This window comes from Prevotella sp., from assembly GCF_036570325.1.
In the GTDB taxonomy this organism is placed as follows: Bacteria; Bacteroidota; Bacteroidia; order Bacteroidales; family Bacteroidaceae; genus Prevotella.
The window spans coordinates 1-57671 of the sequence record NZ_DATCYK010000064.1 but is presented as its reverse complement, the minus strand read 5'-3'; the positions used below and the strand labels follow the sequence as shown (position 1 = coordinate 57671).

Sequence of the window (57671 nt, the reverse complement as noted above, 5' to 3'; positions counted from 1 at the left end):
CAGTGGAAAGCCCGTGGTGTGGACCATGCACGACGCTTGGCCGGCTACGGCGGTTTGCCATTATACGCATCAGTGTAATTATTTTAAATCGTCCTGCAAGCATTGTTATCTGTTGCCCGGTGGCGGTGGACCGAACGACTTGGCGGCGAGGGTATGGCGTAAGAAGCAGGCCATGCTCAAGGGGGGCAACATTTTCTTCGTGGCTTGCAGCCGATGGTTGGAGTCGCAGGCCAAGGAGAGCGCTCTGTTCACGGGCCAGCACGTGACGAGTATTCCGAATCCTATCGATACGCATGTGTTTTGTAAGCGCGATCAGGCCGAGGCCCGGCAAAGGGTGGGGCTGCCGTTGGATAAGAAAATCATCCTTTTCGTGTCGCAGCGGGTCACCGATAAGCGCAAGGGAATGGACTATTTCATCGACGCCGTGCGCAAGATGGCAGAAGAACATCCCGAGCGTAAGGCCGACACGGCTATCGCCATATTGGGTGGTCATTCGGAAGAAGTGGCCCGGGAGTTGGCCCTTCCGGCTTATCCGTTGGGCTATGTGAGCGATGAGAAAATCATCGTGAATGTGTACAATGCCGTGGATACCTTTGTATTACCCTCGCTTTCAGACAATTTACCCAACACGATTATGGAGGCAATGGCCTGCGGTGTGCCTTGCGTAGGCTTCAAAGTTGGCGGTATTCCGGAGGAAATTGACCATCTGAAGAATGGCTATGTGGCCCGTTTTCGTGATGTTGACGACTTGGCAAGTGGTATTCATTGGGTATTGTTCGAGGCCGATCACGAGGCATTGAGCAATCAGGCTGTGGTGAAGGTAGCCAAGAGTTATTCTCAACAGAGCGTTTCGCTGCGCTATATTGACGTGTATAATCAGGCCATGGCCTACAAACATTTTCGCTTATGATTTCTTTTTCGATTATTACCTGCACCTATCAGGCGGCCTCATTGCTGGAGCGTACATTGGAAAGTGTGCGGTCGCAGACGTGGGCAGAGGTGGAACATGTGCTGATAGACGGGGCTTCCGGCGATGGCACGGTGGACATGATTCGTGGCTATCAGGCCGAAGTGAGCGCGGATGAGGATAGCCGCCATAGTGTGGTTTTCGTGTCAGAGCCCGACAAAGGCTTGTATGACGCCATGAATAAAGGTATTCGGAAGGCCACGGGTGATTATTTGGTGTTTCTGAATGCGGGTGATGTCTTGCCTTCGCCCGATACGTTGGAGACCATAGCCAATAGTGTGGGTGAGGGTGAGCCGTTGCCTGCCGTGCTCTATGGTGATACGGATGTTGTGGACGAGGAGGGCCGCTTTCTGCGTCATCGACGATTGGCGCCACCTCGACAGTTGAGCTGGCGTTCGTTCAAGGGTGGCATGCTGGTGTGTCATCAGGCCTTTTATGCCCGGGTGGATATAGCCCGTGATGTTCCTTATGACCTGAATTATAGGCTTTCTGCCGATGTGGATTGGTGTATAAGGATAATGAAGGAGGCTGAGAAATGCCATTTGTCTTTGCGCTATGTGCCTGCCGTGCTGGTGAATTATTTGGCCGGTGGCATGAGCGTAAAGAACCATCGGGCCTCACTGAAAGAGCGTTTCAGCATTATGTGTCGCCATTATGGTGTGGTGACAACGGTCTTCGCCCATCTTTGGTTTGTATTGCGCAGTGTGTTGAGGCGTTGATGTGAGCTTCTTGAAATTAAGGGATAAAAGAAAAAGGCAGCAAGTAATGCTGCCTTTATTGTTATGTTTAAAGTTATGTTATGTCTCGTTTTACGAACATCTTAGGATTTGTCCGGGACGTATGCGTGTGGATTTGCTGATGCGGTTCAGCTCACACAAGCGGTCCAATGATATGCCGCGTTTTCGTGCAATCGTAGCAAGTGACTCGCCGGATTTAACCTTGTAATATACGATTTCATCAGAAGAATTGTCGCTTTCATTATGATTGTAGGACTCGCCACGTACAAGTTCTTGGGTGTAACCGCCGTTTCCAATCTTTCCACGCAAGTGGCTGGCGAGTTCTGACTCATCATCGTAGGTGCGAGAGTTGTACACATAGTAGTCGCCGGTTACGTCTTGATTGCGGAAATCGAACATAAGGGCGGGATTAAGCGCCATTCCGCAGAGGCGAGTCTCGAAGTGTAGGTGTGAACCGGTACTGCGTCCGGTGTTTCCTCCAAGGCCAATGGGCTCACCGGCACGGACAACCTGATTCTCTGAAACAAGCTGGGCAGAGAGGTGTCCGTAGATAGTTTCCAAACCATTGGGGTGGCGTATGACTACATATTTGCCATAACCGGCGGCTTCATATTTAACGATTCTGACCTTACCGCTGAACGCCGCACGGATAGTATCGCCGATATAAACCTTTATGTCAATGCCTTTGTGCTGGCGACCCCAGCGTGCACCGAAGTTACTTGTTACGACACGACTGGTCGTAGGCATGCAAAAATGGCGTAAACTAATCTTGAATGAGTCGGGCACATTGGTGATTCTATGTGCGTATTTGTTGTTAAAATCTTCGTAAAGCTGGGCAGCAGGTGACTCCATTTCTTCACGGGCAGCTACTGATTTGAATATTAATGTATCAACAGCTTTCATCTTTCTGTCGACCGGAGCCTGACGGGCAAGAAGGTCTTGCGCAGCCATAGGAAGAGTTGTCAATGCAAAAAGAGTTGCTATAGATAATCTTCTAATATGCTTCTTTAAATCCATATCTTGTTATTTAGGTTCAAGTCAAAGCGTGGAATCAGGTAAAAAATCCACTCTAATAAAGCAGATGGAAGGCAAATAAAATGGTAACAACCATTTCAAAAATCCATCTTTTCTACTTAACGACGTCACAAAGATAAGAAAAATGTAATGAAAATGTTACTCCATTAACAGTTTTTATTGGGTTTTTAACAAATAAGCAATTGATTATTTGGGAGTTATAACGTTACTAAATAAAGGACAATCTATGAAATGGCGGCCCAATTGATATTAGTCTTTCTTAACTCTTTCAGGCGATTCCATAGCATGTCATTCTGTGGCTTTTCGCAAGTGGGGTCGTCGTCGATGATCTTTTGGGCTTCTTCACGGGCTATTTGGACGAGTTGTCCGTCACGGGCGATGTCGGCAATCTTGAGGTCAAAGGCAATGCCACTTTGCTGTGTACCCTCCAAGTCGCCGGGACCGCGGAGCTTGAGATCGGCCTCTGCTATGCGGAAACCATCATTTGTGTCGCACATGATGTCAATGCGTTTGCGGGTTTCCTCACTCAGTTTGTGGTTCGTAACAAGCAGGCAATAGGATTGTTTAGCGCCACGACCCACGCGGCCCCGCAGCTGATGGAGCTGTGAAAGGCCGAAGCGCTGGGCGTCAAGAATAACCATGACGGAGGCATTGGGCACGTTCACGCCCACTTCTATTACGGTTGTGGCAACGAGAATCTGCGTTTGGCCACTGACAAACTTCTGCATTTCCGCTTCCTTTTCCGAGCTTTTCATCTTTCCATGCACCTTGCTGATTTTGAATTCAGGGAATATTTGCAGCAGCGAAAGGTAGCCCTCTTCCAGATTTTTAAGGTCGCTTTTCTCGCTTTCCTGTATCAGTGGGAATACGATATACACTTGTCGGCCTTGATGAATCTGCTGTCTGATACCGGCATAGAGGCTTGTCATCTGGTTATCAAACTTATGAATGGTCTGTATGGGCTTGCGTCCGGGTGGTAATTCGTCAATCACACTTACGTCCAAATCGCCGTAGATGGTCATTGCCAAGGTGCGAGGAATAGGTGTAGCGGTCATGACCAATATGTGAGGAGGGTTCTCACTCTTGGCCCACAAGCGGGCTCTTTGTGCCACACCGAACCGATGTTGCTCATCGACAACGGCCAATCCTAACCGTTTAAACTGCACCGTGTCCTCGATAACGGCATGTGTTCCCACGAGAATTTGTACCTCGCCATTGACCAAACCCTCTAAAACGGCTTGACGTTGTTTGCCTTTGACAATGCCGGTGAGTAGTTTTACATGGATGGGAAGCCCTTTCAGGAAACTTTGAATCGTGGAAAAATGCTGTTCGGCGAGTATTTCCGTGGGGGCCATCATGCAGGCTTGGAAGCCGTTGTCGATAGCGATGAGCATGCTCATCAGGGCCACCAATGTCTTGCCCGAGCCCACATCGCCCTGTACCAAGCGATTCATTTGGCGCCCGGTATTCATGTCTGACCTGATTTCGTGCATGACTCGCTTTTGTGCTCCCGTCAGTTCAAAAGGCAGGTTATGCTTGTAGAAGTCATTGAAAGCCTGCCCCACCTGCGTGAAATTGTAGCCACGGTATTTTCGCCGATGGTCGCTGGCATAGCGGAGGATGTTGAGTTGTACGTAGAATAGCTCCTCGAACTTGAGTCTCACCTGCGCTCTTTGCAGGTCATCAAGGTTCTTGGGATAGTGGATAAGGCGCAAAGCCTGCTCCTTGGAGACCAAATGGAGCGGCGAGGTGATGAAAGGTGGGAGTGTCTCGGGTATCGAGTTATCGGGTAGTTTGCCCACGAGTGTCTTTGTCAGCTTCTCTATGGCACGGCTGGTCATGCCATGTGACTTCATCTTTTCGGTCGTATTATAATAAGGTTGCATCCCCATTTCGTTGAGTTGCAGCTCTTCTGCCTTCTCAATTTCGGGGTGTGCGAACTGATAACGGCCACCGTAAACGCTCGGTTTGCCGAAAACCACATACTCGATACCTACCTGATAGCTCTTATAAATATACTGTGTAGCCCTGAACCACACCAAATCCACCACACCATGCCCATCGGAAAAGTGGGCCACGATGCGTTTCTTACGGGGCGAGGTGGTAAATTCCTCGAAGCTGAGTATCTTTCCTTTGATTTGAACGAAAGGCATTTGGCCGTTGAGTTCGTCAATATGATAAATCTTACTTCGGTCTACATATTTATAAGGATAGGTCTCCAGCAGGTCCCGCCACGAGCTGACACCCAGTTCATTGACCAGTATCGCCTTCTTCTTGGGGCCAACCCCGGGAAGATACATGATATCTTGGTCAAGAATAGAGCTCATAGGAAAGGAGATAATTTAGATGAAAAATAAGAGAGAAAACCAGCTTGTCAGATTATGGGCGCAGCAATGTTTCGGCAATCTTCAAGTCGAAAGGCGTGGTCACCTTGATGTTCTCACGGTTGCCTTCGACCATTGTCACCTGATGGCCAAGGGCTTCCACCACCGACGCATCATCGGTAAACGACTCCCGATAAGGCTGCTGAAAGGCCTTCTTGACCAAAGCAATGTCGAAAACCTGCGGAGTTTGTACGATACGATAGTCGCTCCGAAGCACATTCTTGTCACCTTCCACTGTGTTGATGTGCCGCAGCGTGTCGGTCACGGGCAGTACCGGAATCACCGCGCGGCTTGTCTTTGCCGCGTCGTAGCAGGCCCCGATGGCAGTCAACGACACGAAAGGCCTTACCCCATCATGTATGCCGACCAAGCCTTGGGCCCCTTCGGGAATGGCGTTCAGCCCATTCTTAGAGGATTCAAAGCGTGTCTCGCCACCATTGACCACCCTATGCGCTATATCGAAATGATACGTCAGGCACAGTTGTCGCCAATAATCCTGCTGGCTTTCGGGCAATACCAAGATAATATCCATGGCCTCGTCGTAGGCGTGAAAACGCTCTATCGTGTGCATCAGGATAGGCTTTCCCCCCACGGGAATGAACTGTTTGGGAATGTCGGCACCCATCCTGAGCCCTTTGCCGCCCGCCACTATAATAATATAGTTCATATACAGCTTGCCGTCAGGCCATTAAATGAGCGTATTGCATTTTGGTTTGAAGGTCTTTCACGGCCTCCTCGCCAATGAAATAGCTCAATATGCGGTAAGCGTAAGGGAACGAGGCAGCGGGTCCTTCGCCCGTAATGACGTTGCCATCTTCCTGAACCAGCTCACCCGTGTAGGTGGTCGACGCGTTGAAATACTGCTCGAAGCCCGGGCTGCAGGTAGCTTTCTTGTTATCGAGAATGCCACATTGCGCCAATACCATGGGCGCCGCGCAAATCGCTCCGATACGTTTGCCCTCGGCGTGGTGCTTTTTCAACGCCTCACGTAAGCCCTCGTGAGCGTTCAGATTGGTACTTCCCGGCATGCCACCGGGCAAGAGCAACATGTCGGCATCGCTGAGTTCGGCGTCTTCCCACTGCAGGTCAGCCTTGACGGTAACGCCGTGCGACGATTCCACATATTCACTGCCGGTCATGCTAACAGTCTTGATGTCCACGCCACCGCGGCGTAGAATGTCGACAGGAGCCAAGGCCTCGACTTCCTCAAAGCCATTGGCGATAAATTCATATACTTTTGCCATATTTTTATAGTTAATTGACGGAATTATCGATAAAAAGATGTATTTTTGCTCTTGCAAATATACAAAATGTTTGTAATATAGCTATCGAATGGTTATATAAAGAAATATAAACGCTCATTTTTATGTCAGAACGAAGTTTAAAGTTCGCTATCATCGGCCATGAGTGCAAGCGCCAGTTGTTGCAGCCTCATGTTGAGCGGATGGTTTCCTATTTAGAAGCACATGATTCCACAGCAGTCATAGAGCCGGAAGACCTTTCCGACACCGATTACATAATCTCCTTGGGTGGCGACGGCACCTTTTTGAAGGCCGCGGGACGTGTAGGTAAGCGCCAAATACCCATTATCGGCGTCAACATGGGGCGCCTCGGATTCTTGGCCGACGTGCTTCCAAGCGAGATAGAGCAGACGCTCGAAAAGGTTTTCAACCATGATTATTACATTGAGAACCACACAGTCATCCAATTGTTCTCGGATGGTCAGCCGCTTCAGAACAATCCTTTTGCGCTTAATGACATAGCAGTGTTGAAGCGAGATTCGGCTTCCATGATTTCCATACGTACCTATATTAATGGTGATTTCTTGGTCAATTATCAGGCCGATGGTCTGATCGTCGCCACTCCGACGGGCTCCACGGCCTACAGCCTGAGCAACGGCGGCCCCATCATCGTGCCCCAAAGCGGCAGCCTCTGCATCACGCCCGTTGCTCCACATAGCTTGAATATCCGTCCCATCGTTATCAATGATACCAGCGAGATAGTGCTCGAGGTAGAGTCGAGGAGCCATAATTTCCTCGCGGCCATTGACGGTCGAAGCGAGAAAATGGCTGAAGGCACCCGCCTAACCATCCGTAAGGCCCCCTATGTGGTAAAGATTGTGAAGCAAAAGAACCAACGTTATTTCTCTACCCTGCACGAAAAACTGATGTGGGGAGCCGATACCCGGCAATAACCATGCCTGCCGCCGCGACGCTGTTCCTTGACAGCCGGCGGCCCATCATTATGAATTTATCCCGTTACTTTCAGATTCCGAAGTCAAAATACGATACCAAAGTCATCCTTAAATGGCTTTGGCACATCCTGCGCGGCCATAGGCTGCAGGCCTTTCTCAATGCGTTGATAGGCTTGGCGGGCGTTGTCACGAGCTTGTTACAGGTGTGGGCGGTGAAGCATGCCATAGATGTGGCGTCGCATACCGTCGACGGCAACCTTTACATGGCCGTGGGCTTAATGGCTGCTTTGATACTGACCGACTTTTTGTTCAACGTGGCTTCCGTGTGGATAAAGAACCTCTTGGGCATTAAAGCGCAGAATCGTATGCAGCAACAATTGCTCGACCGCATCCTGCGCAGCCGTTGGCAAGGCCGTGAAAGTCGCCATTCGGCCGACGTGCTCAACCGTTTGGAGATAGACGTAAGCAACGTTATCACCTTCCTGACCGAGACCCTTCCCGGCACCGTTGCCACGTTGGCGATGTTCGTGGGTGCCTTTTCCTATTTGTTCTTGATGGACCATGAGCTGGCATTGCTTATCGTTTTGCTGATTCCCGTGTTCATGGCAGCCAGTAAAATCTACATAGGACGCATGCGAAAGCTAAGCCGTAGCGTACGCGATGGCGACAGCAGGGTGCAAACCGTGATGCAGGAGGCCATTCAAAACCGCATGCTCATCAAGACAATGGAGGGCAACGGCATGATGATAGGCCGCTTGGAACACACGCAGGAGGAGCTTCGCCAACACGTGGTAAGGCGCACTGTGTTCAGCATGTTCAGCCGTTTGGTGCTCAATTTGGGCTTTGCCGGTGGTTATCTCATCGCTTTCCTATGGGCCGCCATCCGCATGTCGGAGCGTACACTCAGCTTTGGCGGCATGACGGCGTTCCTCCAACTCGTGGCCCGCATTCAGGCCCCGGCCCATAACCTGACCAAACTTGTGCCCGCCATCGTGAGCGTTTTCACGGCCGCGGAGCGACTGATGGAGCTTGAGGAAGAACCTATGGAGGACGAGGGACGCCCCGTTGCCGTGCCATCGCCCTGCGGCGTGCGCTTCAACGACGTGTCCTACAGCTATGACGAGGCCGAGGGAAAGGTTATCGACGGCCTTTCGTTCGACTTCAAACCGGGTTCCTGCACGGCCATTTTGGGTGAAACGGGAGCGGGAAAAACCACCCTCGTGCGGCTCATATTGGCACTGCTCACTCCCGACGAGGGCAATATTGAAATTTACAGTGAGGCGTCAGGCGCGGCTTATAGACTGTCACCCCGCCACCGTTGCAACTTGGTTTACGTGCCACAAGGCAATACTTTGCTCACGGGAACTATCCGTGAGAACCTTCGTTTGGGCAAACTCGACGCCTCGGAGGCCGAAATGTACGACGCGCTCCATAGAAGTTGCGCCGACTTCGTGCGTGAATTGCCCGCCGGACTTGACACGGAGTGCAGCGAGAAGGGCGGAGGATTGAGTGAAGGGCAGGCCCAACGGGTGGCCATAGCACGCGCCTTGTTGCGCGACAGGCCCATTATGTTGCTCGATGAGGCCACCGGTTCGCTCGACCCCGATACCGAACAGCAGCTTTTACACAACCTGCTGTCGGCCCACGATAAGACGGTTATCTTCATAACCCACCGTCCGGCCGTCATGGATTATTGCGACCAGACGCTTAGAATAGACAAAATTTAAACTTAAAACCATAGATATGAGAAAATTATTGATAGCCATGGCCCTGCTGGTTGGCGGCATGACGGCCGGCGCACAGACCACTACCGAAGACTTGGACGCCAAGTATGGTACTGAACTTCTGAAGCCCGGGACGCCTGCTCCCGACTTTACGTTGCGTTCTTTTTTGGAAAATGACACGGCAGTTTTTAACTTTAAGCGTTATAATGAGGACGCTTATGTCGTGTTAGACTTTTGGGCTTCATGGTGTGGAGATTGTCGTCGGGACATGCCGGCGGTAGCTGCGATGTCGCAAAAGTATTTCGATAAGGGTGTTTCTTTCGTGGGAATATCCTATGATACCGACTCCGTGGCGTGGCGCAAGTGTGTCGCGGAGCAGTATAAGATGGTGGGCATACAGCTCTCGGAGCTGAAAAAGTGGAAAGAAACGCAAACTTCCAAGGACTATCACATTACTTGGTTGCCCACGATGTACCTGATTAATCCCGATGGAACGGTAAATCTGGCCACGGTAGATCATAAAAAGATGGAGCGACGGTTGGCCGAACTCGACGCGGCGGGTGAGTTTGAGAAGTATAAACTTCGCATGCCACAGTATCCGGGCGGTCTCAACGAGTTGGTAAAATTCTTATCGCGGCATGTAAAATATCCCAAAACTTGCGAGAAAGCCGGTGCCCAAGCCACGGTGTATGTGGAATTTGTGGTCAATAAGGAGGGCGCTTTGGAGAATATCCGTGTGCGTTCTTACCGCCAATTAGGCAAGTTCTCGCCCCGTAAGGCCGTTACTTCCACGGCCCAACTTACCGAGTTGGAACAGCAGTGTCGCCGCCTTTTCGAGGCCGAGGCCTTGCGGGTGGTGGGCCTAATGGACCGTTGGGAGCCGGGCACTCGTGGCGATAAGCCTGTCAGGGTGATATATGTTTGCCCCATCACTTTCCGCTTTTAATCATCCATACTTTATCCGTGGCTTTGCCAAAGTGGGCCTTTGACCGTGTGAAAGGCCCACGATGACACGCTCAAAGCAGCCTTCTCAGGCGGTCAAAGGCCCGCTTTGGCAAAGCCCTTTCTTACATGTGGCGAAGCCATTGTTTTCGTATCGTTTTCTCCGTATGCAACTTTTTACTGTAACGTTTCGTCTATTTGGTATATGATACACTTAAAAGACATCAACAAAACCTACCATGGCGCCCAGCCGCTCCACGTGCTCAAGGGCATTAATCTCGACATAGAGGAGGGCGAGTTCGTATCTATCATGGGCGCGTCAGGCTCCGGTAAGTCCACCTTATTAAATATATTGGGCATTCTCGACAACTATGACAGCGGCGAATACATCCTTGGCGACACGCTCATCAAGGACCTTAGCGAACGCCGGGCGGCCGAGTATCGTAACCGCATGATAGGCTTTATCTTCCAAAGTTTCAACCTGATAGGCTTCAAGACGGCCGTGGAGAACGTGGAGTTACCGCTGTTCTATCAGGGCGTGGGTCGTCGCAAGCGCCATCAGATGGCCTTGGACTACCTCGACCACTTGGGCCTTTTGGCGTGGGCCGACCACTATCCCAATGAGCTTAGTGGCGGTCAGAAGCAGCGAGTGGCCATCGCTCGTGCGCTCATCACGCAGCCGCGTATCATTCTGGCCGATGAACCTACGGGCGCGTTGGATAGCAAGACGTCGGTGGAAGTGATGCAGTTGCTCAAGAAACTCAATGAGGAAGAACACAAGACCATCGTTGTCGTGACCCATGAGAGCGGCGTTGCCAACGAAACCAATAAGATAGTACACATCAAGGACGGCATTATCGGGCGCATAGAGGTGAACCTCGACCATAGCGCCTCGCCTTTTGGTATGGGTGGAGTGATGAAATAAGCGCCCCGAAGCCGCTGGGGCGGGGTAGAACATTAGCCAATTAAAGAAGTTATGCACGATATAATAGCAGAAATATGGTCCACGGCCAAGCGCAATAAGCTGCGTACGGCCCTTACGGGATTCGCGGTGGCATGGGGTATCTTCATGCTCATCTTCCTCCTTGGGGCCGGCAACGGGCTCATCAGGGCCGGCGAACAGAACAGCGGCCGCTTCTTGAGCAATTCCATGGTTGTGTTCGGTGGCAACACCTCCAAGGCCTATAATGGTTTGAAAGAAGGGCGTTACATCGCCCTCGACGACCGTGATTTTCGAGTTACCGATGAGGAGTTTCCTGCCCATGTCGATGAGGTGGGTGCCAGCATTGAGCAATACAATGTCACCGTTGCCAATGGCGAAAACTATTTCAGCACGTCTATCAAGGGTGTATATCCCAATGAGCAGGACATCGAAAAGATTGAGATACTCCACGGACGCTTCATTAACGCCATCGACAATGAGCAGTCGCGCAAGGTATTGGTTATCGGTGAGGAGCAGGCCAAGGAGCTTACGTCGGGTGATATAGCCGCGTTGGTGGGCCGCCATGTGCATGTGGGCAACTTCGGATTCCAGATTGTCGGCATAACGAAGGCCGACCGAAGTGGCCGTAACTCATCGGCTTACTCGCCCTTCAGCACCATTCGCACCATATATAACCGTGGTAACAAGGCCGATCAGTTGAAATTCTCGTTCCACGGGTTGGAAACCAACGAGGATAACGAGGCCTTCGAGAAGCAATATCGCTCACGATTGAACCGTAATCATCAAGCCGACCCGACCGACGAGAACGCTGTTTGGCTGTGGAACCGGTTCACCCAGTCCATGCAAATGTCGAAAGGAATGGGTATTATTCGCACGGCGCTGTGGGTTATCGGCCTCTTTACGTTGCTCAGCGGTATCGTTGGCGTGAGCAACATCATGCTGATTACCGTGAAGGAGCGCACCCGTGAGTTCGGCATTCGTAAGGCCATAGGGGCCAAACCGTGGTCTATCTTGAAGCTCATCATCATCGAGAGCGTCATCATCACTACCTTTTTCGGCTATATAGGCATGCTCTTGGGCATAGCGGCCAACGAGTATATGGACGCCACCATCGGCCACATGAAGGTCAACTCCGGAACGTTCACGGCCACGATGTTTGTCAATCCTACGGTGGGAATCGACGTTTGCGTCGAGGCAACGCTCGTTATGGTGATCGCCGGGACCATCGCCGGGCTCATACCGGCCCGTAAGGCCGCTAAGATTCGCCCCATAGAAGCGCTTCGGGCCGAGTAAATTACGATGTAAACCATTAGCTGTCACATGAAAATAGATATAGATACATACAAGGAAATATTAGATACGCTGACGCGAAACAAGAGCCGTTCGTTCCTTACGGGCTTCGGTGTGTTCTGGGGAGTGTTCATGTTGGTGGGGCTGATAGGCGGCGGCAAGGGGCTGCAAGAAATGCTGTCAAACAATTTCGAGGGCTTTGCCACCAACTCGGCCATCGTCTTCAATCAGCCCACTACCAAGGCTTTTGACGGTTTCCGCAAAGGTCGTGACTGGTCAATGGAGTATAAGGACGTCGACAGACTCAAGGCCCAAGTGCCTGAAGTGGGCGTGGCGGTTCCGTTGTTAAGCGGCTGGGGCAGCAACGCCACGGCGGGTGATAAGAAGTCTTCGTGCGTAGTGAAAGGCGTGTTGCCCGACTATGTCAAGATTGAGACGCCCAAACTGCTCTATGGCCGCTACCTGAACGACATGGATATGCAGCAATGTCGCAAGGTGTGCGTGCTGGGTAAGAGGGTTTATAAGACGCTCTTTCCCGAGGGAGGCGACCCTTGTGGGCGGATGATACGTGTGGATTCGGTCTATTACAGTGTGGTGGGTGTCGACTATAATACGGGCAACATGAGTATCAATGGGCGTGCGGAAGAGGTTGTGGCCATACCTATCACGCTCATGCAGCGGGCCTATAACTATGGAAATAAGGTGCATCTGATATGCGTCACGGGCAAACCGGGCGTCACGATGAGCTCCATTACTCCGCGAATTCGTGAGGTCTTGGCCCGTAGTCATCGCATAGATCCCACCGATGAGAAAGCTATTACGGTGTTCAACACCGAGGTTATGTTCGGCATGGTTGACAGTTTGTTCACCGGAGTCAACTTTTTGATATGGTTGGTGGGTATCGGTACCTTGCTGGCCGGCGCCATCGGCGTGTCTAATATCATGATGGTTACCGTGCGGGAGCGTACCACGGAGATTGGAATCAGGCGTGCCATCGGCGCCACACCACGCAACATACTGAGCCAAATCATCAGTGAGAGCATTATCTTGACGGCTGTTGCCGGCATGAGTGGCATTCTCTTTGCCGTCATTATCTTGCAATTGGCCGAAATGGCCAATACTACCGACGGCATAATTAGTTCACATTTTCAGATTAGTTTTTGGACTGCCGTTGGCGCGGTGGCCCTCTTGAGCGCCCTCGGAGTGCTGGCCGGACTGGCTCCGGCGGCCCGTGCCATGAGCATAAAGCCTGTCGACGCCATGCGTGATGAGTAGAAATTTATAAAGAATAAGATAAAGATGAGGAAGTATTTTAAGTTTATTATCGCGGGCCTTATCGCCCTTGTGTTCATCGGAACGTTCGTGTTTCTTTGGATAAAGTCGCAACCCAAGGCAGTGGTTTACGATGAGTTTACGCCTAAAGTCATGGATTTGAAGAAGACAACTGTCATCACGGGTAAGATAGAACCTCGCAATGAGGTGAACGTGAAGCCCCAAATCAGCGGCATAATCTCTGAAATCATGAAGGAAGCGGGCCAAATGATACAGGCCGGAGAAATCATTGCGAAGGTGAAAGTGATACCCGACATGGGGCAGTTGAGCAACGCTCAGGCCCGTGTAAGGCTGGCCTCGGTCAACGTGAAGCAAGCCCTGACCAACTATGAGCGTGAGAAGACGCTGTTCGACAAGGGCCTCGTGAGCGCCGATGAGTACGAAAAGGTGCGCCAAGCGTACAACCAAGCCCGTGAGGAAATCAAGGCGGCGAACGATAACTTGGAAGTTGTGCGCGACGGAGTGTCGAAGAGTAACGCCAGCACAAGCTCCACTTTGATTCGCTCAACCATAAGTGGACTGATCTTGGATGTACCTGTCAAGGTGGGCAATACGGTGATTCTGAGCAATACTTTCAATGATGGAACGACCATAGCGACCGTTGCCAACATGAATGACCTCATCTTCCGGGGTAACATTGATGAGACCGAAGTGGGTAGTTTGGTAACGGGCATGCCGATGAAGATAACTATCGGCGCGTTGCAAGACGAGAAGTTGCAGGCCAGCTTGGAGTATATCTCACCCAAGGCGGTGGAGAGTAACGGCGCCAATCAGTTTGAATTAAAGGCCGCCATCACCAAACTGGGCAACAAACAGATACGTTCCGGCTACAGCGCCAATGCCGAGATAGTGCTTGCCGAGGCCCGTCATGTGCTTACAGTGCCCGAAAGTGCCATTGAGTTTGGCAGCGATGGCACCTTTGTTTACGTGGTGAAAGGCCATGGCGAACAGAAAACCTACGAGCGACGAAAGGTCGAAGTGGGTTTGAGTGATGGCGTAAATATAGAGATAAAGCGCGGAGTGAGCGCCAAGGAAAGCGTGCGCGGTCCCAAGAAAGTGACCGACACGGATAGTGATAAGGAATAATCGGCAGGGGCGGGAAGCGGCAATGGCCTACTTCCTCATCTGCCCCGTGAAGCTGATAGACTCACGTTCACGTGAATGAACATGAACGGAGGCCGAACCATTTTCAAAGACATCTACCTGATAAAGGTAGGTGTCTTCGTCGTTTCTGACCGTCAGTTCCACCCTATGGCGGCCCTTTTTGTGGGTTGAGGCTTTGTAGTCGGTTATCGTTCCCTCAAAGTTGAGCCCCTTGCCACCGCCGTATGGCACCTGACGGGCTACGCCCCGATAGGGCAGATGGGACACAATCGTGTCGCCGGCCACCTCTAAATAGTAACCGTCGCTGATGTGTTGGCTCATTCCCCGCAGCGGAAGCATAATGCTAACGTCGATAAGGAAGCGGCGCTCATCAATGCGTTGGCGCACGAGTCGGGCAGTTTCGGCCCGTTGTTCAGCCTTTGTCATCGGCTTCTGATTTGGGCTTTGAAGGGGTGTATAGCATGCGGTGAACAGCACGAAGCTAAGAATCCCCGGTAAGGTTTGTAATCTTTTTTTCATCGTTTCGGCTCCTTTTGCTTTGTTGCAAATATAGTTTTTTGGAATGAAAAGTACAAACTTTACCGGGGATTTTTATGTTGCCGTCCGTTGGGAGGTGGCTGCCGGGCTTAGCGTCGGATGACGATTTTCCGGCCGTCGTGGATGTAAATGCCGTTCGTGGTGGGCTTGCCGATTCTTACGCCTTGAAGGGTGAACCATCCTTTTTGGGCCGTTGGCTCGGTCGTTGTGACGTGGTTGATGGCCGTAGGCACCGTGGTGGTAAGCTGATGGTGGCCTTGGTTGTCGGTCGAGGAGCCGATGTTGACAAACGTAGTCTTCCTGACGTTCTCGAGGTTGACGGTCTGCGGTGTTCCCGAACCAACGCTGAAGACGAAGTTAACGCAGTCCGTGGGGCTGTTGATACGGAATGTCTTGCTTATCCACAGCTTGCCATCTACCTTCTCTTGGGTGCTAACCTTGTCGCCGGGCCAGCTTGTATGCTGTGGCTGATGGCTGCCGTCGCCGCCCCAAGTCCAATAGTTGACACCCTCGTTGGCGGCGGTCCACTTGCTGCCGGCGGCCTCGGCGTTCACGTAAACCTTAATGTCATAGGGGTCGAATCTTGAGAATTGATACGTGCGTGAGTCAATGGCACTCACCACACCGTTGATTAACAAGCCGAATGTCAGCGTGCAGTTCTCGGTCAGGCTGACCACCGTGCCACCATCGACCTGCGTACCGTGGGTGGCCGTAGGGGTGGAACCATCGGTCGTGTAGACTATTTTGGCATTGCTCTTAGCCGAAACGGCACTCAACGTTACGTCCACTTTATTGACGTACTCGCCCGAAGCACGGTTGGCAAAGGCTATCTCGGCGTTGTTACTAAGGTAGTAAGCGTAGTGATAACCACTGATAATCTTGGTGAACTGCTGGGCAGACGGCGTGTAACGGTCGGTGTTTCCGATGACGGCAATGAGGTCTTTGCGGCCCATGGACTTCACTACGGCGTGGTCCATCATGCTACTTACGAGGAAAGAATAGCTGCTCGTGTTGGTGATACCTGCGGCCTTGCGGGCGTCGATCATCGCTTTGATGTCCTGCTTGTAGTCTTGCCAATGCTTGAAAAACACGCAGGGGGTGCCCGGCATGGCCAACATGTAGGCGTTGGCGGCCAATGTGTCGCTGCGAACGGGATCTTGCTGATTGGTCTCGGAGCGCTTCTCGGTGTCATGATTCTCAATAAAGGTCACGGCAAAGCGCCTATAATCGTTCTCATGTACCAAGTTTTCGGTGCTCCGAAGTTTGCTCCAATTGCCATCACGGATAGCTTCGCTGATGTTATAGCGGAACGGGAAGTCGAAGGCAGCGCTCCTTTTACCCGTCGCGTCAATCCAATTGATGATGGTGCGCTTGTTATCCCAGCACTCGCCGACCGAGAATTCCACCTTCGCCGCGTCGTTGTAATTGCCCACATGCTTGCCCGCGAAGCCTTTCACCATGTCGTAGCGGAAGCCCGAATAGCCCAAGTCGTGGAGCAGGAACTGCTCATAGGCTTTCACGATGGCCTGAACATTGGCGCTCTGGTGGTCGATGTCGCGCATGCCGGCCCATCCGGTACCGTCGTCATTGTGGCTTCCGAGGCGAACGTTGTCCTTGGCTGCCTGCGTGGCCGTTACCCATTCAGGGGCCGGCGTGCCATCGCTGTGCTTGGCGTCACTGTCGTCATCGGCCACGATGTCGGTGGTCTGAAGCTGGTAAGTCGTGTTTTTATACGTTTCCTTGGGGAAGTTCCACCAGCCCGAAGTCTGATGATGGTTGATAACCACGTCGGCAATGGTGAGCAGTCCCTTATCCTTGAAAGTCCTGATCATGCTCTTCAACTCGTCGGCGGAGCCAAAACTACTGTTCTGATCGAAGTAATAGTAAGGGTCATAGCCCATAGACGTGGGATTGTTGCAGCGTCCGCTCTGCGGAATCCATACGAGTGAGAAGTATCGGCTCAGCTCGTCGGCCTGACTTTGGAGCGTCGTCCACTTGCTGTCGGCAAAGGAATCCCAGTAGAATCCTTGCAGCATGACACCGTTATAGGCCGAGGGCCAGCCTTGTGTCTGTGCCATCGTGCAGAGGCTCACCATGAGAGTGAGGAGTATAGAAGCTATTTTTTTCATTTGCGTAATGAGCGTTTAGGTTTATTGGTTGCGAATTTACGAAAAAACTTTTATACCTTTCGGCTTGATTTGTGTCAAGTTATGAGATTCTAAGTGCAAACGATTGCATGGTTGCGAATAATCTTTACAAATGGTCAAAAATGGCTGCTTTATTTGAAAAAGAAAAACTTTTGCTTGGAAATAGGTCAAGGATTTGAAAGTTGGTAAGTAATTGTTAATCAATGATTTGATATTCTTTGTGAGAAAAGGGTGGCCTTTCGGTAACCTGAAAGGGCAGCTTTGGGTCGTTCATAGTGGGCCTTTGGGCGAGTGGCAGGCCTGCTTTGACCCGGCGGAAAGACCTCGGTGGGCAGCCGAAAGGCCTGCTTTGAAGTGGCGAGGGGCTATGAATGGGCGCATGGGAGACCCGTGGCGGATGGTGAAAGCCGGGCTTTCGGCCTTTTGGCAAAGCTAAATAGGCGATTGGAGAGAGGTGGTTTTTCGGTTAAAATGTTTTACAAAAACGTTTTCATGGCCTGCCTTTGATATGCCCGAAAGCAAAAGGGTGGGGCATGGAAACAAAAAAAGTGGAGATGAAAACCATCTCCACTTGATTTATCGTTTTAGCTTTTTCTTATTTGAAAGAGCCGCTCATCTTGGCGAAATTGAGGTGAACGCGCTGTCCCTTGTTGGCCGTAGCGGGTGTAAGTTCGCCATCGGTACGCAACGTAATGTTGCCATTGATGACGTGGTACTCGCTGCGCCACCAATCAACTCCCGTCACTTGGGTGAACAAGCGTACCTTTCCGTCGTTGGCCAAAGCAGGCGATACGAAGTCGTCAGCTTCGCTTGCGGGAACGGGGAAGATATTATCAGCGCTCACGCCGTAGGCACCATTGGCGGTTGTTTCGCCGCAGAGGTACACTTGGGGCTTGCGAATGCGCAGGGTCTTGGCCTCGGCGTCAACCTCAAGCTGGTACCAACCGGCCTTCGTTACCTTGCAATTGCTACCGTCATCGGCGTAGCCTGCGCCTGCCTCATCGGTCACTTTAAGTTGATTTCCGCCGAAATCGTTGCCCTTCCAACCGGCCTCCGGAGAGAACTTAAACATCTCGCCGGCGTGCAGGTAGATGATGGTCCAGAAGTAACGGCTAGGCACTGAGGCGTCGCCATTGGAGTTAACCTTGTTCAGGTGCAGCCAATTCTCGGTGTTACCGCCCCAATTGTATTGGCTTCCCGTGAGGAACATTTCGTCCTTAATGGGCACAACGTTGTACTTGCCGTTGATGATGTCGATGGAAATTTGGTATTTCTTGGCCTTCGGGTCAGCGTCGAACTTGATGTTCTTGCCGCCGTTGCGCAGGTCGATAGCTCCGCTCAAGCCCGGTTCACCATCGGCAAGCGCCGTGATGGCGTACTTCCATTCCACTACTTTTCCTGTTCCGTCAAATCCTGAAGCGGGCACGAACTTTATTTCATAGTTGCCGAGATTGGGCACAGCTTCAATGGTTACGCTGAATACGGGGTCATCGTAGATGTCGCCACCGCCGTTCTTCATGTGGTACATATCCTTGCGGGTGAGGGCCCAGCTGTCTACATTACCGACGAGGTAGTAGCCATTGGGGTCGATGAACGGTCCTACCTGAACTACTTTCAAATCGAATTTGCCCGATGTGGCGGCAAGGTTCTGCTTAATGGCAGTCTTACCGTCGCCGGTGAAAGCGGTCACCGTGGCGGTGAAATCGCGCTGAACGGGCTTGGGACCAAAGGTCTTCGACATGTAATCAGCCAAGTCCTTGAGGAGCATGTTGCCCGTGGCGCTAAGCTGATATTGCTTGTCGCCCAAGTTGATGAAGTATTTGTTGACGGTTTGCTCGTAGGAGGTTGTAGGCGCGACGATGTCACATACCTTTACCGAATCGAGGTCGGTAGGCTCCGTGGGGTACTGGGCCAGATTGATGACGCCGACACTCGACACTTTGCCTTCGCCGAAGTTGACGGCTTCGCCTTGGGCATTGGTGGCCTGATTGGTCCAATCGGCAAAGTCTTCATTGCAGGCGGTCATTGCCAAAAGGGCAACACCGGCTATAAAATATGATTTTAGTTTCATGATTTTTATGGGTCTTTTAGAAGGAACGGAGCCCGAAACTCCGTTCCTGAAGGTTTGCGGTTTACTTATTTTTGCTTGATAAACATGTAGGCACCCGTGATGTCATTGAAGTAGATTTTGTAGGTGCCTTCCTGTGCCGGGATAGCTCCGCCGTCGTTGGTGGCTATTCCGCAGGGGAATACATCGGCGCCCCAAGCGGTTCCATCACCTGCGGTGAACTTCAGACTGCCGCTCTTCAGGGTTACGGTGGCAAACCAGTCGTGGTTGATACCGCCTGCTATGGTGGTAACGGGAGCCATGTCGTTCTCGCCTATTTTCATCGACTTATAAACCTTGACCGGCGTTTCGGGCACGTAAGGTTCGCTCTTCATCGTGTGATCCGTCGTTGAAATGGTGAGTCGGTAGTAGCCTGCCTTCTTCACGGTGATGTTACCTTTGTCGTTATCATTGTTGCGATAGGTGAATCCTTCGCCATCATCCAAGCTGTGACCGTCGCCACACATACCGTAATTCCAGTTGCTAAGACCTTTCGGGGCGATAACTTTGAAACCGTTGGAAGCCTCGGTGAAGTAGCCCACATATTCTATATTACCGTCTCCGGTGAAGCGGTTGTACTTCTCACCGGCCTTTACATACATGGGAAGCATGCCGGTACCGATCTTCTCGGGGTCGTTGGCCCAAGAGCCGTCGGCTATGTTCTCACCCGTCATGTACCAGAACTGGGGCAGTGACTCCTGCAGGAAGTAGCTGGTAACCTTGATGGTTTGTGGGTTGGAATATACGTAAGTGGAGCTGTCTGTTGAGTTAGCGAGGCAGGCAACCATGCGCACATTCAGGCTGATGACTTCGCTCTTGTCTACTTGCTCGGGCTTTTCATAGCCTCTGAGTTTCATGATTCCGAGGTCAATCTCGTTGGCAGGAGCGTCATAGTTGATGGATTTGGCCTTGGTATCGGTAGCCACTACTTTGCTCATGTCGGAGAAGTCGGCGGCCTCGGTGAACTCTATCCAGTAGGAAGTCTCGGTGGGGAAGCCGTAGTTGGGGGCTGCTTCGGCCTTGAACGCTACGGACTCGCTGTTCTCCAAGTTGATAACTCTGTCGCCAATGGCCGGCGTCAGTTGGGTGAAAGTGGCAGGTACATTCAATATGGGGTTATCGTCGCGGTCTGACTCACATGATGTCAGGACCATTGCGCCCATCAGCAATGTTGCCAATATATTGATTTTTTTCATAATATGAGTTGTTATTGTCGTTATTTTCCGTAGTCCGGATTCTGTTTAAGATTGCCGTTGGCGTTCAAATCGCTGTTAGGAATGGGGTAAATATTCAAATGCTTGTCGAACTGGGTGCCATAGAATGTGCCGCCCATCCACTGCCATTTGTATTTACTTTGTCCGCCGAATTTGCCGAAACGGATAAGATCCATGCGGCGACGGCCCTCAAATCCGAACTCTCTTGACCACTCGTCGCAGATAACATCGAGGTCGGCAGCCTTCATATCGGCAGTTTTGGCACGGCTGCGGATGGCGTTGAGCATTTTAAGACCGGCCGCTGTACACTTTCCACCGTGCATGCGGGCGTCGGCTTCGGCTATGTTCAGGTAAGCCTCGGCGGCGCGGAAGATGGGGAAGTCGGTGTCAACGAACTGCGTGTGCTTGGGCGATGAGCCGTCAGCACGGGTGTTGAGGAACTTCACATAGGCGAAACCCTTGGTAAAGTCGCTTTCCTTTTCTATGTTAAAGGTGTGGCCTTGGTTGAAGAAAAGGGCGCGGTTGTCCTTGGCTGAAGCCGCTACGACAGTGGGATTTCCGGTTGCGTAGCCGCCGCTGGGGAAGAACTTCTCCACGAACTGTGGGCGAACGTGGTTACCACCCCAGTTCTCCGATGTGCCGTAAGGATAGCTTTCCTTGATCTTGTCGTTGCAAGTTGAGGCCATGATAAACAGACATCCACCCCATGTTTGGGTATCTATGCCGTCATGAATGGCCGGCAGGATGATTTCCTTTTGTGCTCCGTTCTTGTCATTATCGCCCATGAAGAGAAGCTGATAAGGCGAGTAGCTCTTGTATTGAGAGGTGGTGCAGAGCGCGTAAGTGCCATCGTCAACTACTTTTTGAGCGTACTTCTGTGCGTTGGCCCAGTCGGCTTTACCGGCATAAACCTCGGCGTTGAGGTAGTTGCGTGACAGCAACAACCATGCTGCGGCCTTGTCGGCGCGGCCATAAGCCACTCGTTGTGAAGGGTCTTTCAGTATGTCTTTACCCTCACCTTCGCCTACGATGTCGAGCAATTCTTTCTGTACGAAGTCGTAAACTTCTGCCCGTTTAGCTTGTGGTGCCGGCTTTTCTGTGATGGTGGTAATGAACGGTATGTTGCCGTAAAGGTCCATCAGGTAAGAGTAATACAAGGCACGCAGGAAGCGGGCTTCGGCCCGTTGGGTCAGGAGAGTTTCGTTAGCGTCCTCCACTTTCTGCTCAAGGAACGAGTTGGCCAGCGTTATTCCGAAGTAAAGACGGTAGTAGAGGGCCTTCATCATGGGGTGGCTGTCGCTCCAAGCGTTGTGGTTGAACTCGGGAATACCTGCGTCTCCCCAAATACAGTGAGCCTCATCGGTGGGAAGCTCGTTGGCGTTCCACAACTGACGAATCATGCTTGAGGTTCCTTCATCGATGTCATCGATGTCGCCATCGCCGGCAGGTCCCGTCTGTCCTGTCAAGACCATGTTGGCATAAATCTTGGTAAATGCGGCGTCAGGGTTGTTCTCTGCTACTTTCTGAGGGTTGATATTCTCAACGTCAAGGTCACCAACGCAGGCTGTAAGGCCCATGGTGGCAATAGCAAATGCCGCTGTCGGTAGTATATGTTTGATGTTTATAAGTTTCATAATTGTACTTTTTATTAGGTCAGTTTAGAAGTTCAGACTCAAACCGAGCACCATCGTGAATGGTCGCGGATAGAGAGAATTGTCGATACCGTTGGCAATCTCCGGGTCAAGTCCATTGTACTTGGTAATTGTAAATACGTTTTGTACGGTGGCATAGACACGTCCGCTAATGCCGTTATAGCTGCCGCTTTTCAGCAAATCGGCGAAACTGTAGCCCAATGTGATGTTATCCATCTTGAGGAAAGAGGCATTCTCCACGAACGCATCTGAATAGAACTGCTCTGTCAGTGGGTTAGTGAGGTGGAGCGCTACGGCGTCTTTCGGGCGATTGGCTAAGTAACCGAGGGAGTAGATTGAGCCTGAGCCAACGTTGATGGCACCTGCCAAGTTGTTATTATATACGTAGTTACCGAGGCTTGCACGCATGGCGAAGCTGAAATCCCAGTTCTTATAAATCATCTTAGAGCCAAGACCCATGGTTACATCGGCAGCCGGCTTGTAGTAATAGTAGCGGTCGCCACTGTCGGTAATGCCGTTTCCATTGCGGTCAACATAAGTGTTGGGAATTATCTTTCCGGCCTTGTCATAGGCTTGTTGGTACACATAGAACGAGCTGGCGGCGTGACCTACGGCGTGAGCCTGTATCGTTCCACCCGTACCGGCTGATATACCACCGGTCTCTACATAGTAGTTCTTGCTGTCACCACCGATGAGTTCGTCGATCTCATTGTGGTTATAAGTAAGGTTGTAGTTCACTTCCCAACGGAAATCCTTGGTCTGTATGGGGCGAACAGTGGTGCTGAACTCGAATCCGGAGTTATGAAGACTACCGATGTTGCTGGTCAGTTTGTTGCGGAAAGTGCTTCCCGCTGACACGTAAACCGTATTGATAAGGTCGGTGGTCTTGCGGTAGTACCAGTCAAGATTGAACATCAGACGGTCATTATAGAAGCTAAGATCGAGACCGGCGTTGTACGTTGTGGTCTTCTCCCATGTGAGTTTCTCGTTCCGAGCGTCAGGACGATACGTCAAACCCTTGTTCAATCCGATGTTATAATAGGCGTGGTCAGCGTTTGGCTTATAACTTTCGAGATAGCCATAGTCGCCGATTCCTTCCTGCTGACCGGTGATTCCCCAGCCCAAACGGAGCTTGGCGTCGCTGAGAACGTTGATGTCTTTCAAGAAAGTTTCCTCCTTCAGCTTCCATGCGAAAGCGGCTGATGGGAACACACCCCAGCGCTTATCCTTGTGGAAACGTGACGAACCGTCGCTACGGAGTGTGAAAGTAAGGAGATAACGGTCCATGAGTGAGTAGTTCAAACGGCCGAAGAAAGATACCAAGTAATACTCGCTGGCATATTTGGTCTCGGATGTCGGCGCATCAAACTTGGTGTTAGCCAAGGGTTCATCGGCCTTGTGAGAACCGTCGGGGTTGAAGGTTTCACGAGTAGCCTCGCTGGTAGAAGGAATCCATCCCCAGCCATTGTGGTCGCTCTTTACGTGGAAGTGTTGCCACTCATAGCCGGCCATGGCGTCCAAATGATGAATCTTCTCAAAGTCTTTCATATACTGCAAGTAGGCATTATACGAAAGGTTATAAGTATCTTTGGTGTTCCATCCGTCGTAACCATAGTAGTTATTGGTGGTGGAGTATGGAGAAATGGTCGTCTTCTGATTACCGGTGGAGAAGTCGGCACCGCCATTCATGTGGAGATGAAGGTCCTCGAGACCGTGGAAAGAGTAATCAACTTCAATGTTACCAACAAATGATTTGGCGGTAGCACGGTCGTTCTTCAAGTCGAGAAGGGCCACGGGGTTGCCTGTAGCGTTGCGGTTGCTGGTCTGCAACCATGCGCTATCCTTGAATGTGGAGGCTGTGTACCACTGGGCATAGCCGCCAAAGTACTTGGTGTAAATGTCGTTACCATTGGCCCTGACAGGCTTTGTGGGGTCCATGTAGCGGGCTGCTCCGATGGCACCTCCGTCCGCATAGCGGCTCTTGGCTATCATTCCCTTACCATTGATGTTGAATTTCAGGTGGTCGTTGAGCAATGATGGAGAGAGATTTACGCTGGCTGTATAGCGCTCGAACTTACTTGTCTTGATGATACCTTGGTTGTTTGTGTAACCCAAAGACACACGGTAAGGCAGATTCTTCAAGCCTCCGGCCACGGTGATGTTGTGGTCTGTGGAGACGGTAGTGCGAAGAATCTCGTTCTGCCAGTCGGTATCGGCAAAGTTCTGTTCACCCTTTTCGTAGGTACCTTTGTAGCCCGTGAACTTTCCTTCCTTATCAAATGTCTTCTCAGAGCTAAGCTCTTTCATGGTGTACCAGCCTAATTCCTTGTAGGCTTTGCTGTCCTCGCCGTATGTATCCTTGATAAATTGGCGATATTCAGTGGCATTCAACACGTCCAGCGTGTTCTTCTTGGTAGCTATAGACACGTTACCGCTATAGCTGACACGTGGAGCTTGGCCCGCACGGCCTTTCTTTGTGGTGATAATAATCACACCGTTAGAGGCACGGCTACCATAAATCGCTGTGGCAGAGGCGTCTTTCAATACGGTAAAACTCTCGATGTCGTTCGGGTTAACCATGGAAAGAGGGTTGGAAAGGCCTTGTACGCCATAGTTGTCCATAGCCAGTCCGTCGATAACGATCAACGGGTCGTTGCTCGCGTTGAGCGAAGAACCACCGCGAATGCGGATCGTCGCGCTTCCGCCGGGCGTACCACCATCGGACACAACGCTCACACCGGCAATCTTGCCGCTAATCATGTCTTGCGCGTTAGTCTGCAAACCGTGGTTCATGTCATCGGGTTTGATGGCGGTAACCGAACCGGTCAAGTCTGATTTCTTGGCCCGTCCGTAACCTATAACCACCACGTCTTTCAGCGTTTGGTTGTCCTCTTGCAAGGTGATAACCACACTTTCGGCAGCCACAACCTTGGCCGGTTGATAACCGATGTAGGAAATAGTGATGGCCGATCCTTTGCCGGCTTGAATCACGAAGTTACCGTCGAAGTCGGTGACAGCGCCACCTTGTTGACCTTCAACTCTGACGGTGGCACCGATGATAGGCTCTCCGGTAGCATCCTTAACATGGCCTTTGACGCTTATTTGCTGTGCAAAGGCACTGACAGAAAGGAGTAGGCCTAAGATAAGGGCATACATCCTTAGAGGTAATTTGACTTTTACCTGCTTCATCATTTTGCTTTGATTTTTAAGTTAACGTTATTTATATAATAGTAATTATTGTCTGCCTGCGATAAAGCCCGCCATGTTTCTCGGGGCTGTTACATTGTTATTAGGTAGTCGACACGTCTCAGTAGACGTGATTATTGTCAATTCATTACAATGCAAAAGTAGTCCAATTCTCTATAGGTTGTTCGTTTTTGGTGGTGAAAAGCCATGTTTTAATGTGCAAACGATTGCGCTTTTGAAAGATTTTATTTACTTTTGCAACAGTGCATTTGCTACTGAATTACGCTAACTTTGCACCTGATAGAGGGCATATCGGCTATCTTAAGCAATCTTGACGATATGAGTTTTGCGCAAAATTTGTGCAAAAGAGGAAAAGAGTTGTAAAGCGCGTATTTCATGAGCAGGCCTTTCGGAGCGCCTGACTATACCAATCTATACATATTAACCATGACAGAAACTACGCCTATAACAATGAAAGACATCGCGCGGGAATTCGGTATTTCCGTGTCGACGGTGTCCCGTGCCTTGAAAGATAGCCCACGCATAAGCCTTGAGCGTCGGACGGCCATCCAGACTTATGCCCGTGAGCACAACTTCTATCCTAACGTAATAGCCGAGAGTTTGCGCAATAGTCGCGTCAAACCGCAGAAGTTGATTGGTGTCATAATCCCACAACTGACCCATTTTTACTTCTCTTCCATCCTCAGCGGCATAGAGGAAGAGGCCTCGGCAAGGGGCTATCGCATCCTCGTGGCGCAGAGTAATGAGAAATATGAGCGCGAAGTGGCCATCTGCCAGTCGTTCTATGAGAACAAGGTTTGTGGCGTTATCGTTTCCCAAGCCAAAGATACGCAGAAGTATGACCACTTTGCCAAGCTGATAGACCATGGGCTTCCGCTCGTGTTTTATGACCGGATATGCACCGGGGTGAACGCCAGTAGGGTGGTGGTAGATGACTACATGGGCGCTTATACGGCCGTTAACCATCTGATAGAGACCGGTTGCAGGCGCATAGCTTTCTACGGTACGTCGATGAAACTGGAGATCTCGAAGAACCGATACAATGGTTATCGTGACGCATTGCTCAACAATGGCATTGAACCCGATGAGCATTTGATACGCTATTGCGACAATCGGGCCGCCGCCGAGGTCATAACGCCCGACATATTGGCTATCGAGCCGCGCCCTGACGCGTTCTTCGCGGTGAATGACGACACGGCTATCGGCATATTGTACTCGGCCAAGCGGCTGGGACTTCGGGTGCCCGAGGACGTGAGTATCTGCGGTTTTACCAACGGAGAGCGGGCCATCGCCTGCGACCCCATGCTGACTACGGTGGAGCAAAGGGGCAAAAGAGTGGGCGAGGAAGCCGCCAACATCCTCATGGGACAAGTGGAAGGCTCCATTCCGAAGGACAAGATTGAGAAGCGAATTGTCAGAACCCGCCTCATCATCAGGGGCACCACCCGCTGACATCCGCGGCCGGCCGTGGCGTGAGTCATGGACGGACGACTGGCCATAACTAAGAACTGAAAAGAATTAAACATAATTATTACTGATATGAAACAGAAACCTGACATGAATTTCTGGGGCTTGTGGAACCTGAGTTTCGGATTCTTCGGCGTACAGATTGCCTACGCTTTACAGAGCGCTAACATTTCCCGAATCTTCTCAACCTTGGGAGCTGACCCCCATACCCTTAACTATTTCTGGGTATTACCGCCGCTTATGGGCATTCTTGTGCAGCCTATCATCGGCTCATTGTCCGATAAGACGTGGTGCAAGTTCGGCCGTCGCATACCTTATTTATTTATAGGAGCCACTCTGGCCGTGCTGGTGATGTGCTTGTTGCCCAACGCCGGGTCGCTCGGACTGGGCGTGTCGTCGGTCATGACGTTCGGATTGCTGTCGTTGATGTTCCTCGATACGAGTATCAACATGGCCATGCAGCCGTTTAAAATGCTCGTGGGTGACATGGTGAACGAGAAACAGAAGGGGCTGGCTTACAGCATTCAGAGCTTCCTTTGCAATGCGGGCAGCGTGGTAGGATTCATCTTTCCCTTCTTCTTCACGCTCATCGGAATAGCCAATACGGCAGCCCCCGGCGTGGTACCCGACTCGGTTATATGGTCGTTTTACATGGGTGCGGCCATCCTGATACTGTGTGTTATCTACACAACGCTGAAGGTGAAGGAGTGGAATCCGCAGGTTTATGCTGAGTATAACGGAGCCCCTGCCGCCTCGGAGGGCAAGGACGAGGGCAGCGCCAACTGGATTACGCTGCTCAAGAATGCCCCGAAGACCTTTTGGCACGTAGGTTTGGTACAGTTCTTTTGCTGGGCTTCCATGCTCTACATGTGGACTTACACCAACGGAGCCATCGCTTCTACCTGCTGGAACGTGGACATGCTCGACCCACATGCTACCTCGACGGAGGCTTATCAGGTAGCTGGCAACTGGGTAGGCATACTCTATGCCGTTCAGGCCATGGGCAGCGTGGTGTGGGCCATGGTGCTTCCACAGTTCAAGAACCGCAAGATGGGCTATGCCCTCAGCCTGCTGTTGGGTGGCATAGGCTTCGCGCTCGTGCCGTTCATCGCCAATCAGTACCTACAGTTCGCGGCCTTCCTGCTCATTGGTTGTGCTTGGGCCGCCATGTTGGCCATGCCTTTCACCTTTGTCACCAACGCCCTGCAGGGATATGGTCACATGGGAGCTTACTTGGGATTGTTCAACGGTACGATTTGCGTTCCGCAGATAGTGGCCGCTCTTGTGGGAGGTTATTTGCTGACGATGGTAGGCTCTGACCAGTCGAACATGATGATTGTGGCCGGTGTGCTCATGGCTTTGGGCGCGTTGAGTGTCACGATTATCAAGGAGAAATAGGCGTTGCCGGACGGCGCTTGCCTACGACTTGTGTTGCTGTTGTAACCCGTTTGAAATCAAATGGTTACGTGTTTATATTCCAATTTCTAAAAGTTTGCTTTCCGAAAGTGGTCCTTTGAGCCGCTCAAAGCTGCCCTTTCACACGGTCGTTACGGGCCTTTGGCAGGGTGAAAGGCCCGCTTTCGGAAAACCATTGTTTTACTCTTAGGATTTAACTTGTTTTCTATTCAAATTTAATCATGCCTTTATCTCCGTGCAAACGATTGCATTTCTTTTTCATGAAATAGTGTTGGCACTGCCCGACAACTCATTGAATAATTGCTAACTTTGGGGAGATTTATTAACCATTCGTTATGATTTTACACTTTAATATAGACTATCGGACAGTTTTCGGTGAAGAACTGTTGATGAATTGCATTGAAACCGATAAGGCCGGACACGAGAAAATAGCCCAGTACAGGATGAGTACGGTGGACGGAAACCGATGGACCTACACGATGAATGTAAAGAAGACCGGCCGCACGGCGGTGCTTCAGTACTTCTACAGTGTGGATTGTGAGGGCAGCGAACGCCGTCATGAGTGGTCTACAGAGTGCCACACGCTCGACTTGAATCTGATAAAAGCCACGGAATATCAGGTGTTCAACCGCTGGATAGATATTCCCGAGGACACCTATTTATACAGTTCGGCTTTCACGGAGTGCGTGAACCATCGCAAGGGAGCTGTCATCAATCCCACGGCTTTCGCCAAAACGGTACGCCTGATCGTGCGTGCGCCGCAGCTCAGGGCCGGCGATAGGCTGGCCATCTGTGGTGAGAGCGACGCCTTGGGAGGCTGGGACGTGGCCAAGGCCGTGCCCATGTATGAGCACAATTTTAACGAATGGATGGTCGATCTCAATGCCGATGGCTTCGAGGAGGGCAGCCTTGCGTTCAAGTTCGTGGCCCTCAATACGGCCGATAAGGCCAATCCCTTGTGGGAGACGGGCCTTAATCGCACGGTCGACGTGGTGAGCCTGAAGGATGGCGAGGCCGCCGTCTACGATTTGGAGCAGGCTTTCTTCGAGATATGCGACCGCAAGCTGGCCGGTACCTTGGTGCCCGTGTTCTCTTTGCGGAGCAAGACCAGCTTCGGCGTAGGCGACTTTGGCGACCTCAAGAAGATGGTCGATTGGGTGGCACTGACCCATCAGCGTGTGTTGCAAGTGCTGCCTATCAACGATACAACCATTACTCACACGTGGACAGACTCCTATCCTTACAGTTGCATCAGTATCTTCGCGCTCCATCCGCAGTACGTTGATCTGACCCGGTTGCCCGCTTTGAAGGACGCCAAGAAGCGCAATGACTTCGAGGCTTTGCGCCAACAGCTCAACGCTTTGAAGCAAATCGACTACGAGCAGGTCAACAATGCCAAGACCACTTACCTGAAAGAGCTCTTCGCTCAGGAAGGTAAGAAGATGATGAAGAGCGCTGCTTTCAAGGCCTTCTTCAAGGAATCGGAGCAGTGGCTGGTGCCTTATGCGCAGTACTGTTACCTGCGTGACGTGCATGGCACGGCCGATTTCAGCCGCTGGCCCGACCATCCGGCATGGAACGAGGCCGACCGTGAGGCGCTGACCACGGCTTCCACGGAGGCTTATGGGCAAGTGGAGTTCTACTACTTCGTGCAGTTTATCCTCAACACACAGATGGAAGCCGTGCACGAGTATGCCCGTTCCAAGGGCGTCATTCTCAAGGGCGACATTCCCATCGGTGTGAACCGATATGGTTGCGACGTGTGGATGGAGCCCAAATATTTCAATCTCAACGGTCAAGCCGGTGCGCCGCCGGATGATTTCTCGGTAAGTGGGCAGAACTGGGGGTTCCCCACTTACAACTGGGAAGAAATGCTGAAGGACGATTGTGCTTGGTGGGTGCGCCGCTTCCAGAACATGAGTAAGTTCTTCGATGCGTATCGTATAGACCACGTCTTGGGCTTTTTCCGCATTTGGGAGATACCCGTCGACGCCGTTCATGGACTGCTCGGACAGTTTGCCCCGGCCTTGGACATGACCCGGGAGGAGATAGAAGCCTACGGACTTCGCTTCCAAGAAGAGCATTTCACTACGCCTTTCATCACCGATTGGATTGTCGATCGTGTCTTTGGCGACAACGCTTCGTATGTCAAGGCCACTTATTTGCAGTACCGGCATGACGACGTTTGGGCGATGAAACCCGAGTATGACACGCAGAAAAAGATAGAGGCGGCCTTCGCGAACAAGACTGAGGAAAAGGATATGTGGCTGCGCGACGGGCTTTATTCCTTGGTAAGCAATGTGCTCTTTGTACGCGATAGGAAAGACAAAAATAAGTTCCATCCACGTATCAGTGCCCAGTTCGATTTTACCTACGAGGCCCTTTACGACAGCGACAAGGCCGTGTTCAACCGCTTGTATAACGACTATTACTACCGTCGTAACAATCATTTCTGGTATCGTGAGGCCATGAAGAAGCTGCCAAAGCTGGTTCAGGCCACCCGCATGTTGGTGTGCGCGGAGGACTTGGGCATGGTTCCCGACTGCGTGCCATGGGTGATGAGCGAACTCAAAATCTTGAGTCTTGAGCTTCAAAGCATGCCCAAGGATCCCAAGGTGAGGTTCGGTTACTTGGGCCGCAACCCTTATCGGTCGGTTTGTACCATATCAAGTCACGACATGCCGACGCTCCGTCAGTGGTGGGATGAGGACATGCAGCGCACGCAGGAGTACTATAACACCATGCTCTACCGCACGGGTGGCGCTCCTCATCCGCTGCCCGGATGGCTTGCCCGTGACATTATTGAGCGCCATTTGTGCTCTCCTTCCATGCTCTGCGTGCTGTCTGTGCAGGATTGGTTGGCCGTGGATGAGCAGCTGCGGTTGGCCGACGCTAATGCCGAACGTATCAACATTCCTGCCAATCCCAAGCATTATTGGCGCTATAGGATGCACGTAAGCATTGAGGATTTGATGGAAAATGACAGTTTCCGTGAGAATATTACGGAACTGGTCATGCAGAGTGGACGATAGAAAACAATACAATAAGTCCGTCCCGTCGGCCTGACGGGCGGACAACTAATCAAACTTAACAATCATGAACAAGACATTATCCATGGTCGTTTCCATGTTGCTGTTGCCTTTATTGGCCGCGGCCCAGACGGTGTTGTCGCCCAATGGCAACGTGAAACTGACCTTCTCGCTCACCGGAAATGGTGTGCCGACCTACGAATTGACCTACAAGAACAGGGCCGTCGTGAAGCCCAGCCACCTCGGATTGGAGCTGGCCAAGGACAAGCATGCCTCTAAGGGCAAGCAAGAGACCGACTTGATGGACGGATTTAAGGTGGAACGAACACGCAGTTCGTCCTTTGACGAGACGTGGAAACCCGTTTGGGGTGAGACTTCCGCTATCCGTAATCAGTACAATGAGTTAGAGGTTAACCTGCGTCAGCCGGCCCATGATCGCCTCGTCGTTATCCGTTTCCGTGTCTACGATGACGGTATGGGCTTGCGTTATGAGTTCCCGCAACAGCCGAACCTCAACTATTTCCTTATCAAAGAGGAGCACACGCAGTTTGCCATGGCCGGTGATCACACGGCATGGTGGCTTCCGGGCGATTACGACACGCAGGAGCAGGAAACTCAAGAGAGCAAATTGTCGGAGATTCGTGGCCGTTTCAAGCAGGCGGTGAACTGGGGTAACTCTTCCGTTTCGGTGTTCTCGCCTACCGGAGTGCAAACTTCGCTGCAAATGAAGTCGCACGATGGGCTTTATATCAATATCCATGAGGCGGCTTGTATCGACTATGCCACCATGCACTTGAACCTTGACGACAAGTCAATGGTGCTCGAGAGCTGGCTCACTCCTGACGCTACGGGCCTTAAAGGGTGCATGCAGACACCCTGCCAAACGCCTTGGCGTACGGTCATCGTGAGCGATGATGCACGTGATATGTTGTCGTCCAACCTCATTCTGAACCTCAATGAGCCTTGCAAAATTGAGGACACAAGCTGGATTCATCCCACAAAGTATTGCGGAGTGTGGTGGGAAATGATTGTCGGAAAGAGCTCTTGGAACTATACGGATGAGTTTCCTTCTATCAAACTCGACCAAATCGACTGGCAGAAAGCGAAGCCCAATGGGCGTCACGGTGCCACTACGGCCAATGTGAAGAAGTACATCGACTTTGCCGCCGCCAACGGATTAGACCAAGTATTGGTCGAAGGTTGGAACGTAGGATGGGAGGATTGGGCCAACATGTGGAAGCGTGACGTGTTCGACTTTGTGACTCCTTATCCCGATTTTGACCTCAAGTACCTCAATGAGTATGCCCATTCCAAGGGTGTGAAGCTACTCATGCACCACGAGACAAGCTCGAGTGTGGGCAATTACGAGCGTCATTTGGAGAATGCGTTTCGGCTCATGAACCATTATGGTTACGACGCTGTGAAGGGTGGTTATGTTGGTGACATCATCCCAAGGGGCGATCATCACTTCTCACAGTCAATGAATGAGCACTATCTTCATGTGGTGAAAGAGGCCGCCAAGCACCATATCATGGTGAATGCGCACGAGGCCGTGCGGCCCACCGGCCTTTGCCGAACCTATCCTAACTTAGTGGGGAACGAGAGCGCACGTGGAACTGAGTACGAAGCTTTCGGCGGTAATCGTCCCGATCATACCGTTATATTGCCTTTCACACGGCTTCAGGGCGGGCCGATGGACTATACTCCCGGTATCATGGAGACCCAATTGAGCAATTGGAGCGACAATAAGTCGTGGGTTCGTAGCACTTTGGTGGGACAGTTGGCCCTCTATGTCACCATGTATAGCCCGCTTCAAATGGCTGCGGACTTGCCTGAGCACTACGCGAAGTTCAACGATGCCTTCCAATTTATTAAGGATGTGGCCTGCGATTGGGACGATAGTAAGTACCTTGAAGCGGAGCCCGCGGACTATATAACGGTAGCCCGCAAGGCCAAGGGAACCAACAATTGGTTTATCGGAGGTAAGTGTGATGAGAACGGACATAAGTCTACAATCAAGCTGGACTTCCTCGATAAGGGTCGCAAATATGAATGTACGATCTATGCGGACGCCAAAAACGCGCATTACAAGGACAATCCCAAGGCTTATACCATTACGAAACGAGTGGTTAAAAAGGGTGATACCCTGAAGCTGACAGAGGCTCCCGGCGGTGGATTCGCCATCTCCTTATTTGCAAAATAATACTTCACGAACTTGTTTCCTCCATGCTTTGAGGGAATCGACATGACAGAACTATGAAGTTAAAGAGTTTTTATTTAGCAGCATTTACTGCTTCTTTCTTTCATTCTGCTCAGGCTCAAGGCGTCTTTAATGAGATGTCTTACAGTCCTGAGCAGACTGTTTTCACGCTCAACGCTCCCGTTAAGCCGGTCGTAAGAATCTATCCTGATGCGCAGAACCTCAAGGCTTCCAAGACCGTAAAGATGAAACGGGCGGGTGAGAACGTGTGGAAAGTCGCCATAAAAGGCGATTTGAAGAACAAGTTTTATACTTTCGACATCGGCAAAGGTGAGACTCCGGGCGTTTTTGCCACCGCTGTGGGCGTGAATGGACGCCGCGGTGCCATCATCGATCATCGGCAAGCAAGCCCCGATGGTTGGCAAACGGACCGCATCTTGGGCGTGAAGTCGCCCACCGATTTGATCATTTATGAGCTTCATCATCGTGATTTCTCGGTCGATATGTCGTCGGGTTTGCGGTATAAGGGCAAGTTTTTGGCCCTTGCAGAGCCTAAAGCGATTGATTATCTCAAAGAGTTGGGCATTACGGCGGTGCACATTTTACCCTCATTTGATTATGCTTCAGTGGATGAGACACGGCTTGACATGCCGCAATATAACTGGGGTTACGACCCGCTGAACTACAATGTACCCGAGGGAAGCTACTCTACGAACCCCTATGATCCGGCCACCCGCATTCTCGAATTCCGACAAATGGTGATGAAACTCCATCGAGCCGGTATCCGAGTGTTCCTTGATGTGGTCTACAATCATACCTTTGACCTCGATGGAAGTAACTTTCAGCGCACTTTTCCCGACGCTTATTATCGCTTCACCGCCGATGGAAAACCCTCCAACGGGTCAGGTTGTGGCAACGAGACGGCCAGCGACCGTGCGCTCATGCGCCAATATATGCTGGCTTCTTTCAAGTATTGGGCCGAGGAATACCACATTGATGGCTTCCGTGTAGACCTGATGGGCGTGCATGACATTGAGACAATGAACGCCGTGAGAGCCGAGCTCGACAAGGTCAATCCGGGTATCTTCCTTTATGGCGAAGGCTGGAGCGCCGGCTCATGTGCCTATCCGCAGGAGAAATTAGCCATGAAAGCCCACATGCGTCAAATGCCTTCGATAGCGGCGTTCAGCGACAATTTGCGCGACGCTTTGCGAGGACCATTCAGCGATGATAGGCAAGGCGCGTTCTTAGCCGGTATTCCCGGTGAGGAGGAAAGCCTGAAATTTGGAATCGTGGGTGGTGTTTCTCATCCCCAAGTTGACATGTCTAAGGTGAATTATGACAAGCAACCATGGGCTGCCGAGCCCACTCAGCACATCAGTTATGTAAGTTGTCATGACGACATGTGCCTTGTCGATAGGCTTCGCACGGAGCTTCCGGGCATTAGCTATGAGGAACTTATACGATTAGACCTGCTGGCTCAGACCGCCGTTTTCACCTCGCAAGGCGTTCCTTTCATGCTTTCGGGCGAGGAAATGCTACGCGATAAGAAGGGAGTTCATAACAGTTACAACTCACCCGATAGCGTTAATCGCCTCGATTGGACCCATCTGAAGAAATATCCGCAGGTGTTCGATTACTACAAAGGGTTGATAGCGTTGCGCAAACGCTACCCCGCGTTCCGTTTAGGGACGGCCGATGGCGTGCGTCGGGGCGTGCATTTCATGGCTACGGAGCCGTGTTTGGTGGCTTATCGCTTGCGTAGTGAGGCGCAGCAGGGCGACATTTACGTGGCCTTGAACGCCAACAAAGAGGCCCGAAAGGTAAAACTGCCCGAGGGAGTGTACCACATTCTTTGTTACAATGGCCGTATAGACGCCGACGGAACACAACAGATGGCTTTCCGCAACGGTCATGACGAGGTGAACGTGCCGGCCCAGTCGGCGCTTATCCTCATGGAAGTCAACCGATGAAAAATGGCAGAAAAACAAATAACCTGAACATAAATAGATAACCAAAACGATGAATCTGATGAAAAATTATGTAGCGTCCATCGCCTTGCGGCGGCCTTTCCGAAGGGCTGTCGGCACCTTGTTGCTGTGTGGAATGGGCGTTGGAACGCTTCAAGCTCAAATGAAAATAGACCGAATAGAGCCGGCCAACTGGTTTGTTGGCATGAAAAAACCTACCGTTCAACTGATGGTTTGCGGCAAGAATGTCCGCGACGCCAAGGTAACGGTGGACTATCCCGGCGTGAAAATCGACTCTTTGGTGCGCCTCGACTCACCCAACTACCTGCTTGTTTACCTTAATTTGGAAGGTGCCAAGGCCGGTGAGATGACGTTGAAGTTTGACGGCAAGAAAGTGAAATACCCACTCAAGAACCGTGAGATGAGCGGTGATAAGCGCATGGGGTTCACCAATGCCGACGTGCTTTACATGCTCATGCCCGACCGTTTTGCCCAAGGCAAGGGCCATCCGTCACAAACCAAGGGCCTCAATGCCTATCGGGAAGACCGCACGCAGCCCAGTCTGCGCCACGGAGGCGACCTCAAAGGCATTATGGAACACCTCGACTATTTTAATCAGTTGGGCGTTACGGCGCTTTGGTTCACCCCCGTTTTGGAGAACAACTCGCCCGACGGACACGGCCATAGCACCTATCACGGTTACGCGACCACCGATTATTACAAGGTAGATCCACGCTTCGGCAGCAACGAAGATTATCGTCGACTGATTGACGAGGCCCATAAGAAAGGCCTGAAGGTAGTGATGGATATGATATTCAACCATTGTGGCTTTGAACATCCATGGGTAAAGGACCTTCCAAGCAAGGATTGGCTCAACGTACCGGAGTGGTTGGACGAGGCCAAAGGCCAATCGAAAAAGGGTCAGCGTGCACGGGTGAACGATAAGTATCTGCAAACTTCCTACAAGCTCACGCCCGTATTAGATCCCTATGCGTCGAAAGTTGACCTGCATGAGACCGTCGATGGTTGGTTTGTTCCTACCATGCCCGACCTCAACCAGCGTAATCCGCACGTCATCACCTACCTTATTCAGAACAGCGAGTGGTGGATTGAGACCGTCGGCATTGACGGCATACGCATGGATACCTATCCTTACGCCGACCGAGAGGCCATGGCCCAATGGATGAAAACGTTGGATGAGGAATATCCTAACTTCAATACGGTGGGTGAAACGTGGGTCACCGAGCCCGCCTACACGGCCACATGGCAGAAAGATTCCAAGCTGTCGCCCATCAACAGCTACCTCAAGACGGTGATGGACTTCAGCTTCTTCGATAAACTTAACCAAGCCAAGAACGAGGAAACCGATGGTTGGTGGCAGGGAATGAACCGTATTTACAACAGTCTTTGCTATGATTACTTGTATGAGAATCCATCGAGCGTGATGGCATTTATCGAGAATCACGATACCGATCGCTTCTTGGGAGAAGGCAAAGACGTAGCTGCGCTGAAGCAAGGCTTGGCTTTGTTGCTCACGATGAACCGCATTCCGCAGCTCTATTACGGCACGGAAGTGCTCATGAATGGCACAAAGGCACGCACAGATGGCCATGTTCGCAAGGATTTCCCGGGCGGTTTCCCCGGCGATGCGCACTCCGCGTTCACCCGTGAGGGGCGAACCGTAGAGGAGAACGCCATGTTTGACTGGGTAAGTCGGCTGCTCCATTGGCGTCAAGGCAACGAAGTCATCAGCCGAGGCACGCAAACGCAGTTCATACCTTACAACGGTGTCTACGTATTGGCACGTCGTCATGGCGGCCGAACGGTCATGACCATCCTCAACGGAACCACCAAGAACGCCACGCTTGAGCTGAAACGATATGCCGAGCTCATCGGTAATAACCGCCAAGCTACCGACGTTATGACGGGCAGCGTGGTGAAATTTGCTGATAATATGGAGCTGACGCCCCGACAAACGCTTATCTTGGAGTTTTAAATAAGTATATATATAAGGTGAAAACCGGATTCCATCACTCGGTAGCTTGTGCTACATGAGAGGATGGAATCCGGTTTTTCGGTTGTTCTAAGCTATTGTTTCTGAAATTAAGAAAGGACTTTTGTTTTGTTTTCCCCTACCGTTTCTCAAGTTCAGAAAGAGCTTTAATATAGCTTTTGGCGGTCTTTTTAAAAGATTATAAGGCACCTGCCGAAATCTTGAACCTTGTCGTCGGGATGGTGTCACGCAAGGGTTGGGTGTGCGTTTTGCCCGAAAGGGTGATGAAGCTGCGCAATTTTATGTCGGCGGAAGACGCTCCCACCTTTATCTCATACTTGCCCGGAGCCACCGTCCATTGGCCAAAGCCGTTGTCGGCCCGGTGCTCCATGTCGTAGAACCCAAACTGTTGAGGTTGTAACAATAGGCTCACGGTGCGGCGCTCACCCGGTTTCAGGCTCACTCGGGCAAAGCCTTGGAGCTGCAAGGGACGCAACTGTTGGCGGCTGTCGGTAGGCGATAGGTAGAGCTGAACTACCTCGTCGGCTGCCCGGTGGCCCGTATTCTCCACGTCAAAGCTCACGATGATTTCTTTATCCGTGGTCTTTGCCTGCTGTGCCACCCGCAGATTGCTGTAAGCAAAGGTGGTATAGTTGAGGCCGAAACCAAAGGGCCAAGCCACTCGCTTGTCCGTTTCTACGGTCTTGTTGTAGCACAACGGCTCGTGCACTTCCTCCTTCGGATAGCTCACACTGAGTTTTCCAGACGGCGAAACATGGCCATAGAGAATGTCGGCCACGGCATTTCCGCCCTCTTCGCCGGGATACCACGCCTGAATAACGGCCGCGCAGCGCTCGGCAAGGCCCGAAACCACCTGCGCCCGACCGCCGAAGAGCACCAGCACCACCGGCTTTCCCGTGGCGATAAGCTGCTCTACGAACGCCTCCTGACGGCCCGGCAGGCGCAGCGAAGTGCGTGTACGGTTCTCTCCACATAGGATGGCGTTCTCGCCCATGGCGGCAATGATGACGTCGCTTTGGGCCGCTATCTTCAGTGCTTCCTCGGTGTTGGCCTCCTCGCCGCTGTCTATCTTTCGGTTCTGAATGGACCTCATGTAGGCCGCCCGCTCGTCTCCCGTCTCCTCGATGATGGTCTCCACAGTGTCGGTCCAGTCACATCCGCGGCTGTACGCCATGCTCATGCCCGTGGGTAAGCGGCGTTCCATGCCCTCGCGAAGGCCCACGATGTGAGGATGTTCGGCGTCTTCTATCTTCTGTTGCCAAAAGAACCGCATGCTCTGAAAGCTGTAATCGCCCACCATGGCCCACATCGTGTTGGCATTGGGGCCCGTGAGGGCTATGCGGCAGGGCTTTTGCAAGGGCAACACTCCGTTGTTCTTGAGCAATACGACCGACTGCGTGGCCAGCTCGTAAGCCGTTTTGCGCTCCTCGGGCGTGTCGAAAGCGATGGGCCCTTCGGCGGCAAATGAGCGGTCCTTGTCGAAGAGTCCCACCTCCATTTTGTAGGTTAGCACCCGCTTAACGGCCTTTTCGATGGTCTCGGCGCTTACCAATCCACGGTCCACGGCAGCCTGAAGATGGCGGTAGGCCGTGCCTTTTGGAAAGTCGACATCGTTGCCCGCGTTGATTGCGGCGGCCGCCCTATGGACGTCATCGGCCGTGTTGGGAATCTGATCTATCGCACCATAATCGCTCACGAGCATACCGTCGAAGTGAAGATAATTGCGCAATATGCCCTCTTGCAGCTCACGGTTGGCCACGCAGTTGGTACCGTTGACGGCATGGTAGCCCGTCATCACCACCTTGCTTTTGGCCTTGCGGATGATGGATTCGTGGGGAAAGAGAATCTCCTCCATGCGTTCCCGCTCATCGGCGTCACCACCTCCGCCGTAGCCAAGGAAGTGTTTGCTGCACGCACCGACGCCCTTGCGCAAGTCGCCTTGCTGCAAACCTTCGACAAAGGCGGTACCCATGACGGCCGAGAGGTAGGCGTCTTCGCCGTAAGATTCCTCCAAACGGTTGAACGAGGGGTTGCGAACGACGTCGACCATGGGTGATAAGGCCAGCATGCCGCCTATTTTTCGCATGGTGGCTGCGGTCTGTCGGGTCTTTTGCTCGGCCAACTGTGGGTTGAAAGAACAGGCCAATCCTATCTGTTGAGGATAGACCGTGGCCCCTCGGGTGTTGACTCCGGTGAGCGCCTCCTCGTGAAATAGGGCGGGAATGGCCGACGGCGTGTGTGTGGTGAGCCATTGCTGCACGGCTACTACCTTGTCGCGGATGGCTTCGGGGGTAGTCGATTCTTGGCTGGCATATTGCGAGAAATGGCCTATGCCGTGGCCTATCAGCTCACGACATTTGACGGTGTCGAGCCTACCTTGGCTGTCGAAAAGGTCTGATAGGTACATGCCGTGGAGTTGGGCGATACGCTCCTGCGGCGTCATTTGCGCATAGAGCTTGTCTACTTGTTGCTCAACGTTGTTGGGCGTACAAGCCGCAAGGAAGCCTGATGTTAGCATAAACAGCAGTTGTTTGGTTTTCATGATTCTGTAGTTGTTAAATAGTTTGGAGCCGAAAGTTACGATTATTTTTTGAAAAATAGAAGTTTTGCGAAGCAAAAGTTGGAGAGTTGACAAGTTGTAGTTGACGAGTAGACGAGTGAACGAGTTGACAAGTTGATGGTTATAGTTAATGAGTTGACGAGTTGGTGGTTGACAAATTGATGGTATAAAGCTATTAAATTGATGGCAGGAGTAGGCTGTTAGAATTGCGAATTTCCTTTACAAAAGCGCTGAAATGGCTGCGATTTTTTCGAGCGAATAATCTTTCGGTCGGAAAAACGGACATATTTTACGACTTTATTAAGTAATTGATAAATAGCGGGTTACGTAATAATGCGATGCAAGGATGGGCAGGTGGGTAGGTCATTGTGGCCCTTCGATGATGCGAAAAGCCCCTTATGACCGCATGAAAGCAGGCCTTTGACCGAGTGAGAGCAGGCCTTTGATAAGGTAGGGACGGGCTTTTGCCGCAACCATTATTCATGTTTGGCGGGATGAAAGCACGATTTAGCGGGACCAAAGCATAGCTTTCAGCAATCGAAAGCGTGTAGGTGAGGCGCCGGACAGACTGCTTTTATTCTTCAAAATGGTTCTTCTTGGTCATCCTTTCGCTACATTCGTTGGTTCGGGAGGTGGCTTTTTTGATAAAGAAAGTTTACAAAACAGCCTTTAGTAAAGCAGTATCAATCCGGCAAAAGCTGCGTAGCCAATCATTGCGATGGGGTTTATCTTCATGTATTTGGTGCCGATGAAGGTGGCCAAAAAGAGGGCTATGCTGATGTAAAACTGCCACGGATTGGCGGGCGTTGAGAAGTTCTCGGGTGTCATGAGCAGCAGTGCGGCAGCTCCGAGAAGGCCTACCACAGCGGGTCTTAGGGCCGAGAAAACATCTTGTACAGGCTGGGTGTGCATGTATTTCATGAACATCTTGCTGATGAGTACCATGAGGATAAACGATGGGAGCACCAAAGCGAAGGTGGCAGTAGCCGATCCGAGGATGGCCATCGTGCTGTCGAAACCGGCATTTTTCACGGCCGTGTAGCCGCAGTAGGTGGCAGAGTTAATGCCCACCGGCCCCGGCGTCATTTGGCTAATGGCGATAATGTTGGTGAACTCGCCCATCGATAACCAGTGCCAACGGGTCACTACCTGACCTTGAATGAGCGAAATCATGGCGTAACCGCCGCCGAATCCGAACAATCCTATCTCAAAAAAGGTGAGAAATAAGTAAAGAAATATCATACCACAGTTTACTCCGTAGACTTTAAAAAGCGGCCGTAGATATAGCCACCCAGTCCCGCCGCGATGATGACATAGATGGGGTTGACGCCTAAGAGCCATATCAGCAGGGCGCTGCTAATGGGAATCCAGCAGTTGGCCAGCCCAATCTTGGCGCTTTTGGCCAGCTCAAACGTGGGCACGGCAATGAGCGCTACCACGGCCGGACGTATGCCCGCGAACATCGCGGCCACGACTTTGTTCTCCTGAAAGGCGTGGAAAAACATGGCGATGGCTAAGATAATGAGGAATGAGGGCAGGGCGGTGCCAATGGCAGTGCATAGCGCTCCTTTCATCTTTCTTAGCTTATAACCGATAAAAATGCTGATGTTGATGGCAAAAACGCCGGGACAACTCTGGGCAATAGCCAGCAGGTCGATGAACTCTTCCTCCTTTATCCACTTGTGTTTGTCAACAACATCGGCCTTTATCATGGGTATCATGGCATAGCCACCGCCAAAGGTGACTATGCCAATCTTGAAGAATGTCTTGAATAAAGTGATGTACATTATCTGAAATATCAATAAGAGTGCTTGTATAAAACGGATGTACAGTCCTCTTACTTTCGGGCTTTTTTATCCTCGTGTCTTCGCTTCCACCCACTTGCGGGCGTTCACGAAGGCCTCAATCCACGGCGTCACGTCGTCAAAGCGTCGCTCTGCGGGGTACCAAGCGTTTTGCCATGGGAAGATGGCGCGCTCCAAGTGGGGCATCATTGCTAAGTGACGACCGTCCGAAGAGCATATACCGGCCACGTTATAGTCGCTTCCGTTGGGGTTGCCGGGGTACTCGGCATAGTTGTATTTGGCGATAACGTTGTATTGGTCTTCAGCTTCGGGCAGACTGAAGCGGCCCTCTCCGTGGGCAACCCACAAGCCTAAGGTGTTTCCACTCAGGCTATGGAACATCACACTGTTGTTCTCCGGAATGCTGAGACTTAAGAAAGCACTCTCAAACTTGTGTGAGGTGTTGTGGAGAAGACGGCTCCGATGGGTGTGCTCGGGGTTGATAAGATTGAGTTCAACCATGAGTTGGCAACCGTTACAGATACCGAGTGACAAGGTATCCTCTCGTGAATAGAAGCGGTCGAGCGCCTCTTTGGCCTTAGGATTGTAAAGGAACGCGCCTGCCCAACCTTTGGCAGAACCCAATACATCGGAGTTAGAGAAGCCGCCACAGAACACGATGAAGTTAACGTCTTCCAAGGTTTCACGGCCACTGATGAGGTCGGTCATGGTCACATCCTTGACATCGAAGCCTGCCAAATACATGGAGTAAGCCATCTCTCGCTCACCGTTGGTGCCCTTCTCGCGGATGATTGCGGCCTTGATTCCCGACGGTGTGCGGCGCTCGGCGCTGATTCCGTAGCTCTCGAGCGTACCTTTGAAGTTGTCGTTGAACTTCATTTCCACGGGCTGAGCCTTGTAGTTGGCGTAGCGTTGTTGGGCCATGCCGTTGAAACTTTGGTCGCGGTCGAGCAGATAACTGGTCTTATACCAAGTGTCACGCAGCGCGTTGATGTCGAACTCGTGCTCGTATTGATTCTTCTTAATGGTTATCTTGCGGTCGTGAGGCGTAGGATAAGCAATCTTGGCGAAGCCTATTCCGGCGTCGTTCAGGTAGTCCTGAAGCTCCTCCTTATGGCTGTCGCTCACCTGAATCACCACGCCCGGGTTCTCGGCGAACAAGGTCTTGATGATGTCATCGCCTGCCATGTCGTGCAGGTTGACATGCAATCCACCTTCGATATTGGCAAAAGTCATTTCCAGCAGCGTCGTTATCAAACCACCGGCGCTGATGTCGTGACCTGCCATAATCCAACCGCGACGGATCAGTTCCTGCACGGCGTTGAAGCAATCCACGAAGTATTCGGGGTTCTGAACGGTCGGTACGTCGCTTCCTATCTTGCCGAGCGTCTGTGAAAGCGCACTTCCGCCGAGGCGTTGCTCGTCAAAGCTGAAGTCGATATGGTAGAGGCTGGAGTTCTTATCGTTGACAACTACGGGGCTGACAACCTTTCTTACGTCGCTTACTTCACCGCCGGCGCTCACGATAACGGTGCCCGGGGCGATGATCTTGCTGCCGTCCGGATACTGCTGAGATAGCGAGAGAGAGTCTTTACCGGTAGGAACGTTGACGTGGATGGCGCAGCAGAAATCGCTCAAAGCCTGCACTCCTTCGTACAGACGTGCGTCTTCGCCTTTCTGACTACGACACGGCCACATCCAGTTAGCACTCAAACTAACGGCGTTAAGCGGCGTTTCCTCGTCGGCCATGGGGGCCCATACGATGTTGGTCAAGGCCTCGGCAACCGATAGAACGCTACCTGCGGCCGGGTCGGCAAGGCCTGCCTGCGGGGCGTGGCCTAACGATGTGGCGATACCTTTGCGTCCGCGATAGTCCAAAGCCACGACACCGCAGTCGCTCAACGGCAACTGTATGCGGCCCTGACCTTGCTGACGGGCTATCTTACCCGTAACGGAGCGGTCGACCTTGTTGGTCAGCCAGTCCTTACAAGCTACGGCCTCGAGCTGTAATACCTTATCAAGATACTCGTCGAGGTGGGCTTCCTCCGTATGTACATTGGCGTAAGCGCGCTCCACGGTTACGTCTTCCATGATGGTCTTAGGCGTGTGACCGAACATCTGTTTCACGTCAAGATCGAAGGGCTTTACGCCATCTGCCTGCGCGAAACTGAAGTGGGCGTCGCCCGTAGTCTCACCAACGACGTACATGGGGGCACGCTCACGCTCGGCAATCTTGCGCACATGGTCAAGATGTTTCTCGTCGATGAGCAGTCCCATGCGCTCTTGTGACTCGTTGGCGATAATCTCTTTGGCGCTCAAAGTCTTGTCGCCGATGGGTAATTGGGCCATGTCGATTTGGCCACCGCAGTCTTCCACCAGCTCACTAAGGCAGTTGAGATGGCCGGCGGAGCCGTGGTCGTGGATTGAAACGACCGGATTGGTATCTTCTTCGACCAACGCACGCACGAGGTTGTAGGCTCTTTTCTGCATTTCGGGGTTGGCACGCTGCACCGCGTTCAGCTCAATGCCGTTGCTGTAGCGGCCGGTATCAACCGAACTTACGGAGCCTCCACCCAGTCCGATGCGGTAGTTGTCGCCACCGACAACGACTACTTTGTTGCCCGGCTGTGGCTCCTTCTTCAGGCAGTCGCGCTTTTTGCCGTAGCCAACACCACCTGCCAGCATGATAACCTTGTCGTAACCATAAATCTGTCCGGGGCCGTTGGGGTTGGTATCGTCGGCCGTTGTCTCGTATTCAAAGGTGAGTACGCTACCCGCAATGAGCGGTTGACCAAACTTGTTGCCAAAGTCGCTGGCGCCGTTGGAGGCTTTGATGAGAATCTGCTCAGGCGTCTGATAGAGCCATTTGCGCACGGGGATAATCTGTTCCCATGTCCTTTCGGTGGCTGGCGCTCCATTGTCGTCCTTCAATCGTGGGTAAGCGGTCATGTAGCAGGCCGTTCCTGCGATGGGCCAAGAGCCTACGCCACCGCCCATACGGTCGCGAATTTCGCCTCCGGTGCCCGTGGCGGCGCCGTTGAAAGGCTCAACCGTGGTGGGGAAGTTATGGGTCTCGGCTTTCAGTGATATGACACTTTCGATGTCTTTCACCTTAAAATAGTCGCTCGTACTTTGGTCTTCGGGTGCGAACTGCTCGATGACGGGACCCTCGGAGAAGGCCACGTTGTCCTTATAAGCCGACATAACCTTATTTTGATTCTCCTGAGTGGTCTTCTTGATAAGGCTGAATAGTGATGATTCTTTTTCTTTTCCGTCGATGATAAACTGCCCTCCGAATATCTTGTGGCGGCAGTGTTCGGAGTTGATTTGGGCAAAACCGAAGATCTCGGAGTCGGTAAGAGGACGCTGATTCTCCTTTTCGAGCGTGTGGAGATAGGCTATCTCGTCTTCGCTAAGGGCCAAACCTTCTTCCTCGTTGTACTTTTCGAGGTCGTCAACGTACTTGATGGGCTCGGGATTGTGGTTGATCGTGAAGATGTCTTGGTCGAGTCCTTTGTACATGCGGTGCAGCATGGGGTCGTGCTCGGCGTCTTCCGACTCCACGGGGAAGTACTCTTCTATACGCAAAATGCCGTTAAGACTCATGTTTTGAGTAATCTCAACGGCATTCGTACTCCAAGGAGTAATCATTTCACGGCGTGGGCCGACAAAGCAGCCATCCAACTTCTGGTTTGTTTCAGGCGTGGCTTCGCCATATAACCAACAAAGTTTTTCGATTTCGTCGTGACTGGGCTGATGGTCAAACTCAGTGGCAATCACGCTTTGGGAAGGAGTTCTGAAAAAAAGAATCATCTTTATTTGTATTGTTATGTATTAAACTCAATGCTGCAAAGTTAGCTGAAAAGCCTGATATATCCAAATAAATGACTGATATAAAAGCTATTTTTTGATTTGCGAGAGCTGGCCTTTGACCGTGTGAAAGGCCCACAATGACATGGTGAAAAGGCTGCTTTGAGCCGCTGAAAGGGCTGCTTTGGGAAAGAGACGGATGGTAAATGGCTAACCAATTGATAATGAATGAAATATGAACTTGCCGAATTTCGCATGGTTTTTCTTTAGGGGGAATGTTTTGAAAGATAGAGGGTTTGTCGGCACTATTTCCTACCTTTGCAGGCGAATAGCGCCACCGGTGTCCGCGAAAGCATGACGGCGGTAGGCTTAGGGTCAAAAAAGAAACTTCTACAATATATGAATTTACTCGGTAAGGAGGCGGCACCCTTGTTCCGGCTCTCGGTTCCCATTGTCATCGGACAATTGGGAATTATCGTTCTCGGCTTTGCCGATACGCTCATGGTGGGCCACCACAGTACGGCCGAACTGGCTGCGGCGGGCTTTGTCAACAATGTTTTCAGTTTTATATTATTGTTCTACCTCGGCTTTTCCTATGGGCTTACACCCATCGTGGGCAGGCTTTACGGGCAGCGACGGGGCGACGAGTTGGGCGCAAAGCTCAAGAATGCCGTCGTGGCCAATGGCTTCGTGGGGCTGTTGCTCACGGCGGCGATGGTGTTGCTTTACTTCAATCTGCATCGCATAGGCCAGCCCGAGGAGCTTCTGCCGCTCATTCGGCCTTATTTCTTGGTGAACCTTGGGTCGTTGCTTTTCGTGGGATTGTTTAACACGCTCAAGCAACTGTTCGACGGAACGACCGACACCCGTTCGCCCATGTGGATGATGGTAGGGGGCAATTGTGTCAATATACTTCTGAACTGGCTGCTGATTTACGGTGTGGCGGGGCTGCCCGAGCTGGGGCTGTTGGGGGCGGGTGTCGCCACGTTGACCGCCCGTGTGCTGACGGCGATGGGCCTCGGGGTCGTCTTTTTGCTGGCCAAGCGCTGCCAACCTTACCGTGACGGCTGGCGAAAGGGCAGGCTGAACCGTGTGGATTTCGGCGAGATGAACCGCATGGGCTGGCCTTTGGCCTTTCAGTTGGGCGTGGAGTCGGCCGCTTTCAGCCTATGCAGCGTCATGGTGGGATGGATAGGTACGACGGCGTTGGCGGCCCATCAGGTAATGATAACCCTATCGCAATTGTTCTATATGGTATATTATGGTATAGGAGCGGCCGTGAGTATCAGGGTGAGCAACTACGTGGGGCAGGGCGATTACGGGGCAGTGCGGCGCAATGCCGCCACGGGTTTCCGCATGGTTCTGCTGTTGGCGTTGGTCTTTTCCATACCCGTTTTCCTGCTGCGCCATGAGATTGGCGGATGGTTTAACGACAGTCATGAGGTAAAGGTATTGGTGTCGGTGGTTATCATACCGCTGCTGACCTATCAGTTTGGCGACGGCCTGCAAATCGTTTATGGTAATTCGCTCCGCGGCATAGGTTGCGTGAAACCCTTGGCGACGTACGCTTTCGCCGCGTTTTTCTTGGTGAATATTCCTTTGAGCTACGTTTTGGGCTTGGTGTTCGATTTTGGTTTGGTTGGCGTTTGGTACGCTTATCCTTTCGGATTGACCTTGGCCGGTTGGCTGTATTGGCGCAAGTTCAGGTTGTCGACGGCCAAAGGGTAGCATGGCTTTTCGGTATCGAATAGTACATCGTTTGTTATCTTTCCATCAATTCGTCAAAACAAACGGTGGTATATCGTAAGCGCCATAATTTCATAGTGAAATTACACCTATTTATATATAATAATATAAATATGAAATAAAACCGCTTTTTTATTTTGAGAATTCAATGATAAGAGTTATATTTGCAGCGAGTTAAGTTACAACTATAATTATTAATTTAAAATACAAAGACATTATGGCAAAGTATGTTTGTGATACTTGTGGTTGGGTATATGACCCAGAATTAGGTGATCCAGATAACGGTATAGCACCGGGCACCGCATTTGAAGATCTTCCTGAAGACTTCGTATGCCCCGTTTGCGGTGTAGGCAAGGAAGACTTTAGCGAAGAATAAAGTTCACCGCCTTGCGAACAGCGTGTCCTGAATCGGCGTGTCACTGAAAAGAACGGCCCCGATTCGTGAATGGAACAAGGCGCTGAGAGCCATATTTTATCTCTTTAAAAGAGGTAGAATATGGCTTTTTTCATGGATGAAAGCCCGAAACGATGATTTATCGGAACAGAAAGGTAAAATTCTCTTTAATTCTTTCTTGGCTTGAAAAATATTTTGTAATTTTCCCGAAGATTTTAAAACACATAATTATTTAATAACTATGAAGGTACATGAATATCAAGCAAAAACTTTCTTTGCAGGCTACGGAGTCCCTGTAGACAAGCACGTGCTATGTCGGACGGCCGATGAAGCCGTGGCGGCTTATCGAGAGTTGGGTACGGAAAAAGCAGTAGTTAAAGCGCAGGTGCATACCGGCGGCCGCGGAAAAGCAGGTGGCGTGAAGCTCGGTAGTGGCGAAGCGGAAATCCGTCAGCATGCCGAGGCCATTCTTGGCATGGACATCAAAGGCTTCACCGTGGACCGGGTATTGGTGAGCGAGGCCGTGGATATTGTTTCGGAATACTATGTGAGTATTCTTGTTGATCGCAAGTCTAAATGCCCCATGCTCATGTTGAGCCGTTCGGGTGGCATGGATATAGAGCAGGTAGCAAAAGAAACACCGGAGAAAATAGAGAAAATCATCATCGATCCCATGCTGGGTATGACTGATTTCTTGGCCCGTCAGGCTGCTTTTAAGTTGTTTGACGACATGGCACAAGTGAAGCAGGCCGTGAAGATTTTCCAAAACTTATATCGACTTTTTGTAGAGAAAGACGCGTCGTTGGTTGAAATCAATCCGCTCGTGTTGTTGGGCGATGGCACGTTGAAGGCCATTGACGCCAAGATGACGTTTGACGATAATGCCCTCTTCCGCCATCCCGACGTGAAAGAACTCTTTGAACCGACGCCCGAGGAGCGCAAGGAGCAGGACGCCAAGGAAAAGGGGTTCAGTTATGTGAACTTAGGTGGCAACATCGGTTGCATGGTGAATGGCGCCGGACTTGCCATGGCCACGATGGATATGATTAAGCTCTATGGAGGCGAGCCGGCCAACTTCCTCGATATTGGTGGTAGCTCCAACCCGGAGAAAATCGTGGAGGCCATGAAGCTGTTGTTGAGCGATAAGCATGTCAATACGGTTCTTATCAATATCTTTGGTGGTATTACGCGTTGCGACGATGTGGCCAAGGGACTTATCGAGGCATTTAAAACGATAGAGACCGACATTCCTATTGTTATCCGACTCACGGGAACCAATGAGGCTGAAGGTCGGGCGTTGCTGGCCGGAACCCATTTTACCGTGGGCACAAGCATGTCGGACGCGGGCCATAAGGCTGTGGAACTAAGTAAACAACAACACTAAATCAGGATTGAGCTATGAGTATTTTACTACATAAAGATTCAAAAGTTATCGTTCAGGGTATTACCGGACGTGATGGCAGTTTCCATGCCACGAAGATGAAAACGTATGGAACCAATGTTGTAGGTGGTACCTCGCCGGGTAAAGCCGGTCAGGAAGTAGCCGGCATTCCAGTATTTAACACGGTGAAAGACGCTGTTGAGGCTACCGGTGCCGATACTTCTATCATCTTCGTTCCGGCTCCTTTTGCCAAGGATGCGATGTTGGAAGCCATTGACGGAGGCGTGAAGTTGGTGATTTGTATTACCGAGGGTGTGCCTACGATGGACGCTGTCGCCGCGCAACGCTATGCCAAGATAAAGGGCGTTAAGGTCATTGGACCCAATTGCCCGGGCCTTATCTCACCCGAGGAGAGCATGGCCGGTATTATGCCGACCAATATATTTAAGAAAGGACATACCGGAGTTATCAGCCGTAGCGGTACATTGACTTACGAGGTTGTTTATCAGTTGACGCAAGCCGGCTTAGGGCAATCAACGGCAGTCGGCGTGGGTGGCGACCCCGTTGTGGGCCTTTATTTTGAGGATTTGTTGCAAATGTTCCAAGATGATCCCGAAACTGACTCCATCGCTCTTATCGGTGAGATTGGTGGTGACGCGGAAGAGCGTGCGGCGCAGTTCATCAAGAAGAATGTAACGAAGCCCGTTGCCGTGTTCATTTCAGGAAGACAAGCGCCTCCGGGCAAGCAAATGGGACATGCAGGTGCGATAATCTCGGGCGGATCAGGCTCTGCCGAGGGCAAGGTTTCGGCCTTTGAGGCAGTGGGTGTGCCTGTTGCGAAAGAGACAAGTGAGATTCCTGAGTTGCTGAAAAAGCAGTTGCAGCGTTGAAGGTTGTAGCTGATAATATAGAAGAATAAAGCATGCAAGCGGTGAAATGCTTGCGTGACAGAATAAAAGAAGAGGGCATTCTTGAGTGAATGTCCTCTTCTTGCTACATTATTATATAGGTATCTTACATTTTATCCATGGCTTGTTGTAGGTCGGCTATGATGTCATCGCTGTTCTCAATGCCCACGGAGAGGCGGATTAAGTCGGGCGCTATGCCGGCATCGTGCAGCTGTTGTTCGGAAAGTTGGCGATGGGTGTGACTTGCCGGGTGCAGTACGCAGGTGCGGGCGTCGGCCACATGGGTAACGATAGATATGAAATCGAGGTTATCCATGAACTTGATGGCTTCCTCACGGCTGCCTTTCAATCCGAACGCAATCACACCACAAGAGCCGTTGGGCAGGTATTTCTGACCCAAAGCATAGTACTTGTTGGAGGGAAGACCGCTGTAGTTGACCCATGCAACATGGCTGTCCTTCTCGAGCCATTCGGCCACTTTCTGCGCGTTAGAGCAATGTTGCTTCATGCGGAGGTGGAGCGTCTCCAATCCTAAGTTGAGCAAGAAGGAGTTTTGTGGGGCTGGAATGCTGCCCAAGTCACGCATGAGTTGGGTGACCAACTTGGTGCAATAGGCCATGTTTCCAAAGGTTTTGGTGTATGTAAGTCCGTGATAGCTTTCGTCAGGAGTGGTCAGTCCCTTGAATTTATCGCCTTGGGCAGCCCAATCAAAGTTACCGGAGTCAACCACGCAGCCGCCTACTTGTGTGGCGTGTCCGTCCATGTACTTGGTCGTGGAGTGGGTAACAATGTCGCACCCCCATTCAAATGGGCGGCAGTTAATAGGTGTGGCGAAGGTGTTGTCGACGATAAGAGGAACGCCATGTTTATGGGCTATGCGGGCAAAACGCTCAATATCGAACACATTTGCGCCGGGATTGGAAATGGTTTCGCCGAAGAAGCATTTGGTGTTAGGACGGAAAGCTGCTTCTATTTGGGCGTCGTCCCATTCGGGATCGATAAACGTGCAGTCTATGCCGAGCTTCTTCATGGTGACTCCAAAAAGGTTGAATGTGCCACCATAAATAGTGTTTGCGGTGATGAAGTGGTCGCCCGCTTCGCATATATTGAATACGGCGTAGAAGTTAGCGGCCTGACCCGAGGAGGTGAGCACTGCGCCGACACCGCCTTCAAGCGCCGCGATCTTCTTGGCAACGGCGTCATTGGTGGGGTTGGCTAAGCGTGAATAAAAGTATCCGCTGTCCTCCAAGTCGAAGAGACGGGCCATTTGCTCACTCGTATCATACTTGAAAGTAGTGCTTTGATAGATAGGAAGTTGTTGGGGTTCGCCTTTCTTTGGCTTCCATCCTCCATGGATACAAATTGTTTCCAGATTTCTTTTTTCCATATATAATTAAAAGAGTTATTGATGAATATGTTTGCAAATGTAATGTAAACAAGCGGAATGTCAAAGCGAAACGCCATGAAATCGCTTTAAAATCGTGTGAAATTACTTTTTGAGAACTATGTAGCGTATTATTGATAATAGAGATGTGGATGTGTTATTGACGAAGTATAGGCTTTTGGTTAAAACATGTAAAATAAATAGATAACCTTTTGGCGGTTCAAATAAATTCCTATACTTTTGCATCCGCTTACGAAAAGTAAGGGCGTTTAGCTCAGCTGGTTTAGAGCATCTGCCTTACAAGCAGAGGGTCGGCGGTTCGAATCCGTCAACGCCCACACTACGGTTCGGGTAGTTTCCAGAGTGGCCAAATGGGGCAGACTGTAAATCTGCTGCTTCTAGCTTCGGTGGTTCGAATCCATCACTACCCACCACAGAAATTAAGAGATTTGAACGTTTGTTCAAGTCTCTTTTTTTTATGATTTTTAGGGTATGAGAAAATTTCCATGTTAAGATTGGAAAATCTGAGGTTGATTACCTGATAGGCATGTTCCTAATGATGAATGTTGTTTTTTAAAACAATAGGTTAAGTATTGCTATATTACTATGGATTTTCGTATTTTTGTATTGAAAACTAAATGTTCATTAAAGTTAACTTTTTGAGAAGAAGATAATGAAGGACTTTGCAGCCATAGATTTTGAAACAGCCAACAGTGAGCGAAGCAGCGTTTGTTCGGTAGGAATCGTAGTAGTACGCAATGGCGAGATTGTAGACTCGTTTTACTCATTGATCCAACCGGAACCTAATTATTATACATATTGGTGTACCAAGGTACATGGTCTTACCCGTGCAGATACAGATGAGGCTCCTTTGTTTAACGAGGTGTGGGCAGAGATAGAGCCGCTTATTGCCGGCTTGCCTTTGGTGGCACATAACAGCGTTTTTGATGAGAGTTGCCTGCGTGCGGCTTTCCATGTGTATCAGATGGATTATCCGGACTATCCTTTTTATGATACGCTTCGTGCCGCCCGCCGTGTTTTCCGGACTTTACCTAATCATCAACTTCACACCGTGGCAGCCCGGTGCGGGTATAATTTGGAGAATCACCATCATGCGCTGGCCGATGCGGAGGCTTGCGCATGGATCGCAAGAGAGATATTGTAACTTGTTCATATTTGTGAACTTGTTTCTTCGTAGTTGCTGAAAATATCATCATTTCTATAAGGAGAGAGACCCCACCTATATAATAAGGTGGGGTTCTTTTGTTTTACTCTATTGGTCGAAAAATGGTAGTCATTTGATGAATCTACGAAAATTTAGTAATTGTTAACTTGCTGTTATTTGTTTTATTACGATTAATTCGTAGATTTGTGGCCGATAATGAACAACAATAATCATCCCTATGGAGAATCTGACGAAACAAGAAGAAGATGTAATGAAGTGTATTTGGCAATTAGGACGCTGCGCCGTGAAGCAAATTGTAGATACAATGCCTGAGCCCCGCCCTCCTTATACGACCGTTGCTTCAGTAGTAAATAATCTGAAAAGAAAGAATTTTGTAAAGGCGGAACGTGATGGGAAAAGCTATTGCTACTCGCCTAATATAGAGGAAAGTGAGTATAAACGAAGTTTCATGACGGGTTTTGTACGCGATTATTTTAAGAACTCTTTCAAGGACATGGTAACTTTTTTTGCCAAGGAAGAGAAACTCTCAGAGAAAGATTTACGTGATATTATTTCGGAAATAGAGAATGAAAATTGACGTGATATGGCTATCTATTTATTAAAGATAAATTTAGCGTTGCTATTGCTTTATAGCTTTTACTGGTTGGTGGTGAGCCGTGATACATTTTTCTCCTTGCGTAGGTTTACGCTGATGGCTATTTATGGTGTGTCATTATTGGTTCCAGCACTGGATGTAGCCTATTGGATAAAAGATACTTCGTTTGCGGCTGACATGGCAGTGAGCTATGCGGACAATGTATTACCTGCTTTGATGGCTTACGCTAACGCGCCCTCGGTAACCGTAAAGGATCTTTTTCTTTATCTTTATATTGTAGTAGTGGCATTGTTGGGGCTTCGTTTGGTGTGGCAATTGCTGGTTATTATCGGGCTGGCTCATACAACGCCGGTAAGCGAGATAAACGGAATAAAGGTGCATAACCTATTGGGTAAGGAAGGTCCATTCTCGTTTTTCCGTTGGATTTTTCTGAATCCTGACGGTCAAACGCAAGAGCAACTTCAGGAAATAATGGTGCATGAGCGGACGCATGTGGCGCAGTGGCATTCTGTGGATACGATTGTTGCGGAGCTATTTTGTATCGTGTGTTGGTTTAATCCATTCGCATGGCTCATGAAACGTGAGGTAAGAATCAATTTGGAATTTCTGGCTGACGAAAAGGTGGTGGCTGGTGGCAACGCGCGCAAAGCCTATCAGTATCATCTGCTCGGGCTGGCTTATCATCCAAGTCGTTTGGATGTGGCCAATAACTTTAATGTTTTACCACTTAAAAAGAGAATTAAAATGATGAACAAACGTAGAACTAAGGAAATAGGCAAGGCCAAGTACTTGCTGTTGGTGCCTTTGGCAGTTACCTTACTGCTGGTAAGTAATATAGAAGCGGTGGCCCGCACTTTGACCAATCGCCTGCCGGTGATAGGAACGTTGACAGATAGAGCCAATGAATTATTGGAATCGGAAATGAAGGTAAAGCCCGAATCTTCTGCTTTGCAGGCTGATGAAATCGCAATGTTAGTGGATGAAGCTGCTCCGACCGCTAAGAAAATAACAATATCGGGTAGCGTTCGGGACGAGAAAGGTCAGCCAATAGTAGGCGCGATAGTTAAAATAAAAGGTAGCAAGAAAGGTACGGTGACCGATCGCGAAGGGCGTTATCAGTTAAAGGATGTAGAAGAAAATGAGCTTGTTGACGTGATGTATGTAGGACTTGCGACAACATCTTTCCGTGCGAAAGCCGGTCAGTCTGATGTAGTGCTTAAGGCAGAGACGGCTATAGAGCAGGATGGCGTGTTCGCCGTTGTAGAAAGAATGCCGAGTTTCCCGGGAGGATCGGGAGAGTTGAGAAAGTACATCGGCAAGAATCTTGCTTATCCTAACAAGGACGCTCGGGGAAATGTCATCATTCAATTTGTGGTTGGAAAAGATGGAAGCATTAACAGTCCAAGAATTGTAAAAAGTGTAAGTCAGGAATTAGACAAGGCTGCGCTTGACATGGTTAAGGGCATGCCCAAGTGGGAACCGGGTATGCAGAATGGCAAGGTTGTGGATGTAAAGTACACTATTCCTATCCGTTTCCACCCTGCGGAAGAAGCCCGGCAGACAGCCAAAGCTACTTATGTGGTGTTTGTGGATGGTAAAAAAGTAGATAGTATCGATGGGATAGAGGCCGATAAGATTGAAAGTGTTGAGATCTTTAAGGACGAAGCGTCAAAAAAGAAGTATGACACCGGTGATAAAAGCGTGATGTTAGTGAAATTAAAAAAGAAATAAATTGAGGAGTCTTAGTAGTAAGAATCCATAAATCTCTCGTGCTGTCGGCTTTCCGTGATGGATAAGTCGGCAGTTTTTTTTGTGCATTTGGTTCTTTTCATTATCTTTGCTTCCTAATCCTATCAAACAAATATTTTTAGTCATGAAAAACTTTTTTTTGACATTGCTTATAATGTTTTCATGTTCTGTTGGCTTGTTCGCGGAAGATAGAAATATGCAAGCTACACATCCGATTAATGTTATTCCGGCTCCGACATCGTATAAACCGATGGAAGGAAAGTTTTTAATGAAGGGGCGCATAAAGTTAGTTGGAAATATAAAACGAAAAGATCGTAAATTCATTCAGGCTCAATTATTTAGCTCATTCCCTGACTTGGTCGTTGCCAAAGAGGGCCTTCGGACGCTTCATTTGCGCCTTACGGACGGGCAAAAGCTAAGGAATGACGCCGCGAATGATAAGCTTTTACAAAGCTACCGGCTCCATGTTGGGGAACAAGGGATTAATTTGGAGGCTCCAACCGTGATGGGCTTGTTCTATGGACTGCAAACATTGCGTCAGTTAGAGAGGCAGGGAAGCGTGGCTTGCTGCGAGATTAAGGATGAGCCTCGGTTTGTTTATAGGGGATTAATGCTCGATTGTTCCCGCCATTTTTGGCCCAAGGAATTTATTAAAAAGCAATTGGACGCGATGGCCTATCTCAAGCTCGATCGTTTACATCTGCATCTCACGGATGGTGCCGGATGGCGCATGCAAATCAAGAAATATCCGAAATTAACAGAAGATGCGGCTTGGCGTACCGAGTCGGATTGGGATAAATGGCGTGAGCAGGGGCGTCCGTATGCCCATAAGGATGATGTGGGCGCCTATGGTGGATATTATACGCAGCAGGATTTGAAAGAGATAGTGGCCTATGCGGCCCAACGCCATATCACCGTTGTGCCTGAAATAGAAATGCCCGGGCATAGTACGGAGGTGACGCATGCCTATCCGGAATTGTTGTGTGAGGAGGCCGGCAAGCTGACTTCTGACCTTTGTGTGGGCAATGAGCAGACATTTGTCTTTTTGGAAAATGTATTGAAAGAGGTCATGAAGGTATTTCCTTCCAAATATATTCATATAGGTGGGGATGAGGCCTCACGGAAAGCGTGGGAAAAATGTCCTCGTTGTCAAAAGCGCATGCGTGATGAGCATTTGAACAATGTGGCAGAATTGCAAAGTTATCTTACGCATCGTATAGAGCGTTTCCTCAATAAGCACGGTCGAATCTTAATCGGTTGGGATGAGATTTTGGAAGGAAAGTTGGCGCCCAATGCGGTTGTCATGTCATGGCGAGGGGAGAAAGGTGGCATTGCTGCCTCGAAAGCGGGCCATGATGTGATAATGTCGCCCGAGCGTTTTTGTTATTTAGACCATTATCAGGATGTGCCATCGTCACAGCCCAAAGCCTTTGGTAGCTATGTTTCTTTGGAACAATGTTATTCTTTTGACCCCGTTTGTAATTTGCAAGGAGAGGCAGCCGAGCGCGTGTTAGGATTGCAGGGTAATCTATGGACTGAGCAGGTTCCGACGATGTCGCATTGCGAATACATGCTCTATCCCCGTCTGTTTGCGATTGCGGAAAATGGTTGGAGTCAAAACAAGGGCGCTTTCCCTGATTTCCATCGTCGGGCTTTGAATATGCAGGATGTGCTTAGGGCACGAGGCTACAACACTTTTGACTTACGTAAAGAAATTGGTGCCCGGAAGGAAAGTCGAGTTCCGGTAGATCATCTTGCGTTAGGAAAGAAGGTGGTTTACCATGCTCCTTATTCTGCTAATTATAAAGCGGCTGGTGACAGTGCCTTAGTGGATGGTGTTCGTGGCGGATGGGATTTCCATGACGGCGCATGGCAAGGATTCATCAGTCATGATCGGTTGGATGTAACCATTGATTTGGAACGGCTGCAAACTGTAAAGCAGGTAAAGGCAAGTTTCTTCCAATCACGCAGTGCTGTTATATATACTCCTGCGGAAATAAGTGTTTCGGTCTCGGAGGACGGTGTTAATTATGTAACCGTGGATGAGAGACAGTATGATGTAGACTTTGATACCGATTTTCAAGTGAAAGATTTTGAGTGGAATGGAAACGCTCAGGCGCGTTATATTCGTTATCAAGCTAAAGCGGGAGCAAAAGGTGGATGGATTTTCGTGGATGAAGTTATCGTTCGTTAGTATTGATGTGAGAATTTCATTCATGACGTCTTGGGAGTCAAACTATATAATATAATAAGGTGTAACATCACTTTCAACTTGAGTTAAATCAATTTTTGATTACAAAGTTATTTCTTTTTGAAATTTTCTTTTGTATTTTCTTGGCAGTTAGATTTATTTTGTCTACTTTTGCACTCGCTTTTGAGAACAACGTTTCTCTCAAGCTCTAAAGAAGCGTTCTTTGAACAATTTTACATAAACAGAGAAGTAGTAGTACAAGAATCGAGTGCACGTGTATTTTATAATATATGTGTATTTGGGTAAAAGAAACGACTCGTCAATTTTTGACATGAAAGGTTTTTTTAGAC

General features: G+C 50.5%; 38 protein-coding genes and 2 tRNA genes (1 of these 40 running past the window's edge). 25 read left to right on the top strand and 15 right to left on the bottom strand.

Features of this window, described 5'->3' with window-relative positions; genetic code table 11:
• Together VIR50_RS07955 and VIR50_RS07950 are read left to right on the top strand one after the other, a co-directional pair.
• Window positions 1–910: the 3' portion of a glycosyltransferase family 4 protein gene (locus VIR50_RS07955; RefSeq protein WP_331934608.1), read on the top strand. The gene continues 365 nt to the left of window position 1, outside the view; 910 of the gene's 1275 nt are visible here — the last part of the coding sequence; the start codon falls outside the window, past its left edge; the stop codon is at window positions 908–910.
• The gene (locus VIR50_RS07950; protein ID WP_331934607.1) at window positions 907–1686 is read left to right on the top strand and encodes a glycosyltransferase family 2 protein; all 780 of its coding nucleotides are present in this window, start codon (window positions 907–909) and stop codon (window positions 1684–1686) included. Before VIR50_RS07955 ends, VIR50_RS07950 begins: the two co-directional genes overlap by 4 nt.
• Window positions 1687–1776: 90 nt before the next feature.
• Here the strand turns inward: VIR50_RS07950 and VIR50_RS07945 are convergent, their stop codons facing one another.
• From VIR50_RS07945 to VIR50_RS07930, 4 genes are all read right to left on the bottom strand, one after another.
• Window positions 1777–2721, bottom strand: coding sequence for a M23 family metallopeptidase (locus VIR50_RS07945; protein WP_331934606.1), 945 nt, complete (start codon window positions 2719–2721; stop codon window positions 1777–1779).
• A 242-nt stretch (window positions 2722–2963) separates the two neighbouring features.
• On the bottom strand, window positions 2964–5066 hold the full coding sequence (gene recG / locus VIR50_RS07940; RefSeq protein WP_331934605.1) for an ATP-dependent DNA helicase RecG: 2103 nt from the start codon (window positions 5064–5066) through the stop codon (window positions 2964–2966).
• A gap of 52 nt (window positions 5067–5118) precedes the next feature.
• The gene (locus VIR50_RS07935) at window positions 5119–5790 is read right to left on the bottom strand and encodes a 2-C-methyl-D-erythritol 4-phosphate cytidylyltransferase (RefSeq protein WP_331934604.1); all 672 of its coding nucleotides are present in this window, start codon (window positions 5788–5790) and stop codon (window positions 5119–5121) included.
• A 13-nt stretch (window positions 5791–5803) separates the two neighbouring features.
• A complete protein-coding gene (locus tag VIR50_RS07930; protein WP_331934603.1) occupies window positions 5804–6367 on the bottom strand; it encodes a DJ-1 family glyoxalase III in 564 nt (187 codons plus the stop codon).
• Between the two features lie 122 nt (window positions 6368–6489).
• Between VIR50_RS07930 and VIR50_RS07925 the strand changes: the two genes are divergently transcribed.
• The 7 genes from VIR50_RS07925 (at window position 6490) to VIR50_RS07895 (ending at window position 14634) form a co-directional block, all read left to right on the top strand.
• Window positions 6490–7317, top strand: coding sequence for an NAD kinase (locus VIR50_RS07925; RefSeq protein WP_331934602.1), 828 nt, complete (start codon window positions 6490–6492; stop codon window positions 7315–7317).
• A gap of 50 nt (window positions 7318–7367) precedes the next feature.
• Complete coding sequence (locus VIR50_RS07920) at window positions 7368–9044, top strand: ABC transporter ATP-binding protein (protein ID WP_331934615.1); 1677 nt, start codon at window positions 7368–7370, stop codon at window positions 9042–9044.
• A 16-nt stretch (window positions 9045–9060) separates the two neighbouring features.
• Entirely contained in the window at window positions 9061–9987 is a 927-nt protein-coding gene (locus tag VIR50_RS07915) for a redoxin domain-containing protein (RefSeq protein ID WP_331934601.1), read from the top strand.
• A gap of 201 nt (window positions 9988–10188) precedes the next feature.
• Window positions 10189–10908: an ABC transporter ATP-binding protein gene (locus VIR50_RS07910; RefSeq protein ID WP_331934600.1), complete on the top strand. Its 720-nt coding sequence runs from the start codon at window positions 10189–10191 to the stop codon at window positions 10906–10908.
• A 51-nt stretch (window positions 10909–10959) separates the two neighbouring features.
• On the top strand, window positions 10960–12219 hold the full coding sequence (locus VIR50_RS07905) for an ABC transporter permease (RefSeq protein WP_331934599.1): 1260 nt from the start codon (window positions 10960–10962) through the stop codon (window positions 12217–12219).
• A 27-nt stretch (window positions 12220–12246) separates the two neighbouring features.
• A complete protein-coding gene (locus tag VIR50_RS07900) occupies window positions 12247–13491 on the top strand; it encodes an ABC transporter permease (RefSeq protein WP_331934598.1) in 1245 nt (414 codons plus the stop codon).
• Between the two features lie 24 nt (window positions 13492–13515).
• A complete protein-coding gene (locus tag VIR50_RS07895; protein ID WP_331934597.1) occupies window positions 13516–14634 on the top strand; it encodes an efflux RND transporter periplasmic adaptor subunit in 1119 nt (372 codons plus the stop codon).
• 27 nt (window positions 14635–14661) lie between these two features.
• Here the strand turns inward: VIR50_RS07895 and VIR50_RS07890 are convergent, their stop codons facing one another.
• The 6 genes from VIR50_RS07890 to VIR50_RS07865 form a co-directional block, all read right to left on the bottom strand.
• Entirely contained in the window at window positions 14662–15171 is a 510-nt protein-coding gene (locus VIR50_RS07890; RefSeq protein ID WP_331934596.1) for a DUF4251 domain-containing protein, read from the bottom strand.
• Window positions 15172–15278: 107 nt separating this feature from the next.
• Window positions 15279–17318: an alpha-amylase family glycosyl hydrolase gene (locus VIR50_RS07885; RefSeq protein WP_331934595.1), complete on the bottom strand. Its 2040-nt coding sequence runs from the start codon at window positions 17316–17318 to the stop codon at window positions 15279–15281.
• Between the two features lie 613 nt (window positions 17319–17931).
• Window positions 17932–19407, bottom strand: coding sequence for an Outer membrane protein SusF domain-containing protein (locus VIR50_RS07880; RefSeq protein ID WP_331934594.1), 1476 nt, complete (start codon window positions 19405–19407; stop codon window positions 17932–17934).
• A 65-nt stretch (window positions 19408–19472) separates the two neighbouring features.
• The gene (locus tag VIR50_RS07875) at window positions 19473–20639 is read right to left on the bottom strand and encodes a SusE domain-containing protein (RefSeq protein WP_331934593.1); all 1167 of its coding nucleotides are present in this window, start codon (window positions 20637–20639) and stop codon (window positions 19473–19475) included.
• A gap of 20 nt (window positions 20640–20659) precedes the next feature.
• Complete coding sequence (locus tag VIR50_RS07870) at window positions 20660–22291, bottom strand: RagB/SusD family nutrient uptake outer membrane protein (RefSeq protein ID WP_331934592.1); 1632 nt, start codon at window positions 22289–22291, stop codon at window positions 20660–20662.
• A 24-nt stretch (window positions 22292–22315) separates the two neighbouring features.
• The gene (locus VIR50_RS07865; protein ID WP_331934614.1) at window positions 22316–25498 is read right to left on the bottom strand and encodes a SusC/RagA family TonB-linked outer membrane protein; all 3183 of its coding nucleotides are present in this window, start codon (window positions 25496–25498) and stop codon (window positions 22316–22318) included.
• A 444-nt stretch (window positions 25499–25942) separates the two neighbouring features.
• Here VIR50_RS07865 and VIR50_RS07860 point away from each other — a divergent pair, with 444 nt between their 5' ends.
• The 6 genes from VIR50_RS07860 to VIR50_RS07835 all read left to right on the top strand — a co-directional run bounded on the left by VIR50_RS07860 (window position 25943) and on the right by VIR50_RS07835 (window position 37594).
• Entirely contained in the window at window positions 25943–26968 is a 1026-nt protein-coding gene (locus VIR50_RS07860) for a LacI family DNA-binding transcriptional regulator (protein WP_331934613.1), read from the top strand.
• 87 nt (window positions 26969–27055) lie between these two features.
• The gene (locus tag VIR50_RS07855; RefSeq protein WP_331934591.1) at window positions 27056–28381 is read left to right on the top strand and encodes an MFS transporter; all 1326 of its coding nucleotides are present in this window, start codon (window positions 27056–27058) and stop codon (window positions 28379–28381) included.
• A 353-nt stretch (window positions 28382–28734) separates the two neighbouring features.
• Window positions 28735–31431 (top strand): 4-alpha-glucanotransferase, encoded by a 2697-nt coding sequence (locus tag VIR50_RS07850; protein WP_331934590.1) that lies wholly within the window; start codon window positions 28735–28737, stop codon window positions 31429–31431.
• Window positions 31432–31495: 64 nt separating this feature from the next.
• Window positions 31496–33631: a glycoside hydrolase family 97 protein gene (locus VIR50_RS07845; protein WP_331934589.1), complete on the top strand. Its 2136-nt coding sequence runs from the start codon at window positions 31496–31498 to the stop codon at window positions 33629–33631.
• Between the two features lie 53 nt (window positions 33632–33684).
• A complete protein-coding gene (pulA, locus tag VIR50_RS07840) occupies window positions 33685–35601 on the top strand; it encodes a type I pullulanase (protein ID WP_331934588.1) in 1917 nt (638 codons plus the stop codon).
• 133 nt (window positions 35602–35734) lie between these two features.
• Entirely contained in the window at window positions 35735–37594 is a 1860-nt protein-coding gene (locus VIR50_RS07835) for a glycoside hydrolase family 13 protein (RefSeq protein WP_331934612.1), read from the top strand.
• Window positions 37595–37790: 196 nt separating this feature from the next.
• On the opposite strand, the gene VIR50_RS07830 is transcribed toward VIR50_RS07835, so the two are convergent.
• The 4 genes from VIR50_RS07830 to purL form a co-directional block, all read right to left on the bottom strand.
• Entirely contained in the window at window positions 37791–40154 is a 2364-nt protein-coding gene (locus VIR50_RS07830; RefSeq protein WP_331934587.1) for a glycoside hydrolase family 3 N-terminal domain-containing protein, read from the bottom strand.
• 687 nt (window positions 40155–40841) lie between these two features.
• On the bottom strand, window positions 40842–41414 hold the full coding sequence (locus VIR50_RS07825; protein ID WP_331934586.1) for a chromate transporter: 573 nt from the start codon (window positions 41412–41414) through the stop codon (window positions 40842–40844).
• An 8-nt stretch (window positions 41415–41422) separates the two neighbouring features.
• The gene (locus VIR50_RS07820) at window positions 41423–41959 is read right to left on the bottom strand and encodes a chromate transporter (protein ID WP_331934585.1); all 537 of its coding nucleotides are present in this window, start codon (window positions 41957–41959) and stop codon (window positions 41423–41425) included.
• A 66-nt stretch (window positions 41960–42025) separates the two neighbouring features.
• Entirely contained in the window at window positions 42026–45790 is a 3765-nt protein-coding gene (gene purL, locus VIR50_RS07815; RefSeq protein ID WP_331934584.1) for a phosphoribosylformylglycinamidine synthase, read from the bottom strand.
• A gap of 396 nt (window positions 45791–46186) precedes the next feature.
• Between purL and VIR50_RS07810 the strand changes: the two genes are divergently transcribed.
• The 4 genes from VIR50_RS07810 (at window position 46187) to sucD (ending at window position 50198) form a co-directional block, all read left to right on the top strand.
• Complete coding sequence (locus VIR50_RS07810; RefSeq protein ID WP_331934583.1) at window positions 46187–47515, top strand: MATE family efflux transporter; 1329 nt, start codon at window positions 46187–46189, stop codon at window positions 47513–47515.
• A 235-nt stretch (window positions 47516–47750) separates the two neighbouring features.
• Window positions 47751–47909 (top strand): rubredoxin, encoded by a 159-nt coding sequence (gene rd / locus VIR50_RS07805; protein ID WP_331934582.1) that lies wholly within the window; start codon window positions 47751–47753, stop codon window positions 47907–47909.
• 259 nt (window positions 47910–48168) lie between these two features.
• Window positions 48169–49311, top strand: a complete 1143-nt coding sequence (gene sucC / locus VIR50_RS07800; RefSeq protein WP_331934581.1) for an ADP-forming succinate--CoA ligase subunit beta — start codon at window positions 48169–48171, stop codon at window positions 49309–49311.
• Between the two features lie 14 nt (window positions 49312–49325).
• Entirely contained in the window at window positions 49326–50198 is an 873-nt protein-coding gene (gene sucD / locus VIR50_RS07795) for a succinate--CoA ligase subunit alpha (RefSeq protein WP_331934580.1), read from the top strand.
• 124 nt (window positions 50199–50322) lie between these two features.
• Here the strand turns inward: sucD and VIR50_RS07790 are convergent, their stop codons facing one another.
• A complete protein-coding gene (locus tag VIR50_RS07790; RefSeq protein WP_331934579.1) occupies window positions 50323–51603 on the bottom strand; it encodes an O-acetylhomoserine aminocarboxypropyltransferase/cysteine synthase family protein in 1281 nt (426 codons plus the stop codon).
• 260 nt (window positions 51604–51863) lie between these two features.
• Between VIR50_RS07790 and VIR50_RS07785 the strand changes: the two genes are divergently transcribed.
• From VIR50_RS07785 to VIR50_RS07760, 6 genes are all read left to right on the top strand, one after another.
• A tRNA-Val gene (locus VIR50_RS07785) sits at window positions 51864–51938 on the top strand.
• An 11-nt stretch (window positions 51939–51949) separates the two neighbouring features.
• Window positions 51950–52034 (top strand) — tRNA-Tyr (locus VIR50_RS07780).
• 239 nt (window positions 52035–52273) lie between these two features.
• Window positions 52274–52765, top strand: coding sequence for a 3'-5' exonuclease (locus tag VIR50_RS07775; protein ID WP_331934578.1), 492 nt, complete (start codon window positions 52274–52276; stop codon window positions 52763–52765).
• Between the two features lie 238 nt (window positions 52766–53003).
• A complete protein-coding gene (locus tag VIR50_RS07770; protein ID WP_331934577.1) occupies window positions 53004–53363 on the top strand; it encodes a BlaI/MecI/CopY family transcriptional regulator in 360 nt (119 codons plus the stop codon).
• Between the two features lie 6 nt (window positions 53364–53369).
• Window positions 53370–55112 (top strand): TonB family protein, encoded by a 1743-nt coding sequence (locus VIR50_RS07765; RefSeq protein ID WP_331934576.1) that lies wholly within the window; start codon window positions 53370–53372, stop codon window positions 55110–55112.
• Between the two features lie 172 nt (window positions 55113–55284).
• Window positions 55285–57324, top strand: a complete 2040-nt coding sequence (locus VIR50_RS07760; protein ID WP_414703542.1) for a glycoside hydrolase family 20 protein — start codon at window positions 55285–55287, stop codon at window positions 57322–57324.
• Window positions 57325–57671 lie beyond the last annotated feature (347 nt).

Coding starts and splice junctions, on each gene's coding strand:
- VIR50_RS07905 (WP_331934599.1), top strand. CDS start 10,960: ATGCACGATATAATAGCAGAAATATGGTCCACGGCCAAGCGCAATAAG.
- recG (WP_331934605.1), bottom strand. CDS start 5,066: ATGAGCTCTATTCTTGACCAAGATATCATGTATCTTCCCGGGGTTGGC.
- VIR50_RS07790 (WP_331934579.1), bottom strand. CDS start 51,603: ATGGAAAAAAGAAATCTGGAAACAATTTGTATCCATGGAGGATGGAAG.
- VIR50_RS07895 (WP_331934597.1), top strand. CDS start 13,516: ATGAGGAAGTATTTTAAGTTTATTATCGCGGGCCTTATCGCCCTTGTG.
- VIR50_RS07835 (WP_331934612.1), top strand. CDS start 35,735: ATGGGCGTTGGAACGCTTCAAGCTCAAATGAAAATAGACCGAATAGAG.
- VIR50_RS07820 (WP_331934585.1), bottom strand. CDS start 41,959: ATGTACATCACTTTATTCAAGACATTCTTCAAGATTGGCATAGTCACC.
- VIR50_RS07825 (WP_331934586.1), bottom strand. CDS start 41,414: ATGATATTTCTTTACTTATTTCTCACCTTTTTTGAGATAGGATTGTTC.
- VIR50_RS07775 (WP_331934578.1), top strand. CDS start 52,274: ATGAAGGACTTTGCAGCCATAGATTTTGAAACAGCCAACAGTGAGCGA.
- sucC (WP_331934581.1), top strand. CDS start 48,169: ATGAAGGTACATGAATATCAAGCAAAAACTTTCTTTGCAGGCTACGGA.
- VIR50_RS07915 (WP_331934601.1), top strand. CDS start 9,061: ATGAGAAAATTATTGATAGCCATGGCCCTGCTGGTTGGCGGCATGACG.
- VIR50_RS07950 (WP_331934607.1), top strand. CDS start 907: ATGATTTCTTTTTCGATTATTACCTGCACCTATCAGGCGGCCTCATTG.
- VIR50_RS07830 (WP_331934587.1), bottom strand. CDS start 40,154: ATGAAAACCAAACAACTGCTGTTTATGCTAACATCAGGCTTCCTTGCG.
- sucD (WP_331934580.1), top strand. CDS start 49,326: ATGAGTATTTTACTACATAAAGATTCAAAAGTTATCGTTCAGGGTATT.
- VIR50_RS07935 (WP_331934604.1), bottom strand. CDS start 5,790: ATGAACTATATTATTATAGTGGCGGGCGGCAAAGGGCTCAGGATGGGT.
- VIR50_RS07885 (WP_331934595.1), bottom strand. CDS start 17,318: ATGAAAAAAATAGCTTCTATACTCCTCACTCTCATGGTGAGCCTCTGC.
- VIR50_RS07760 (WP_414703542.1), top strand. CDS start 55,285: ATGTTTTCATGTTCTGTTGGCTTGTTCGCGGAAGATAGAAATATGCAA.
- VIR50_RS07920 (WP_331934615.1), top strand. CDS start 7,368: ATGAATTTATCCCGTTACTTTCAGATTCCGAAGTCAAAATACGATACC.
- VIR50_RS07810 (WP_331934583.1), top strand. CDS start 46,187: ATGAATTTACTCGGTAAGGAGGCGGCACCCTTGTTCCGGCTCTCGGTT.
- VIR50_RS07875 (WP_331934593.1), bottom strand. CDS start 20,639: ATGAAAAAAATCAATATATTGGCAACATTGCTGATGGGCGCAATGGTC.
- VIR50_RS07880 (WP_331934594.1), bottom strand. CDS start 19,407: ATGAAACTAAAATCATATTTTATAGCCGGTGTTGCCCTTTTGGCAATG.
- VIR50_RS07845 (WP_331934589.1), top strand. CDS start 31,496: ATGAACAAGACATTATCCATGGTCGTTTCCATGTTGCTGTTGCCTTTA.
- VIR50_RS07850 (WP_331934590.1), top strand. CDS start 28,735: ATGATTTTACACTTTAATATAGACTATCGGACAGTTTTCGGTGAAGAA.
- VIR50_RS07925 (WP_331934602.1), top strand. CDS start 6,490: ATGTCAGAACGAAGTTTAAAGTTCGCTATCATCGGCCATGAGTGCAAG.
- VIR50_RS07930 (WP_331934603.1), bottom strand. CDS start 6,367: ATGGCAAAAGTATATGAATTTATCGCCAATGGCTTTGAGGAAGTCGAG.
- VIR50_RS07865 (WP_331934614.1), bottom strand. CDS start 25,498: ATGAAGCAGGTAAAAGTCAAATTACCTCTAAGGATGTATGCCCTTATC.
- VIR50_RS07890 (WP_331934596.1), bottom strand. CDS start 15,171: ATGAAAAAAAGATTACAAACCTTACCGGGGATTCTTAGCTTCGTGCTG.
- VIR50_RS07855 (WP_331934591.1), top strand. CDS start 27,056: ATGAAACAGAAACCTGACATGAATTTCTGGGGCTTGTGGAACCTGAGT.
- VIR50_RS07870 (WP_331934592.1), bottom strand. CDS start 22,291: ATGAAACTTATAAACATCAAACATATACTACCGACAGCGGCATTTGCT.
- rd (WP_331934582.1), top strand. CDS start 47,751: ATGGCAAAGTATGTTTGTGATACTTGTGGTTGGGTATATGACCCAGAA.
- VIR50_RS07860 (WP_331934613.1), top strand. CDS start 25,943: ATGACAGAAACTACGCCTATAACAATGAAAGACATCGCGCGGGAATTC.
- VIR50_RS07900 (WP_331934598.1), top strand. CDS start 12,247: ATGAAAATAGATATAGATACATACAAGGAAATATTAGATACGCTGACG.
- pulA (WP_331934588.1), top strand. CDS start 33,685: ATGAAGTTAAAGAGTTTTTATTTAGCAGCATTTACTGCTTCTTTCTTT.
- VIR50_RS07765 (WP_331934576.1), top strand. CDS start 53,370: ATGGCTATCTATTTATTAAAGATAAATTTAGCGTTGCTATTGCTTTAT.
- VIR50_RS07910 (WP_331934600.1), top strand. CDS start 10,189: ATGATACACTTAAAAGACATCAACAAAACCTACCATGGCGCCCAGCCG.
- VIR50_RS07770 (WP_331934577.1), top strand. CDS start 53,004: ATGGAGAATCTGACGAAACAAGAAGAAGATGTAATGAAGTGTATTTGG.
- VIR50_RS07945 (WP_331934606.1), bottom strand. CDS start 2,721: ATGGATTTAAAGAAGCATATTAGAAGATTATCTATAGCAACTCTTTTT.
- purL (WP_331934584.1), bottom strand. CDS start 45,790: ATGATTCTTTTTTTCAGAACTCCTTCCCAAAGCGTGATTGCCACTGAG.